We start from the raw sequence: 56,590 nt of genomic DNA on the forward strand, positions 1-56,590 counted from the left end.
TCATCGGCGTGGTGTAGAAGACCTTGCCGCGGTCGCCGTGCATGGCCAGCGCGATCGCGAACTCGGCGACGATGGTCTTGCCGGCACCCGTCGGTGCGGCGACGAGGACACTGCTGCCGTTCTCGATCCGCTCGCACGCCTCGAGTTGGAACGCGTCGAGGTCGAAACGCTGCCTCGCGCGGAACTCCTGGAGCCTCGGTGTCGCGTTCCGGACCGCTGCTGCCCGATACCGCTCGGCAGGGGAAGCGGTGTCGCTCATGCGAGCCCCGCGCTACCGAGTTCGGCGTCGATGCGTCGCTGCCGCTTGGCCGCACTGCGGTCGTGGAGGACGGCGACGCCGTAGGCCGCGAAGTACAACAGGACCATCGGGATCGCCAGGACGAACATCGACACGATGTCGGCGGCGGGCGTGGCGATGGCCGTGAAGAGCACGATGACGAGGATCGCGACCCGCCACGCCTTGATGATCGCCGCTGCGGAGAGCACGCCGACGAAGTTCAACAGGACGAGGAACACGGGCAGGACGAAGGCGACACCGACCGCGAGCACCAGCTTCAGGACGAAGTCGTAATAGGTGGTGGCGTCGAGGAAGTTGGCCGCCGCCGTCGGGGTGAAGCCGAGCATGAGCTCGACGATGTGCGGCAACACGAACCAGCCCGCGTAGCAGCCCGCGAGGAACAGCGGCACGGCGGTCGCGAAGAACCCGATCGCGTACTTCAGCTCCTTGCGCGTCAGGCCGGGCACGAGGAACGCCCAGATCTGGTAGAGCCACACCGGGCTGGACAGGACGACGCCGGCGGTGAGGGCGATCTTCATCCGCAGGTCGAACGCGCTCGTGACGTTGGTGAAGTTCAGGAACGCCTGCCCGCGATCGTCGGCGATGACGAGGATGGGGGCGCTCATCGCCTCGATGATCCACTCGGAGGCAATGAAACCCGCGACCATGCCGACGATGATGCCGATGGCGGAGTAGAACAGCCGCTTCCGCAACTCGACGAGGTGCTCGCCGAGCGACATTCGCCCTTCGCGGTTCTGTTTCTTGGGACGCTTGTCGGTCAGGGCCACGGCGACATCGTCCGTTCCTGAGCAGCCTGTTCGAGGCGCACTCGTCGGGGGCCAGGTGCTGGCGTCATCGGGCTCGGGTGGTCCTCAGGGTTACGGCTTGACCGGCGGGTCGGTCGGCTTCTGCGGGGCCGTCGCGGCCGGAGTCGGGTCGGCGGGCGTCGTACTCGCGGGCGGAACCGTGCCCGTCGCGTCGGGCGAGGCGGGCTCGTCGTCGCGCATGCTCTTGACCTCGCTCTTGAAGATCCGCATCGACTGGCCGACGCTGCGGGCGAGACCCGGGAGCTTCGGTGCTCCGAACAGCAGCAGGACGATGAGGAGGATGATGACGAGGTGCCACCCGGTGAATGCGTTGCCGAACATAGTCTTCGTTCCTGATCTTCGAGGTCGAGGTCCACTCACTCTACCCTGCATCTCCCGCTCTGCTGCCGGGAGTCTCGGGAGTCAGCTCGCGGATGTCGTGCGGTACTGCGCGAGACCGGCGGCCGCCCAATCGGCGACCGCGTCGCGCGCGTCCGCCGGGCCGAGCACGGTGATGAGCCCGGGGTGTGCGGCGACCAGTCGTTTGAGGCCGTGATGGTGCGCGAGGCGTAGGGTCGCGGTCACCTCGGCGTCGCTGTCCTCGCGGGCTGCGGAGCTGCCTGGCGCGCTGTCGACGGCGACCACGTAGTCGTCGATGAGCGGCAGGACCGAGCGTCGGACGAGCACGGTGACGTTGCGGTCGGAGTCGCTCGGCTCGAACAACGCGGTCGGGACGACGACGTCCGCTTCGCGGAACACGACCTCGGCGTCGGTCTCCCGCAGCTCGGTCATCCGATCGAGACGGAAGCGACGCGTCGCCTCGCGCAGGTGGCACCACCCGTAGAGATACCAGTCCTGATCCTGGGACTCGAGACGCAGCGGGTCCACCAGTCTCGCCTCGGTCGCCCCACTCGCGTCGACGTAGTCGAACGCGACGCTGTGGCCGGCGGCCAGAGCCGACCGGATGATACCGACCGCGTGTGCTGAGTAGGACTCGGTGACCGCGAGCTGGCCCGGTGCGGACGACGCCCCGCGGGCGAGCTTCGCCATCACGCCGCCGATGACGTCGCTGTCGACGAACTCGGGAAGGCGCTGGAGCGACTGCAGGCCGGCGATGAGGGCGGAGGCCTCGCGGGCTGAGAAGCGAGGACTGTCGTCGAGGGCGACCCGGTGGGTGAGGACGATCTCGTCATCCTCCTCGAAGCTGCCCCAGTCGATGTCGAAGAGGTCGCCGGCGAGGTACTGCCGGGTGTCGCCCGGCACGCCGGACACCGTCAAGAGCTCGACCGCTTCTCGGATCTGGCGCGGGGACAGACCGAAGTGCCGCGCGGCCTCGTCGACCGTGACCCGCTCGCGGTCGATGAGGTACGGCACGAGCGAGAGGAGGAAGATCAGCTTGTCCTGGGCGCGGGGCGCCGCCGGTCGCTTAGCCACGGGCGGTCTCCTCGGGGTGGGGTGGGTCGTCGGTCGCGCGGTGGCGGGCGACGACCAGCTCGAGTCTGGACGCCACGGCCTCGACGAGCGCCGGAGGGTCGAGGACGACGACCTCCGGGCCGAACCCGGCGAGCTCGTCGGCGAGGATGTGGTGGTCGAGGTACGGGATGGTGAGTTCCGTGCGCTCCGTGTCGCTGACGCCGTAGCGGTTGCCGAGGCGGGCCGCGGCGTCGGTCCCGGGCCGGACACGGACGAGGGCGCGTTGCGACGAGGACACGCGGCGCAGGCCGTCGATCGCGTCGGCGGCGTGGTCGCGGTCGTCGGCGGGGAACGACTCCCCCGTCGGCTTGACCGGACCGACGATCCGCGACAGGAGGAACGTCCGGGGCTCGTCCACCGTCCGGTCGGTCGCGTAGAGATGCCAGCGACCCTCGTGCTGGACGAGCGCCAACGGTGCGACGGTGCGGACGCGTGGCCGCGCCTCGCCGGGCTTCAGGTAGGGGAAGGCGACCACGGACCGACGTTCGAGCGCCGCGTCGAGCGGTTCGAACGAGGCCTCCCGGGTGCGGAGTCTCGGCGCGTATCCGATGATCGGTTCGTCGGGCTCGATGCCGAGCGACCGCAACTTCGTCATCGCGCGCTGCGACTGGCCGGAGAGTGACCCCTCACGCCAAACGGTGGCTGCGAGCGACAGCAGTGACAGCTCCGCCGGGGTGAACCGGACGTCGGTGGGGAGCTCGTAGGCGCCCTTCGGGATCCGATAGCGCATCGACTGGTTGTTGCCGGGTTCACCCGGCTGCTCGATCGTCTCGAGCGGGACGCCGAGTTCGCGGATGTTGTCCTTGTCGCGCTCGAACTGTCGCTCGAGGCTGGCGTTGCCGCCGCCACTCGAATACTGCTGGCGGTACCCCTGGACGGTCGACAGGATCTCGTTCTTCGTCAGGCCGGTCTGCGTGGCGAGGAGCGCGAGCACGAGGCTGAAGAGTCGCTCCTCCACCGGGACCGGCTTCGGGGACTCGCGGGCTGAGGACACCGGTCCAGTCTACCGACGGACGGCCCGTCCCCCACCCGCGACGCGGGCGTGGGACGGGCCGTATCCGAGGCGTGTCGGTTACTGCGCCGCGCGCTGGGTGCCGAGCACGTCGATGACGAACACGAGCGTGGCGCCGGCCGGGACGCTGCCCGAACCCTGCTCGCCGTAGCCGTCCTTCGGCGCCACCACGAGGATGATCTGCGAGCCGACCTGCTGGCCGACGACCGCGTCGTTGAAGGCCTTGATCATCTGACCGCCATCGGCCTGGAAGACGAGGGGCTGGCCCTTCTCCCAGCTGCTGTCGAAGACGCTCTTCTGATCCCACAGCACGCCGGTGTAGTTGACGATGACCTGGTCGCCGGCCTTGACCGTGGCACCGTCGCCGACGCGGGACAGGGTGTGCTTCGTCTCGGTCGGTGCTGGGGCCGCCGGGATGGTGATGCCGGGCTGACCACTCGGAGCGGTCACGACGGAGGGGAACCCTGACGGGATCGGGCGCTCGGCGCCGTCGGCCTTGGGCAGCGCCGCGCCCTGGATGTCGGCGACGAGGATGATCGCGTCGTCCTTCTTGATGCCGTTCGCCTCGCTGCCACCGCTCGGGCCGAACGCGTCCTCGGGTGAGATCGCCGCGACGACACGGGATCCGACCGTCGTGCAGGCGAACGCCTTCGCGAAGCCGGGGAGGCTTCCGGACAGGGCGATGAGGGTGCTCGCGGGCCCGTTGAAGTCCGTCTGCTGCAGGACGTCGCCCGTGCGTCCGTTGAGGAGCATCAGGTTGAGGTTGACGGTGCCGTCGGCCGAGACCTGCTGACCGTCGCCCTGGATCACGACCTGGCGCTCCGTCGTCTTCGTGTACAGCGGCTTCGGAAGCTCCACCTTCGGGGTGGCGCCGAAGTCACCCGACACGCTGATGAGCTTCGTCGCGTCGCCGGCGGACGCCGCGGTGTCGCACGAGGCCGAGCCCGGCGCGGTGCACCCGGTGAGGGAGACGAGCAGGAGGCCTGCTGCGGCGATGAGAGCTGGTGCAGTGCGCACGGATCCTCGTTTCGGTGGTACGGGTGGGACGGCAGGTCGCCGTCGCACAGTTTAGTCGACGTGAACCGGGGTCAACGATCGTCGCCGAGCGGCGGTTCAGCGGCGGACGGTTCGATCGACTCGTCGGGCCCCGCACTCTCGCCGTCGAGGCCCCGCGCACGGGAGAGCTCTGCGCTCGCCCCGGCGCTCCTGGCGCGCTTCCGCAGGATCTTCGCGCTCGCGGAGCGTTCCCCGAGGGCGCCCGGCGTCCACAGCTCGACGTCCTCGGCGCTGAAGTCACTCTTCGAGGCGCGTCGCTTCAGCTCGGGCAGGACCGTACCGGGCGCGAGCTTCCGTGCGGTGATGAGGAAGCCCGTGTGTCCGATCATCCGGTGGTCCGGTCGCACGGCGAGCCCTTCGACGTGCCACCCGCGCATCATCGTCTCGTTCGACTGCGGGTTCGTGAAGCCGCCCGTCCCTCGGATCGCCTCGGCGACCCGGGACAGCTGGGTGACGGTGGCGACGTAGCAGAGGATCACGCCGCCGGGCTTCAGCGCCTCCCACGCGACGTCGAGGCACTCCCACGGTGCGAGCATGTCGAGCACCACGCGGTCGACGGATTCAGCGGGCATCGTGTCGGGCAGGGTCTCCTGGAGGTCGCCGACCGTGACCGACCAGTTCTGCGGGTCGTAGCCGAAGAAGGTCGCGACGTTGCCGCGGGCGACGTCGGCGAACTCGTCCCGACGCTCGAAGGAGGCCAACCTGCCCGACGGTCCGATGGCCCGGAGGAGCCAGAGGGAGAGCGCGCCGGAACCGACACCGGCCTCGACGACCGTCGCGCCGGGGAAGATGTCCGCCTGGCCGATGATCTCGGCCGCGTCCTTCGGGTAGATGATGGCGGCACCGCGAGGCATCGACATCACGAAGTCGACCAACAGCGGCCGGAGCGCGAGGTGCTCGATGCCCTCGGTGTTGGCGACGACGCTGCCGTCCGGCAGGCCGATGATCGTGGTGTGCTCGATCATCCCGCGGTGCGTGTGGAAGACCTTGCCGGCCTCCAGCGTGATGGTGTTCTTCCGCCCCTTCGGTCCGGTCAGCTGGACGCGGTCGCCCTCGCGGAAGGGCCCGCTGTTCGCCGGCTGGTGGTTCGCGCTCATCGCTGTGCTGCCTCTGTCTCGGGGTGGTTGGTGGAGCCGCTCGCGGTCGAGCGCAGCTCGGCGAGGTCGGCGACGGAGCGCCCGGCGAGGGTGTCCCAGGTGGTGTGGTGCGGGCCCTCGGGGATCGGCACGATGTGCGGGACCGACACGGCGATGGTCCCAGCCGCGAGCGCGGACGCGAGACCGGTGGCGGAGTCCTCGATCGCGATGCACTCGCGCGGGTCGACACCGAGTGCCTCGGCGGCCCTGAGGTAGGGGTCCGGGTGGGGCTTGGGCTGTTCGACCTCGTCGCCGGCGACGATGAGGTCGAACGCGTCGAACGGGATGCCGCTCGCGATGTCCTCGGCCATGGACCGGATCGACATGGTGACGAGTGCGGTCGGCACGCCGGCCTCCCGGAGCTCGTGGAGCAGCTCCTGGGCCCCGGGACGGAACGGGACGCCGCGTTCCTGGATGAGGCGCCGCACGTGGTCCGTGAGGTGGGCGACGATCGTGTCCGCGTCCATCGCGACCCCGCGGCCTTGGAGCACTGCGGCCGAGTCCCAGAGGCCGTTCCCGACGAGCAGGAGGCCGTCCTCGTGGGTCCAGGTGCCACCGTGGGCCGCGACCAGCTCGGTCTCGGCCTCCATCCAGTAGGGCTCGGTGTCGACGACGGTGCCGTCCATGTCCCAGAGGACTGCGGCAGGGAGGAGAGTGGTCACGGGGTGCCATGCTACCGGGTGGTGAAGCGCCTATCCTGGATGGATGGTCGCGGAAGGTCCCCGTGCACCGAGGAGTGAGACGTGACGGAAGACACCAAGGAGCCGCTGGGCGGTCGCCTGCTCGTCGTGGCGTTCGAGGGTTGGAACGATGCCGGCGAGGCGGCGAGCGGCGCGGTGCGCGTGCTTCGCGACTCGCTCGCCCTCCGCCCGCTGCTCGAGATCGACCCGGAGCCCTACTACGACTACCAGTTCAACCGGCCGACGGTCGGCGTCGACGAGGACGGCAAACGGTCCCTGACCTGGCCCGGTACCACGATCTCGGGGCCCGACCCCGAAGCGGCGAAGCCCGCGACCCCTCTGGCGGAGGACGCTGCGCTCCGGGTCAGCGAGGGCGGCGGCGACAACGTCTACGTGTTGCTCGGCGCCGAGCCCTCCCGCGGCTGGAAGGCGTTCGTCGACGAGATCCTCGCCGTGATCACCGAGCAGCGCATCACCGGCATGGTGATGCTCGGTGCGATGCTCGCCGACGTCCCGCACACGCGACCCATCTCGGTCTTCGCGTCGAGCGAGAACGCGGAGCTGCGGCAGGCCCTGCAGCTCGAGCGCAGCACGTACGAAGGGCCGGTCGGCATCCTCAGTGTGCTGGCCGACGCCGCCGAGCGGCAGGGCGTCCAGAGTCTGTCGGTCTGGGCCTCGGTCCCCCACTACGTGCACAGCGCACCCTCCCCGAAAGCCGTCCTGGCGCTGATCGACAAGCTCGAGGAGCTCATCGACGTCGTCATCCCCCGCGGAGCCCTCGTCGAGGAGTCCGGCGAGTGGCAGAGCGGGATCGACACGCTCGCCGCCGAAGACGAGGACATGGCCGCCTACATCCAGCAGCTGGAGCAGGCGCGCGACACCGTCGAGTCGCCCGAGGCGAGCGGCGAGGCCATCGCCAAGGAGTTCGAGCGGTACCTCCGTCGGGACGAGGGCAAGGGCGACGAGCCCTGGCGGAAGGACCGCGAGTAACCCGGTCCCTTCGCAGTCGCGCGACTCCGGTGAGCCGTCGTCCTGCTCAGCGAACGCCGAGGAGCGCGTCGACGGCCGACCGCGCGAGGTCGGCGTCGTCGACGCCGGTCGTCGCTGCGGCGTCGACGAGTGCGATGGCACCCGGGGTGTCGAGGTCGTCCGCCAGTCGGACCCGCATCGCCTGCAGCAGCTCGACGGCGGACGCTCCACTCGCGGCGTCCGTCGCGAAGGCCGAACGCCAGGTCCCGAGCCGGCGATCGGCCAGGACGAGGTGCTCGTCGTGCCACTCCCAGTCGCTGCGGTAGTGGTTCGCGAGGATCGCGAGTCGGATGGCCGAGGGGTCTGCTCCGTCGGCGGCCAAGCGTGAGACGAGGACGAGGTTGCCGAGGGACTTCGACATCTTCGTGCCCTCGTAGGCGACCATGCCGGCGTGGCTGAACACCTTGGCGAGCGGGCGACCGGACAGCGCTGCGGCGTGCCCGGCACTCAGGTCGTGGTGCGGGAAGACGAGGTCGGAGCCGCCACCCTGGACCGTGAAGTCGGATCCGAGGTGCTGGAGGGCGATGACCGAGCACTCGATGTGCCAACCGGGGCGTCCTTGGCCGACGGGTGACTCCCAGCTCGGCTCGCCGTCGCGCGCCGCCCGCCAGAGCAGTGGATCGAAGGCGTCGCGTTTCCCGGCGCGGTCGGGGTCTCCCCCGCGCTCGGCGAAGAACGCGGCCATCGTCGCCTCGTCGAGCCCGCTCTCCGCACCGAGGTGCCAGACGTCGTCGGCCGCGGCGCGCACGTCGAAGTAGACGTCGTCTCCGGCGGCACTGTCCGGGGTGGCGACCGTGTAGGCGACACCGCGCTCGATGAGTAGCGCGACGGCGTCGGCGATCGGTCCGATGACCTCGGTGACCGCGACGTAGTCCTCGGGGGGAAGGATGCTGAGGCGTTCCATGTCGCTCCGGAAGAGTTCGACCTGGCTCGCTGCGAGTTCGACCCAGTCGACGCCGGTCGCGGTGGCCCGCTCGAGCAGCGGGTCGTCCACATCGGTGACGTTCTGGGCGTAGTGCACCTCGTAGCCGGCGTCCAGCCAGACGCGCTGCAGGGTGTCGTAGGCGAGGTAGCTCGACGCATGGCCGAGGTGGGTCGCGTCGTAGGGCGTGATGCCGCAGACGTACAACCGCGCCGTGCGTTCGGCGGAGGCCTCGATGAGCCCGGCGCTCGGGGTGTCCCAGAGACACGGGGCCGTGCCGGAGCCGGGCAGCTGCGGGACGACCGGGGCGGACCAGGCCCTCACGCGTTGATCACGCCCGTGCCGAGCAGCACCAGCAGGACGACGCCGAGCACGATGCGGTAGACGACGAAGGGCAGGAAGCTGCGCTTCGAGATGTAGCTCATGAAGAAGGCGATGACCGCGAGGCCGACGACGAACGCGATGACGGTGGCCACGAGCGTCTCGACCGGTCCGTACGGGCTCGGCTCGCCGATGCTCTTGAAGACCTGGTAGAAGCCGCTGCCGAACACCGCGGGGATCGCGAGCAGGAAGGCGTACCGCGCCGCAGCACGGCGCTCGTAGCCCATGAACAGCCCCGCCGTGATCGTGCCACCGGAGCGGGAGACACCGGGGATGAGGGCGAGGGCCTGGGCGCCTCCGAAGATCGCGCCGTCGCGGTAGGTCAGGCTCTTCAGTCGTCGCTTCTTCGCTCCGACGGCGTCGGCGACGCCGAGCAGGATGCCGAACACGATGAGCATGATCGCGACGATCCACAGTGAGCGGAAGGTCGTCTCGATCTCGTCCTGGAACAACAGGCCGAGCACGACGATGGGGACGCTGCCGATGATGATCAGCCACCCCATGCGGGCGTCGGCGTCATCCCTCGGGATCTTGCCGACGAGGGCCTTGCACCAGGAGGAGATGATGCGGACGATGTCGCGCCAGAAGAACACCACGACGGCGGCCTCGGTACCGATCTGGGTGATCGCGGTGAACGCCGCGCCAGGGTCCTTCGCCCCCGGGAGGAACTCGCCGAGGATGCGCAGGTGTGCGCTCGACGAGATCGGCAGGAACTCGGTGAGTCCCTGGACGAGTCCGAGGATGATGGCGTTGATGAGGTCCACAGGGCACCTTTCTGCAGCCGGATGGCTGGTATTCGGCCGGATCCGGCAGTCGTCGGCGGGGCGGCTCCTGGAGCGTCTCGCGGCTCGGAGGGCGCGGAGACGGACCGTGGGAAGTCAGTAGTCGAGGAGAAGGTCCGTGAGGACCTGCCTGCCAAACCCTAGCGCGTCGAGCGGCACGCGCTCGTCGACTCCGTGGAACATCGCGGGGAAGTCCAGGTGTTCCGGCAGGCGCAGCGGAGCGAAGCCGTACCCGGTGATGCCGAGGAGCGAGAGCGCCTTGTTGTCGGTACCGCCGGAGAGCATGTACGGGAGCACCGGGGCGCCGGGGTCATGGCGCCCGAGGGTCTCGACGACCGCGTCGACGAGCGGACCCGAGAACGGTGTCTCGAGGCCGATGTCGCGGTGCATGACGACGATCTCGATGTCCTCACCGACGATCTCCGCGACGCGCGCGAGCACGGCGTCCTCCTCGCCGGGCAGGGTGCGGATGTCGACGAGCGCCTCGGCGCGATCGGGGATCACGTTGTGCTTGTACCCGGCCTGCAGCAGGGTCGGGTTGCTCGTCGTGCGGAGCGAGGCCTGGATGAAGCCGGAGGCCGTACCCGTCGCGAGGGCGAGCTCGTCCGGGCCGAGCCGTTCGGGCGTGGTGCCGAGGATGGTGGCGATCTCACGGAGCAGCTGCTCGGTGGTGTCGGTGAGTCGGACGGGCCACTCGGTGCGTCCGATGGCCGCCACCGCTTCCGCGAGGCGGGTGACGGCGTTGTCCTGCACGTAGCGGGATCCGTGGGCCGCTCGTCCGGTCGCGACCAGTTTGATCCAGACGAGGGCCTTCTCCGAGGTCTGGAGGAGGTAGGAGCGGCGTCCGCCGAACGTGATCGAGTACCCGCCGACCTCGCTGATCGCCTCGGTCGCGCCGGCGAAGAGCTCCGGTCGTTCCGTCACGAGGTGGTGCGAGCCGAACACGCCGCCGTTCTCCTCGTCCGAGAACATCGCGATCACGAGGTCGCGTTCCGGGCGACGGCCGCTGCCGAGGATCTCGCGGAGCGACGCGAGGATCATCGCGTCCATGTTCTTCATGTCGACGGCCCCGCGTCCCCACAGCAGGCCGTCCTTGATCTCGCCGCCGAAGGGGTCCACCGACCAGTTCGCGGGGTCGGCGGGCACCACGTCGAGGTGCCCGTGCACGACGAGCGCCGGCTTCTCGGGGTTCGCGCCGGTGACCCGTGCGACCACGCTGGTCCGGCCCGGAGCGGCGTCGATCAGCTCCGGCTCCAGTCCGAGGTCGCGGAGGTATGCCTCGACGTACTCGGCCGCCTCCGTCTCGCCGTTGGAGCGGCCCTCGCCGTAATTCGTCGTGTCCATGCGGATGAGGTCCCGCGCGATCCGCGTGGTCTCGTCGAGCGTGAGGTCGGATGCGTCTGAGCCGGAGGTCATGGTTCCACGCTACCCGTCGGCCCTGACCGCTGCACCTCTCCCCTGTTCTGCTCGGTCGGCGCACGGCCGGAGGGCGTCGGGAACTTCGTCTGGCCGTACGAGGTGGTGAACGGCTGTCGAAATCCGTGCTAGAGTTTCTTCTCGTGCCCAGCGAAAGCCGGACACGATCACAACACGCGCGGGTGGCGGAAATGGCAGACGCGCTAGCTTGAGGTGCTAGTGCCCTTACGGGCGTGGGGGTTCAAGTCCCCCTTCGCGCACACCGTGTTGAGACGGCGAACGGCCGGAGCGAAAGCTCCGGCCGTTCTTGTTTTCCCGCCGGACTCCACGAGACGCGGACACCCGAGATCGTCTTCGGCCAGAGCGAGAACCGGCGCACCTCCCCCGGTCCCTGAGCCTGCACCGCCGGTCCCTGAGCCTGTCGAAGGGCAGCTCCGGCGGGCCGACCGCGAAGCAGGAGCACGCGTGCGGAGAAGCGCTGTCCTCAGTGCCCGTGACCCAGGCGACGCCGGAGCAGGTCGATGCGTGACTGCAGCTGCGTCACGCTCGCCTGTGCCACGGCGGGCCCGCCGCAGACGCGTCGCAGTTCCGCGTGCACGAGTCCGTGCGGCTCCTTCGTGTGCTTGGCGTAAAGGCCCACCAGGGTGTTGAGCACCTGGCGCTGCTCCTTGAGGGTGCGGTAGAGCGGAGCGGGGATGTCCGCCTGCGGACTCGGCGAGGCGGCGTTCTTGTCGACGAACGCCCCGCGCTTGGCCTGGCGGCTCTGGCGCTGCACGAGCAGTTCGTGCACCTGTTCAGGCTCGAGGAGCCCGGGGAACCCGATGAAGTCGAACTCCTCCTCGGTGCCCGGCTGGGCGAGCTCGCCGAACTCGTCGCCGTCGAACACCACCCGGTCGAAGTGCGCGTCCGAGGAGACGGCCTGCCAGGTGAACTCCTCGAGGAGTGAGTCGGAAGCCTTGTCCTCGCGCTCCGCGGCCGCCATCATCGCGTCCTCCGGGTTGAAGAGGTCGCCCTCCGCGTCCGGGTCGCTCGGGCGGTCGAGTGCGTGGTCACGTTCGAGCTCGAGTTTCTCAGCGAGGGCCATCAGGTTCGGCACGTTCGGGAGGAAGATGCTCGCGATCTCGCCGCGTCGACGTGCCCGGACGAATCGCCCGATCGCCTGCGCGAAGAACAGCGGCGTGGCGGACGACGTCGCGTAGACGCCGACGGCGAGTCGTGGGACGTCCACGCCTTCCGACACCATGCGGACCGCGACCATCCAGCGCTTGGTGTTCCCCGAGAAGTCGGCGATCCGATCGCTGGCCTCCTTCTCATCGGAGAGGACGACCGTGGGCTGCTCCCCCGTCAGCTCGTGCAAGATGGCCGCGTAGGCTCGCGCGGTCGTCTGATCGGTGGCGATCACGAGTCCGCCGGCGTCCGGGACCGCTTGACGGACCTCGGACAGCCGGAGGTCGGCGGACTTCAGGACCGCCGGGATCCAGTCGCCCTGCGGGTCGAGGGCGGTGCGCCAGGCCGCGGACGTGATGTCCTTCGTGTTGCCCTCGCCGAGACGGGCCTCCATCTCGTCGCCGGCCTTGGTCCGCCAGCGCATGTGACCGGCGTAGACCATGAAGAGCACCGGACGGACGACCCCGTCCTGGAGCGCGCGACCGTACCCGTAGTTGTAGTCGGTGACGGAGGTCCGGATGCCCTGGTGGTCCGGCTGGTAGACCACGAACGGGATCGGTGCCGTGTCGGACCGGAACGGGGTCCCGGTCAGCGACAGCCGACGGGTCGCCCGCGAGAAGGCCTCGTGGATGCCGTCGCCCCAGCTCAGGGCGTCGCCGCCGTGGTGGACCTCGTCGAGGATGACGAGGGTGCGACCCGAGTCGGTCGTGCGCTGATGCACGGGCGGGTTCGCCGCGACCTGGGCGTAGGTGACCGCGACACCGTGGTAGTGGCGGCCGAAGACCTGGTCGCGGTTCGCGAAGTTCGGGTCGAGGCGGATGCCGACCCGGCTCGCGGCCTCGGCCCACTGGCGCTTCAGATGATCGGTCGGGGCGACGACCGTGATGCGGTCGATCGTGCCGCGATGGAGGAGTTCGGAGGCGAGCCGTAGCGCGAACGTCGTCTTGCCTGCGCCCGGTGTCGCCGCCGCGAGGAAGTCACGGGGTTCGGTCGTGAAGTACTGCTCGAGCGCCTCGGCCTGCCAGGCTCGAAGCTTGCTCGCCGTGCCCCACGCTGCGCGTTCCGGGAAGGCCGGTGAGAGGTGTTCGGCTGCGGACCCGCCCAGGTGCTGGGTCGAAGAGATTTCCGCGTTCACTGGAGACCACTGTACCCGGCCGCACCGACACCGCCGACCATCGTGTGCGGCCTCGACACCCATCCCGATGTCCGACTCGCGACTGATCCGCCAGCCGAGGGGCGGGCGTACGCTGGAGGTTCCGGATGCACAGCAGGAGGAACCACCCATGACCGAACAGCACCATCCCTGGTCGCGGTACGTCGCCATCGGCGACTCGTTCACCGAGGGGATCGGTGATCCCGAGCCGGGCGCGCCGGGCGGGCACCGTGGGTGGGCCGATCGGGTCGCCGAGGTGCTGGCCGCGCAGAACTCGGACTTCGCCTACGCCAACCTCGCCGTGCGCGGCAAGCTCGCGCAGCAGATCCTCGACGACCAGGTGGAGCCCGCCCTGGAGCTGCACCCGGACCTCATCACGATCTCGGCGGGCGGCAACGACGTGATCCGGCCCGGCACCGACCCCGACGACATCGCCAGACGACTCGAGCAGGCGATCATCCGCCTCCGGAGCGACGGAGCGACGGTCGTGCTGTTCACCGGCGTGGACGTCGGCTTCTCTCCCGTCTTCCGCAGCATCCGCGGCAAGGTCGCGATCTACAACGAGAACCTGCGGGCCATCGCCGCCCGACACGACTGCATCATCGCCGACCAGTGGGCACTCCAGGCCATCCAGGATCCGCGGATGTGGGCGCCGGACCGCCTGCACCTGAACGCGCTCGGCCACCATGAGGTCGCCCGCCTCGTCCTGCACGCGCTGAACGTGGAGAACGACCTCAAGCCGCTGCAGCCGGAGCCGCTCCCCGTCAGGCGTTGGCGTCAGGCCCGGACCGAGGACTTCGCCTGGGCGCGTGAGTACCTCGTGCCGTGGGTGCTCCGTCGGGTGCGGCACCAGTCGTCCGGCGACCACATCACCGCCAAGCGACCGCTCGCCGGCCCGTTCCTCACGGTCGCAGCGCAGGACCAGGAACTCGACGTCTGACCGTCCGGCCGATCACCCGGGCTCCGGCGTCTGCTGCGGTCACGGGTTGGTCAGGCGCCACCAGGGCGTGACCGGGGCGACGTCCGCGTCGAGGGCCAGCGGGACGTCGATCGTCGCCGCACCACCCTCCGCGCCCGCTCCCACGGTGTAGCTGAGCTTCCCGACCGTCGAACCGGCGGCACCGGCGTCGATGGCTCTGACGCGGCTCTCGACCGTGATCGGGGTGTCCTGCCAGACGAGCACGGAGGCGTCGGACGCCACGACGACCTTCGCGGCCTGATCCCATGCGGTCGAGTACGAGCCGACCGATTGCCCGGCGGTGGCGAGCTGGACCTGGTGGAATCCGGCCGGCACGCTCTGCAACAGGGAGACCACGGCCTCGTTGAGCACGGTGTGGTCGTCGGCGCCGAGGATGACGCCGACGACGGTCACCGTCCGCCCCTCCGCCTGGAGGTCGGCGGAGAACAGCAGGCAGGCGCCGGAGGCGTCGTCGGTCCCCGTCTTCATGCCGGTCACCCCGTACTGGCCGAGGAGGGCGTTCGTGTTCTCGACCTCGCCGATGGCGGGCAGCACCGCCGTGGGCTCCTTGACGATCGACGAGAGCACCGGGTCGGCGAGCACGAGCTTGCCGATGGTCACGAGGTCGCTCGGGGTGCTGACGTTCGTCTCGCCCAGGCCGCTCGTGTTCGTGACGGTGGTGCCCGTCAGCCCACGTGCATCGAGCCAGGCGCGCGCCGCGTCGAGGTACGCGTCGACCGAACCGAAGGCCCAGACGGCGAGCGAGATGCTGTAGTTGTTCGCCGACGGGAGGAGCAGTGCTTCGAGCATCTGCCGCTGGGTGAACACCGACCCGGCGACGACGGGTGCCGCTGAACCGTTCTCCGCGATGGTGTCGTAGTAGAACCCGACGTCGGCGTCGGTCAGCGTGATGGACGGGCCCTGATCCCCCGCGGCGAGCGGCTTGGCCTCCAGCACGACGAGGGAGGTGATCGTCTTCGTGATGCTCGCGATGGGGAACGGCGTCTGCTCGCCACTCGAACTCAGGACGCCGTCGAACCCGACGGCACCGATGGCGCCCCGACCGAACCCTGGCCAGGCGACCGGTGTGGTCTGCTGGACGAGCGAGGTGGTGAGGGCGTCGCTGGATTCGAGCGTCGCAGCCGCGGCCGGCACCGGACGGAGCAGCGCGCCAGCGCTGTAGCCGAACAGCCCGATGAGGAGGGCGAGGACGCCGAAGACGGCGAGACGGCGGCGGCGGTAGATCTGTCGTCTCGTGAGTGGCACCCGGTCATGCTACCCGGCGCTCCTGCGCGTACCCTGTCGCGACGTGCCGCCGACCGGGCGTCCTCGAGCAGCGTGGGACCGTGGTCAGCGGACCCGGAGCTCCCAGAGGGCGACGGCGCTGGCCGACGCGACGTTCAGCGAGTCGACGCCGTGGAGCATCGGGATGGTCACGATCGTGTCGGCGGCGGCGAGGGCCGAGGCGCTCAGACCGTCGCCCTCGGCGCCGAGCACGATGGCGAGCCGTTCCGGCGCGGTCCGAGCATAGGTGTCGAGGTCCACGGCGTCGTCGGCCAAGGCCAAGGCGGCCGTCTCGAAGCCGGCATCCCGCAGGACGCCGGAAGCGACGTCCCATTCCGGCAGGCGGGTCCACGGCACCTGCAGGACCGTGCCCATGCTGACGCGGACGCTTCGACGGTACAGCGGGTCGGCGCAGCGCGGGGTGATCAGGACCGCGTCGGCACCGAGGCCGGCGACGGAGCGGAAGATGGCGCCGACGTTGGTGTGGTCGACGATGTCCTCGAGGATGACCACCCGGCGGGCGTCGGCGAGGAGCTCGGCGGGGTCGGCGAGCGGTGGGCGGTGCATCGCCCCGAGCGCTCCCCGGTGCAGGTGGAAGCCCGTCAGCTGCTCGAGGAGTGCGGGCTCGCCGACGAAGACCGGGACGTCGTGGCCCTCGAGGAGTGGCGAGACGTCCTCGAGCCACTTCTCCTGCAGCAGGACCGATCGCGGTCGGTGCCCGGCGCGCAGCGCACGTTCCATGACCTTCGTCGACTCGGCGATGTACAGGCCACCCGCGGGTTCGGACACCCGGCGGAGGGCGACGTCCGTCAGTCGCGCGTAGTCGTCGAGTCGTCCGTCGTCGAGATCGGTGATCCGGATGACCTGCATGGGAGACGTCCTCTCGACGCGATGTTCGACCTCCACCTTGCCAGAGTGGGAACACGATCGAAAACGAGGCCGTTTAGACTCAGGGGAAGCGATGGCCCGGAGCACTCCGATCATCGCGGACGGATGGACGGAGCAGGCATGAGCACGCTGATCGCAGCAGGGGATCCCGCTGACGAGACGGCCGAGGCCGGGCTCGAACGGGCGATCGAGCTGCTCGCGGACCGCCGTGTCGCCTTCCTCACCGGGGCCGGCGTGAGCACGGACTCCGGCATCCCCGACTACCGGGGCCAGGGTGCTCCGGTGCGGACCCCCATGACGGTCGACCAGTTCCTGTCCAACGACGACGCCGCGCGCAAACGCTACTGGGCCGGCAGCCACCTCGGGTGGAAGCGGTTCGACGGCGCTCGCCCGAACGCCGGCCACCGGGCCATCGCGCTCCTCGAGGAGGCAGGCATCGCCGACGGCGTCATCACGCAGAACGTCGACGGCCTCCACGTCAGGGCCGGCTCGCGCCGCGTCGTCGACCTGCACGGGTCGATGGACCGCGTCAGCTGTCTCTCCTGCGGGCAGAGTTACGCCAGGTCGAGCATCGCGGAGCGCATGACGGACCTGAACCCGTGGCTCGACACCGAGACGGACGTGACGATCAACCCGGACGGCGATGCCGAGGTCGGGCGCGTGGACGAGATCGTCGTCCCCGTGTGCACGGTCTGCGGTGGCATGTTGAAGCCGGACGTGGTCTTCTTCGGCGAGTTCATCCCGACGGAGAAGTACGCCGAGGCAGCCGCACTCGTGCGCGGCGCGGACGCACTCGTGATCGCCGGGTCGTCCCTCGTGGTCAACTCGGGGATCCGGCTCCTCGAACTCGCCCGCCGGAAGCGGTTGCCGATCGTCGTCATCAACCGCGGCGTCACGAAGGCGGACGGCCGCGCGGACGTGAAGCTCGACGCTGGTGCCAGTGAGACGCTCACCGGGATCGCCGCCCGCCTGGTCCCGTCCGCATTCACGAGCGTCGTCTCGCAGGAGGCGACCGACGCCTGACGCCTCAGGCGTCGGTGCGGTCGTCCGCGAGGAACGCGGTGAGGCGCTGCGCCGCGTCGTGCGGCTCCTCGTAGTGGATGAGGTGTCCGACGCGCGGGATGACGTGCAGCTGCGCGTCGGCGAACCGCTTCGCGAGCGCGTACTGCGCGGCCACGGGCGTGATGTCGTCACGCTCGGCGGCGATGAGCAACGTGCGGCTCGGGATCCGGTCGGCGTACTCGCTGACGTCGTGGCTGACCGAGGCGGTGAACGACTCGAGGACGACCTCCCGGTCGGCGAAGGCGCTGAAGTACTGGTCGTGTTGGGCGTGGATCCACCGACGGAGCGTCGGGTCCTTCGTCTTCGACATCGCGACGCTCATGATGCGCACGACGCCCTTGTTCCGGAGGAAGGCGAATCCCAGGCGTTTCGGGAGCTTCGCGGACGACCAGTAGTAGAAGACCGCGAGCCTCGTCAGGACACCTCGAGGGCCCTGGAGCGCCGGGGCGGCGATCGGGTTCACGAGGACGAGGTCGTCCGGTCGGAGTCCCCCGGCGACGGCGGCGCTCGACACGATCGAGCCGAACGAGTGCCCGAGGAGGACGACACGGCCGGTCAGGTGCAGCTCCTCGATGAACCGTCCCAGCCAGGCGGCGTACCCCTCGACGGAGTGGGTGGCCTCGGGGAACGGGGCCGAGCTGCCGAAGCCGGGGAGGTCCGGAGCGATGATCCGGAACCCGGAGAGCTGCGCGACGACCGGTTCGAGGCCGTGGTGGTCGCCGCGGAACCCGTGCACCATCACGATCGTCGTCGACGCCTCGTGGTCGCCGTAGTCCCAGAACCGGGTCTCGGCTCCGTCCACGATGAGCGAGCGCTCCCGGACGGGGATGCGGTCGAGCTGGTCGGCGTACGGTGATTCGACGGGCATCCACTCAGTCTAGGCAGTCCGGCTCCGCGTTCACCCGTTGATGCGGACCGTGCCGCCCCGGCGTGGCACAGGCCCCTGTCGGAGGCGCGTCATAGGGTGAAGGCGTGAACACGGTCGACGCGAATCCCCACTGGACGGACCGCCTGGCGGTCTTCGATCTCGAGACGACGGGCATCGAGGTGGAGACGAGTCGCATCGTGACCGCCTTCGTCGGTGTCATCACCGCGGACGGTTCGGTCGAACGCTCGTGGTCGTGGATGGCCGACCCCGGGGTCGAGATCCCCCCTCGCGCCGCCGAGATCCACGGCGTCACGACGGAGCGGGCCCGGGCGGAGGGGCGTCCGGCACCGGCCGTCGTCGGCGAGATCGTCGCCGTCCTCACCGAGCTGTTCGCCGCACGGACCCCGGTGGTCGCCTACAACGCGCCCTATGACTTCTCCCTCCTGCACTTCGAGGCGGAGCGACACGGGGTGACCTCGATCACCGACCCGTCCCCCGTCGTCGACCCGCTGATCCTCGACCGGCGGCTCGACACCTTCCGGCGCGGCAAGCGGACGCTCGAGGTCGTCGCCGCCCTACACGGCGTTCCGCTCGAGGGTGCGCACGACGCGGGGGTGGACGCCGTCGCCGCCGGACGCGTCGCTCAGGCCATCGGTCGGCTTCATGCCGACGCCCTGCCGACGAGCGTCGACGAGTTACACGAGGCCCAGCGGACCTGGTCGCTCGAGCAGGCGGAGAGCTTCCAGTCCTACATGCGCCGCGTGCGCGATCCCGAGTTCATCGCCGACGGTGCTTGGCCCATCCGCACCGGACGCCCTGCCGCCCGGCCCGAGGCACCGATCATCGTCCCAGCGGACCAGCTGCCCATCGGCATCTGAGCCGTACGGCTCGCCACGACGACGAACGCCCCGATCCGAGGATCGGGGCGTTCGTGTATTCCAGCGGAAGGACTACTTGCCGAAGCCCTTGAAGCGCTGGTTGAACTTCTCGACGCGACCGGCGGAGTCCATGATGCGCTGCTTACCCGTGTAGAACGGGTGCGACTCGGACGAGATCTCCACGTCGATCACCGGGTAGGTGACGCCGTCGAGGTCGATCGTCTTGCCCGACGAGACCGTCGAGCGCGTGAGGAACGTCGCGCCGGAGGCGAGGTCGCGGAAGACGACGGCTTCGTACGTGGGGTGGATGTCAGATTTCATCAGCAGTCCTTGTTGAGTGGATGGTGTGGGTAGTACCCGCGCTCGGAACTCCAGGCACGAGGCAGAAAGCTCTTGGCTCCGCGAGCCAAAGGTCGACTTTACCAGACTCGGCGCGCATCTGCTCGCCAGCCGAGGACGACTCGCCGAGGCGTGGCGGTCAGGAGGGGGCGACGGCCGAGCGTCCGGCGCGGACGGAGCGGGCGTGGAACCGGCCGTCCTCCTCGCTCAGCTCGATCGGGAGGTCGAAGGTCTCGCTGAGGTGCTCGGCCGTGAGTGTCTCGGCGATCGGGCCGGCGGCGACGATGCCGCCGTCGCGAACGAGCAGGACGTGGGTGAACCCGACGGGGATCTCTTCGACGTGGTGGGTCACCATGATGATCGCCGGTGAGTCGTCGGCGCTCGCGTAGCCGCCGAGCAGCTCGACGAGCTCCTCGCGCGTGCCGAGGTCGAGGCTCGCGGCCGGCTCGTCGAGCAGGAGGAGTTCGGGGTCGGTCATGATGGCCCGCGCGATCTGCACGCGCTTCTGCTCGCCGTCGCTCAGCGTGCCGAAGCGGCGGTCGGCGAGGTGGTCGAGCTTCCACTCCGCGAGGACCCGCGACGCGCGCTTCACGTCGATGTCCTCGTACTGCTCGACCCAGCGCCCGGTGACCGAGTAGGCCGCCGTGAGCACGACGTCCAGGACGGTCTCCTCCGGCGGCACCCGCTTCGCGAGGGCGGAGGATGCGAAGCCGATGCGCGGGCGCAGTTCGAAGACGTCGACCCGGCCGAGCGTCTCGTCCAGCACGGAGACCGTGCCCTTCGAGGGGTGGATGAGCGTCGCCGCGAGCTGCAGGAGCGTCGTCTTGCCGGCGCCGTTCGGGCCGAGGACGATCCATCGCTGGTCGCCCGTCACCGTCCAGTCGACGCCATCGAGGATGGGGTTGAGATTACGGACGACGGACACATCGGAGAACTGCAACACGCTCGGCATGGTCCTAGCCTATCCGCCAAGACTCGTCGCGCGTCGCCGTCCTCCGAGGTGTCCGCAGGTGGTTCAGACCAGGCTGCGGTACAGCTCCGCCGTCTGGGTGGCGATGCGCGACCAGCTGAAGTCGGACTCCGCGCGTCGGCGACCAGCGGCCCCGTAGGCCCTCGCCTGGGCGGGATCCTGGACGACCTCGGTGAGGGTGGCGGCGAGGTCGGCGACGAAGCGCTCCGGGTCGAGCGGGGTGCCGGTGCCGTCGGAGGCCTGCGCGAGCGGGACGATCCTGCCGGTCACACCGTCCTGCACGACCTCCGGGATGCCGCCGGTCCCCGTCCCGACCACGGCGGCACCGCAGGCCATCGCCTCGAGGTTGACGATGCCGAGCGGCTCATAGATCGACGGGCACACGAAGGTCGTGGCGGCGGTGAGGACGGTGCACAGCTCGTGACGCGGGAGCAGTCGTTCGATCCACACGACCCCGGTGCGCTCGCGCTGCAGCTCCTCGACGAGCCCCTTGACCTCGGCGAGGATCTCCGGGGTGTCGGGAGCGCCGGCACACAGGATGAGCTGCACGTCGGGCGGCAGCAGTCGGGCCGCGCGGAGCAGGTACGGCAGCCCCTTCTGACGGGTGATCCGACCGACGAAGACGACGGAGGGACGGGACGGGTCGATGCCGAGGGACCGCAGCAGCTCGTCGTCCACGCGTGGCTGCCAGTCGGTCAGGTCGATGCCGTTGTAGATGACCTGCACCTTGGCCGGGTCGAGGCTCGGGTACGACCGTAGGATGTCGCGACGCATGCCGTCGCTGACCGCGACGACGGCCGCGGCGCCTTCGTAGGCGGACTGCTCGATCCAGCTGGACACGCGGTACCCGCCGCCGAGCTGCTCGGCCTTCCACGGGCGGAGCGGCTCCAGACTGTGCGCGGTCACGACGTGCGGGATGCCGTGCAGCAGCGACGCGAGGTGACCGGCGCCGTTCGCGTACCAGGTGTGCGAGTGCACGAGGTCGGCCCCGGCGACGTCCTGGGCGATCAGGAGGTCCGTCCCGAGGGTCGTGAGGGCGCCGTTCGCCCCCTGGAGCTCGGCCGGGACACCGTACGCGACGGTGTCGGCCTCGTCGCGTGGAGCGCCGAAGCAGCGCACGGTCACGTCGATGTCGCTACGGAGGGATTTCACCAGCTCCGACGCGTGGACGCCTGCGCCGCCGTAGATCTCCGGCGGGTACTCCTTTGTCACAAGATCAACTCGCATGTCTAGACGCTAGTACAGGTCTCGTCCGGCATCTATTGTGAAGCCATGGCCGCCTCAAAGAAGATCTTCGGAATCGTCCTCGCTGGTGGGGAAGGGAAGCGGTTGATGCCGCTGACCGCAGACCGCGCGAAACCGGCCGTACCGTTCGGCGGGCAGTACCGCCTGATCGATTTCGCGCTGTCGAACCTCATCAACTCCGGACTCACCCAGATCGTCGTCCTCACCCAGTACAAGTCCCACAGCCTCGACCGCCACGTCTCGCAGACCTGGCGGTTGTCCGGCCTGCTCGACTCCTATGTCGCGTCCGTGCCGGCGCAGCAGCGTCTCGGGAAGCGCTGGTTCAGCGGATCCGCCGACGCGATCCTGCAGAGCCTCAACCTGATCCGCGACGAGAAGCCCGACATCGTCGTGGTCGTCGGCGCCGACCACGTCTACCGCATGGACTTCGCGCAGATGATCGAGGCGCACATCGCCTCGGGCAAGAAGGCGACGGTCGCCGCGATCCGTCAGCCCATCTCCCTCGCCGACCAGTTCGGCGTCATCGACGTCGACGCGGACGACCCGACGACCATCGCCCGCTTCCTCGAGAAGCCGCTCGACGCGCCGGGCCTGCCCGACTCCCCCGGCGAGGTGCTCGCCTCGATGGGCAACTACGTCTTCGACGCCGACGCACTCATGCAGGCGGTCATCGACGACGGCGAGGTGACGAGCTCGAACCACGACATGGGTGGCGACATCGTCCCGTACTTCGTCGATCGCGGCGAGGCCGGCGTCTACGACCTCCAGCGGAACGACGTGCCCGGCTCGACGGATCGCGATCGCTACTACTGGCGCGACGTGGGGACGATCGAGTCGTTCTACGAGGCCCACCAGGACCTCATCTCGACGCTCCCGATCTTCAACCTGTACAACCGCGACTGGCCGATCTTCAGTTCTCAGCTGAACTCGCCGCCGGCGAAGTTCGTGCGGGACGCGAAGGGCAACCTCGGCCAGACCATCGACTCGATCGTCTCCCTCGGTTCGCTGCTGTCCGGTGCCCACATCGAGCGCAGTGTCCTCGGGCCATGGGCGCTCGTGGAATCCGGCGCCCACGTCTCCGACTCGGTCGTGTTCGACAAGGTCCACATCGAACCGGACGCCGTCGTCAAGCGGGCTATCCTGGACAAGGATGTGGTGGTCACCTCCGGCGCGAGCGTCGGTGTCGACCACGACCGTGACCGCGCTCGCGGTTTCACCGTCACCGAATCCGGTCTCACCGTGGTTGGCAAGGGAGTACGCGTCGTTCCATGAGTACCGAGCGTTCGGCAGTGGCGGATCCCGAGGCAGCACTCCCCCCACAGGCCGGACGAGGCGTCCGGTTCCTCGCGGTCCTCGACGCCGACTCGACGCTCATCCAGAACGAGGTGATCGAGCTGCTCGCCGAGGAGGTCGGCAGCCTTCCTGAGGTCGCCGCCATCACCGAGCGCGCCATGCGCGGTGACCTCGACTTCGCCGACAGCCTCCGGGCCCGGGTCGCGACGCTCGCGGGCCTGCCCGTCGACCGGATCCCGGTGATCGCCGAACGGATCCGGACGACGGTCGGCCTGGAGACGCTGATCGGCCGGCTGCATGCGCACGGGTCACGGATCGGTGTCGTGTCCGGCGGGTTCCATGAACTGCTCGACCCGCTCGCTGAGGTACTCGGCCTCGACCATGTGCGGGCGAACCGCCTCGAGACCGCCGACGGTCGGTTGACGGGAGGCCTCAGCGGTCCCATCATCGACGCGGCGGCGAAGGCGGCCGCACTGCAGGAGTGGGCCGACGAGGACGGCGTGCCGTTGGGACGGACGATCGCGATCGGCGACGGAGCCAACGACCTCGAGATGATGGCCGTCGCCGGCCTCTCGGTCGCGTTCAACGCGAAGCCGATCGTCCGCCGCCATGCCGACGTCGTCGCCGGCCGGGTCGACCTCGCCGGCGTCCTCCCGCTCCTCGGGATCTGATCCGCGCGTCGGGGTCAGCGCCCGATGTCGGGTTCTCCTCGGTGCGGTGCTGCCCGGGTCAGTGACCCATGCCGAGGCCGCCGTCGACCGGGATCACGGCGCCGGAGATGTAGCCCGCGTCGTCACCGGCGATCCACGTGACGACCTTCGCGACCTCGTTCGCACTCGCGAAACGCGCTGCCGGGATGCTCTTCTTGTACTCGGCCTGGGTCTCTGCGGGCAGTTCGGCGGTCATGTCGGTCTCGATGAACCCCGGGGCGATCACGTTCGCCGTGATCCCACGTGCACCGAGCTCGCGGGTGATGGACCGCGCCATGCCGATGAGGCCGCTCTTCGAGGCCGCGTAGTTGACCTGTCCGGCGGACCCGTAGAGGCCCACGACGCTGGAGATGAGCACGATGCGCCCGAAGCGTGCCTTGAGCATGCCTTTGGACGCACGCTTGACGACGCGGAAGGACCCGCCGAGGTTCGTGTCGACCACCTGGTCGAAGTCGTCTTCGCTCATCCGCATGAGCAGGGTGTCCTTCGTGATGCCCGCGTTCGCGACGAGCACCTCGACCGGCCCGAGCTCCGACTCGATCTCGGTGAACGCCGCGTCGACGGAGGCTGCGTCGGTGACGTCCGCGCGGACCGTCAACGTGCCCGCGGGGCCCTCGCCGGATCGTGCGGTGACGGCGACGCGGTGACCCTGCGCGACGAACTCCTCGGCGATGGCGAAGCCGATCCCCCGGTTGCCTCCGGTGACGAGTACGGTGCGTGGTGCGGTCATGGTCGATTCCTCTCCTGCGGCGATACCGGCCGACTCGTGCGGCGGCCGTCGGGGCGCGCGGCGTTCCGGCCGCGGACCCGTACCAGCATATGGGGGTCCTCCAGTTCTCCCGGTGATTTGGGGGCTTCGCCCACCCGCCGAGCGCGTAGGCTGGTCATGGCATGAAGCAGCAGAGCATCACCTCCCTCCCACCGGCTCCCGAACAAGAGCGCCGGCAGCGGCTCATCAAGTACTCGATCACCATGGGTGTCCGGTTGCTTTGCCTCGCTGCGCTCCCGTTCGTCCAGGGCGGTTGGATGTTCGCGGTCGCAGCCGGTGCCATCTTCCTGCCGTACGTCGCCGTCATCATCGCGAACGCCGGGTCGCTGCCGTCGCAGGGGGCCATCGAGCGCCCCACCGGTGTCGTCGTGTCCCAGCGGCCGATCATCGTCGACGACTCGGTTCCGCCTCGTCCGGCCGACCAGGCATGATCGGGTTCGGTGCCGAGCCCGACGGCGTGATCTGCTCCCGGGCCGGCTGCCGCGCGGCGGCGAGCTGGCGGATCGAGTGGCGCAATCCGAAGATCCACGCGGAGGACCGCGTGAAGGTCTGGACCGCCTGCGACGAACACGTCGACTTCTTGGAAGCCTTCCTCGAAGCCCGCTCCTTCCCGCTCGAGCGGCGTCCGCTGGCGTCGGCGGTCGGCTCATGAGCGCGGGTTGGCGGTTCGCCTTCAGCCGCCGTTGGCTCGGCTACCTCGGCGTCGCGATCGTGTTCGCGATCGTGTGCGTCCTCCTCTCCAACTGGCAGCTCGCCCGCGCGAGCGAGAAGGAGGAGGAGGTCCAGCGCATCGAGACCAATTGGGACGCGACCCCGATCCCGCTCGACGAAGCGCTGCCGTCGCTGGACTCCTTCAGCGTGGCCGACGAATGGCACCCGGTGTCGATGAGTGGCACCTACCTGCCTGACGAACAGCTGCTGGTCCGGAACCGTCCCCGGAACAACCAGGCGGGCTTCAACGTCCTCACGCCGCTCCGACTTGCCAACGGAGACGTGTTCATCGTCGACCGTGGCTGGGTCGCTGCGAACGATTCACTCGAAGCACCCGAGTCGGTCCCGGCCCCTCCGAGCGGTGAGGTCTCGGTCGTCGTCCGCATCCGACCCGGCGAACCGACGCTCCCGGGCCGCGGGGCCGCCGACGGCCAGGTGGCCACGATCAACCTCCCGCAGATCGCCGAACTCCGCGGCGAGACGCTCTACTCCGGTGCGTACGGCATGCTCCTCTCGGAGAGCCCGGCGCCTGCCGAGGCGGCACCGCTCGGTCCGATCAAGCCCGAGCCGAACGAGGGGATGCACCTCTCGTACGCGCTGCAATGGGTGGTCTTCGCGCTGATGGGCTTCATCTTCCTCGCCTATGCCATCCGTCAGGAGTACCGCATCCTGAACTCCGACGACCCGAAGGAGCAGCGGCGTGCGGCTGCGCGCGCCGAACGGCTCGCCGCGAAGGCACGGTCCGACGCCGACATCGAGGATGAGATCCTCGAAGCGAGTCGCTGACCCGACCGGCCCGAGCCGTCGACGGACGGGGCGCACCCGGCCCGTGACGCTCACGGGCCGGGCGCGCTGGCCCGCTGGCGCTAGGCCAGGCTGACGAGGTCCTGGTAGTCCTTGTTCCAGTGGTCCTCGACGCCGTCGGGCAGGATGAGCACCCGCTCGGGGTTGAGCGCCTCGACGGCGCCCTCATCGTGACTCACGAGCACGACGGCACCCTCGTAGTGGGCGAGCGCGTCGAGGATCTCCAGACGGCTGGCCGGGTCGAGGTTGTTGGTCGGTTCGTCGAGGAGGAGCATGTTCGCGCCCGAGACGACGATCATCGCGAGAGCGAGTCTCGTCTTCTCGCCACCGGACAGCACGCCCGCGAGCTTGTTGGAGTCGTCGCCGGTGAACAGGAACGAGCCGAGGACCTTGCGCGCTTCCATCTCGGTGATGTTCGGCGACGAGGAGACCATGTTCTCGAGCACGCTGCGCTTCACGTCGATCGTCTCGTGCTCCTGCGCGTAGTAGCCGATCCGCAGGCCGTGCCCGGGCTCGAGCTGCCCGGTGTCGGGCTGGTCCACTCCGGCGAGGATCCGCAGCAGGGTCGTCTTGCCAGCGCCGTTGAATCCGAGGATGACGACCTTCGAGCCACGGTCGATCGCGAGGTCGACGGCCGTGAAGATCTCGAGCGAGCCGTAGCTCTTCGACAGGTTGCTCGCCATGAGCGGCGTCCGGCCACAGGGCGCCGGGGTCGGGAACCGCAGCTTGGCCACGCGGTCTTGCGCGCGGACCTCTTCGAGCCCGGAGAGCATCCGTTCGGCGCGAGCCACCATCTGGTGGGCTGCGGCCGCCTTGCTGGCCTTCGCACCGAACTTGGCCGCCTGGAGCTGGAGCGCCGTCGCCTTCTTCTCGACGTTGGTGCGCTCCTTCTTCCGGCGCTCCTCGTCGGCCTCGCGCTGACGCTGGTAGTTCTTCCAGTTCATGTTGTAGATGTCGATGACGGTGCGGTTCGCATCGAGGTAGAAGACCCGGTTGACGGTCTCGCCGACGAGCTCGATGTCGTGCGAGATCACGATGAACCCGCCCTTGTACTGCTTGAGGAACTCACGCAGCCAGACGACGGAGTCGGCGTCGAGATGGTTGGTCGGCTCGTCGAGGATGAGCGTCTCGGCGTCGGAGAACAGGATGCGCGCGAGTTCGATGCGGCGGCGCTGTCCACCCGAGAGTGTCTTCAGCTGCTGATCGAGGATGCGGTCGGGCAGGTTCAGGTTCGACGCGATCGAGGCCGCCTCGGCCTCTGCGGCGTACCCGCCGAGCGCGTTGAACCGGTCGGTGAGGTTGCCGTACTTCTTCATGGCGGCTTCCGCCACCTTCGGGTCGTCGCTCGCCATGGCCATGCTCGACTCGTGCATGCCGAGCGCGAGCTGGCCGAGACCACGCGCGTCGAGGATGCGGGTGCGGGCGAGGTCCTCCGGGTTGCCGGAGCGCGGGTCCTGCGGCAGGTACCCGATCTCGCCACCGCGATCGATCTTGCCGTTCGTCGGGAGGGTCTCCCCCGCGAGCGTCTTGGTCAGGGTCGTCTTACCGGCACCGTTACGGCCGACGAGGCCGATCTTGTCGCCGGCGGACACGCGGAAGTTCACGTGCTCCATGAGCACGCGTGCCCCCACGCGGATCTCGAGGTCGTGCACACTCAGCACAGGCATAGTCCATTTCTTCAAGTGCGTTTCGACAACGCGGAGGGTGGGGGTCAGCCTCCCAGTATAAATCGTGAATCCGATGCTCAGCACCGCGGCCGTTCCGGTGCGGCCGGACAGCAGTCAACGCAGGGCGGAGATCCGTCCGACCGCCTCGGTGAGGAGCTCGGGTGAGCAGGCCAGGTTGAGTCGTGCATGGCCGACGCCGCCGGGCCCGAACGGGGCTCCCTCCTGCAGGGCCACGCGCGCCTCGCGCAGGATGCGCCGCGCCGGGGGCTCGGTCCAACCGAGCGTGGTGCAGTCCAGCCAGGCGAGGTACCCGGCGGCAGGCGGACGGTAGCCGACCTCGGGCAACTCGGTGCCCAGCAGCTCACCGAGCAGCCGCCGGTTGCCGTCGAGCAACCCGAGGAGCCCGTCCAGCCAGGGCTCTCCGGCCTCGAAGGCGGCGACCGAAGCCAGTACACCGAACTGGCCCGTCCGCCAGAACACCTCGACCGGCATCCCGGCGACCACGCTCCGCGGCCCGGGGCCGGCGGTGACCATCACCGCGCACTTCAGGCCGGCGAGGTTCCAGGCCTTGCTCGCCGACAGGACGGCGTACCCGTGTTCGGCGGCCTCGTCGGACACGCTGAGATAGGGGACGAACCGCTCGCCCGGCTGGGTGAGCGGAGCGTGGATCTCATCGCTCACGACCGTGACCCCGTACCGCGCGGCCAGCGCGGCGACCGAGCGGAGTTCGTCGACCGTGTGCGGCCGACCGACCGGGTTGTGCGGGTTGCAGAGGAGGAACGCCTTCGCGCCGTTGCGGAAGGCGGCTTCGAGACCGTCCAGGTCGAGCCGCCAGCCCCCGGCGGGATCGTCGGCGCGGCTGGACCCGAGCAAGGGGGCATCCACCACGACTCCCCCGGCCTCGGTGACGAGGTCGAAGAACGGCGGGTAGACCGGCGAGGTGATCACGACGCCCTCGCCGGGCGAGATGACGCGCCGCAGGATCTCGACGATGCCCATGCTGACGTCGGCGGTGGTGAACACGGAGCCGGGATCCACGTCCCATCTCCAGCGTCGCGCTGCGAAGTCGGCGAACGCTTGTGGGAGCCGTGTGCGGCTCGCGACATACCCGGCGTCACCGCGGTCGATCGCCGCGTGCAGGGCATCGCGGACCACGGGTGCCAGGGGGACGTCCATCTCGGCGACGAACATGGGCAGGACGTCGTCGGAGTACTCGGACCACTTCTCGCTCGTCCGGCTGCGCAGGACGTCGAGGGGGTCTGCGGACACGATCTCGGTCATGCCTCGACCCTATCCGGGATCAGCCGGACGACGCTGCCGGGAACAGGACGACGGACGGCTGCAATGCAGCCGTCCGTCGTCGGGGAGGTTCGATCAGATCGAGAAGCCGAGGGCACGCATCATGTCGCGCCCGTCGTCCGTGATGCGCTCCGGGCCCCACGGCGGCATCCACACCCAGTTGATGCGGAAGGCGTCGACGATGCCGTCGAGCGCTTGACCCGTCTGCTCCTCGAGGACGTCCGTGAGCGGACATCCGGCGGAGGTCAGGGTCATGTGGATGATGAGCGCGTCGTTCTCGTCATCCCAACCCAGGTCGTAGATGAGACCGAGGTCGACCACGTTCACCCCGAGCTCGGGGTCCATGACGTCCTTGAGCGCCTCTTCGACCTCGTCGAATCGTTGCGGACTGAGCGTTGTTACCATGTCGTTATCTTAGACCGCTCGCGCGGCTTCAGGCACCTTCCGGGGCGACGACGGCATCGACGAGGAAACGGTCGTAGCCTTCGTTCTCGAGTCGGTCGGCGAGCTCGGGACCGCCCTGCTCGGCGATCTTGCCGGCGACGAAGACGTGCACGAAGTCCGGCTTGATGTAGCGGAGGATCCGCGTGTAGTGCGTGATCAGCAGGACGCCGAGGCCCGTGTTCTCCTTGGCGCGGTTGACGCCCTCGGACACGATCTTGAGGGCGTCGACGTCGAGGCCGGAGTCGGTCTCGTCGAGGACTGCGAACTGCGGCTTCAGCAGCTCGAGCTGGAGGATCTCGTGACGCTTCTTCTCGCCACCGGAGAAGCCCTCGTTGACGTTGCGCTCGGCGAAGGCAGGCTCCATGCGCAGGTTCTTCATCGACTCGCGGACGTCCTTGATCCAGCCGCGGATCGCGGGCGCCTCGCCGTCGACGGCGGTCTTCGCCGTGCGGAGGAAGTTCGTGACCGTGACGCCGGGGATCTCGACCGGGTACTGCATCGCGAGGAAGAGTCCGGCACGGGCGCGCTCGTCGACGCTCATCGCGAGGACGTCCTCGCCGTCCAGCGTGATGGATCCGCTGTCGACGGTGTACTTCGGGTGGCCGGCGATCGTGTACGCGAGCGTGGACTTGCCCGAACCGTTCGGACCCATGATCGCGTGCGTTTCGCCCGTGCGGATGGTGAGGTCGACGCCACGCAGGATCGGCTTGGTGCCCTGCTCTGTTTCGACGCTGACGTGCAGGTCGCGGATTTCGAGGACTGACATGGTGCTAGATCTCTTTCGTTGCGGTCGGGTCGATGTAGATGTCACCGTCGATGAGCTCGACGGTGTAGACGGGGACCGGCTCGTAGGCCGGAAGGGTGAGCGGCTTGCCCGTCGTGAGCGAGAACTGCGAGCCGTGTGCCCAGCATTCGAGGTTGCCGTCCTCGACGAAGCCTTCGGACAGCGAGATGTCGCCGTGGGTGCAGACGTCGCCGATCGCGAACAGTTCGTCCGACGCGTCGCGCACGAGGGCGATCGGCACGCCGTCCACCACGACCCGCTTGGCCTGGTTGACGGCGAGCTCGTCGAACGAGCACACCTTCGTCGCCATCAGTGCTGCGCTCCGCCGGTGCCCTGTCCGTCGGCGCCGAGCAGTTCGGCCTCGATGGCCGCCGAGAGGCGCTCCTGCAGCTCGGTGTCACCGATCTGCTGGATGATCTCCACGAGGAAGCCGCGGACGACGAGTCGTCGTGCCTCGTCCTCAGGGATGCCTCGAGCCTGCAGGTAGAAGAGCTGCTCGTCGTCGAAGCGTCCGGTCGCGCTCGCGTGACCGGCACCGGCGATGTCGCCGGTCTCGATCTCGAGGTTCGGCACGGAGTCGGCACGGGTGCCGTCGGAGAGGACTAGGTTGCGGTTCTGCTCGTAGCTGTCGGTGCCGACGGCACGGTTGCTGATGAGGACGTCGCCGATCCACACGGACCGCGCACCCTCGCCCTGCAGTGCGCCCTTGTAGGTCACGCGCCCGCGGGTGTTCGGTGCGTCGTGGTGCATGTAGACCTGCTGCTCGAGGTGCTGACCCGCGTCGGAGAAGTACACGCCGAGCGAGTCGAGGTCCGAGCCCTGACCGGCGAGGTGCAGGGTCGGGTTCACCCGGACGACCTTGCCGCCGAGCGACACCACGACGTGCTTGAGGTGGGCGTCGCGACCGATGGACGCGAAGTGGCTGGCGAGGTGCACGGCGGCGTCGTCCCACCACTGCACGGTCACGACGGTCACGTCGGCCTGTTCGCCGACGACGATCTCGACGTTCTCGGTGAGGCGGGCGTCGCCCGCGTTCTCGATGATGATGAGGCCACGGCTGAACGGCGCGGCGGTGATGACGGTGTGCGCAGCGCGGGCGCCGTCGCCGAGCCCACTCCGCTCGAGGCGCAGGGTCTTGGGCTCCTCGCCCGTGACCGAGATCGCCAGTGCCTGGTCGAAGCTCGACCAGGCGTTCGCGGAGGCGCGCTCCTCCGGCACGCCGGCGGAGCCGACGCGGGCGTCGTCGCGACTGATCCACTCGACGCTGAAACCGTCGACGTCGTCGTGCGTGATCGGGGTGGGTGAGCCGTCGAGCTCCCCCGCGGTGAGGTCGGTGAACTGCGCGACCGGGCTGAGCTTCCAGACCGCCTCGCGTCCCGTCACCGCTGGGAAGTCGGCGACATCATAGGAGCTGAAGCGCTCCGATCGGGTCTGCACCGGGATGACGCGTCCTGCGCCGTCGCTGTGTGCCGTGATGCCGTGCTGTCCTTCGGTCTGAGTCGGTGCTGCAGTCGTCATTAACCGACGGATCCTTCCATGCCCATCTCGATGAGCTTGTTGAGTTCGAGTGCGTACTCCATGGGCAGTTCGCGGGCGATCGGCTCGATGAAGCCGCGGACGATCATCGCCATGGCCTCGTCTTCCGGCATGCCGCGGCTCATGAGGTAGAAGAGCTGCTCCTCGCTGACCTTGGACACCGTCGCCTCGTGTCCGAGCTGGACGTCGTCCACCCGGATGTCGATCGCCGGGTACGTGTCGCTGCGGGAGATGGTGTCGACCAGGAGCGCGTCGCAGCGCACGGTGTTGGCCGAGTGATGGGCGTTGGCGTCCACCCGGACCTCGCCGCGGTATCCCGCGCGTCCGCCGCCTCGGGCGATCGACTTGGAGACGATGGACGACTGCGTGTACGGAGCCATGTGGATCATCTTCGCGCCGGCGTCCTGGTGCTGGCCGGGACCGGCGAACGCGACGGACAGGGTCTCGCCCTTGGCGTGCTCGCCCATGAGGTAGATGGACGGGTACTTCATCGTGACCTTGGATCCGATGTTGCCGTCGATCCACTCCATGGTCGCGCCTTCGGCGGCCGTAGCGCGCTTCGTGACCAGGTTGTAGACGTTGTTCGACCAGTTCTGGATCGTCGTGTAGCGGACGCGGGCGTTCTTCTTGACGATGATCTCGACGACCGCGGAGTGCAGCGAGTCCGACTTGTAGATCGGCGCGGTGCAACCCTCGATGTAGTGCACGTAGCTGCCCTCGTCGGCGATGATCAGCGTGCGCTCGAACTGGCCCATGTTCTCGGTGTTGATCCGGAAGTAGGCCTGCAGCGGGATCTCGACGTGCACGCCGGGCGGCACGTAGACGAAGGAGCCACCCGACCATACGGCGGTGTTCAGCGCGGCGAACTTGTTGTCGCCGGACGGGATGACCGTGCCGAAGTACTCCTCGAAGAACTCGGGGTGCTCGCGCAACGCGGTGTCGGTGTCCATGAAGATGACACCCTGCGCCTCGAGCTCCTCGTTGATCTGGTGGTAGACCACCTCGGACTCGTACTGCGCGGCGACGCCGGAGACGAGGCGCTGGCGCTCCGCCTCGGGGATGCCGAGCTTCTCGTAGGTGTTCTTGATGTCGTCCGGCAGGTCCTCCCAGGTTTGAGCCTGCTTCTCGGTGGAGCGGACGAAGTACTTGATGTTCTCGAAGTCGATCTCGGAGAGGTCGGCGCCCCACGTCGGCATGGGCTTGCGCTCGAACAGCTGCAGGGCCTTGAGGCGGCGCTGCAGCATCCAGTCCGGTTCGTTCTTCAGTGCGGAGATGTCGGCCACGACCTCCGTGGAGATGCCGCGGCGCGCTGAAGCGCCGGCGACGTCGCCGTCGTGCCATCCGAACTCGTATTGGCCGAGTCCGGCGAGCTCCGGGCGATCGATCAGGATGTCTGACATGTGTCCCTCTTTCCTCCCTGGAGACAACCACCGGCTGGAGGTCGTCATTCCCTCCCATGGCACGCGCCTGATCGGAGCGGATTGGGGAGGGGATGTGCGGGCGGCTTCTTCGCGAACCTACAATGTTCATGAACCATGGCGCTTCTCGCGCGCACCGTGAACCTCATAATCCTACAGCTTCCTGTGGGTTGTGGGTGAGGACGGTGGATACCGCAGCCGTGGCCACCGCGAACCGAAGGATCGACCCGTGTCACACCACTCCAAGACCGCCGGTCGACCGACGCCGGCACCGTCCCTTCCAGACCGGGTGCGGGCCACCCGGTTCTGGCAGTGGTTGCCGACGACGATCGACAAGCGCGTACGGGTCGTCGCCTGGCTCTCCTTCGCCTTCCAACTCGTCCTCATCGGGACCGGGGGTGCCGTGCGTCTAACGGCCTCCGGGCTCGGATGCCCGACGTGGCCGCGCTGCACGGACGACTCCTTCGTCAACACGCCGGAGATGGGCATCCACGGCTTCATCGAGTTCGGCAACCGACTTCTGACCTTCGTCCTCGCGGCCATCGTGATCGCCGCGTTCCTCGCGGTGATCCGCATGCGCCGGCAGCGCCCCGACCTCTTCCGACTGACCCTGCTCCAGGGCCTGTCGATCCCCGCGCAGGCGGTCCTCGGCGGCATCACCGTCCTCACCGGGCTGAACCCGTACGTGGTCGGGCTGCACTTCGTCATCTCGATCGTCCTGGTCGCCCTCGCGACGATGCTCGTCCATCGGGTCTACCGCGGGCCCCGTGGTGCGGTGAAGGTCATGCCCGGCTGGTACCTCGGCGTCGTCCACCTGACGAGCCTCTTCGTCGCCGTCACCGTCGTGTTCGGCATCCTGACGACGGGCTCGGGCCCGCACGCCGGCGACAACTCGAAGGAGGTGCCGGCGCCGCGCAACGGGTTCGACCCCGAGTTCCTCCAGCACCTCCACAGCTGGCCCGCCTACGCGACGCTCGCCGGCACCATCCTGCTGCTCATCGGCGCGATCGCCCTCGGTGCCCGCCGCGGGTCGCGCGGGGTGCGCACCGCGGTCTCCACGCTGCTCGCGGTCGAAGTGGTGCAGATCATCGTGGGGCTCACCCAGGCCCGCCTCGGACTCCCCGAGGTGCTGGTCGGGCTGCACATGGTGCTCGCCGGACTGCTCGTCGCCGCGATGACCTGGGTCGTGCTGCAGCAGCGGATCCCGGTCCGGACCGCGTCACGCGTCGAGGAGTCGGCATCCCTCAGCGTCTCCCGCTGATGGCTCAGCGCGCCTGCTGACGACTCAGAGCATCCCGACCGCGGTCACGCGGACGACCGCGGTCCCGGTCTCGTCGGAGGCGTCGAGATCGATGACCGCGCTGATCCCCCAGTCATGGTCGCCGGCCGGATCGGCGAACACCTGACGTACCCGCCAGACACCGCCCGTGTCGCCGACGGGGCGCTCGTCCTCGTCGTCGACGACCAGCAGCGCCGGGCTCCGTGCTGCAGCACCGGTCGGGAGTTCACCGTGCTCCTCGAAGTACGGATCCATGGCGTCGGCCCAGGTGTCGGCGTCGAATCCGGCCGACGCGTCGAGCTCGCCGAGCGCGTCGTAGTGCTCCAGCGACGCGAGCTGGACCCGGCGGAAGAGTTCGTTCCGGACGAGGACGGTGAACGCCCGGCGGTTGGCGAGAACGCTCCGTGGCGTGGGCGGGAGTGACCGACTCGCCTCCGCATGGCGTTCGGGGTCCGGGTGGGACAGTTCCTCCCACTCGTCGAGCAGACTCGAGTCGACCTGTCGGACGAGTTCGCCGAGCCACTCGATGAGGTCCTGGAGCTCCTCGTCCTTGAACTCGTCCGGCACGCTCTGCCGGATCGCCCGGAAGGCGTCGGAGAGGTATCGCAGGACGAGTCCCTCGGACCTCGAGAGACTGTAGAACGAGACGAACTCGCTGAAGTTCAGTGCGCGCTCGATGAAGTCGCGGACGACCGCCTTCGGGCGGAGCTCGAGGTCGAGTGCCCACGGCTGCGCGGCGGTGTAGCTCGTGAACGCCGCCTCGAGGAGTTCCGCCAGCGGTCTCGGATGGGTGACCGCCTCGAGGAGCTCCATGCGCTGGTCGTACTCGATCCCCTCGGCCTTCATCGCCTGCACGGCCTCGCCCCTGGCGAGGTGCAGCTGGGCCATGACGATCTGGCGCGGATCGTCGAGCGTCGACTCGACCACCGAGATGACGTCGAGGGCGAAGCCGGGCTCCGCGGGGTCCAACAGCTCGAACGCGGCGAGGGCGAACGGCGACAGCGGAGCGTTGAGCGCGAAGTTCGGCTGCAGTTCGACCGTGAGGCCGATGACGACCTCACCCGTCTCAGGGTCGATCGTCTGGGTGATGACGCCTGCCGTGCGGAGGGTGCGGTAGATCTCGAGCGCGCGCCTGGCCAGGGCGAATCGTCTCGCCCGAGGCTCGTGGTTGTCGAAGACGAGGGAGCGGATGGTGCCGAAGCTGTCACCGCCGCGTGCGATGACGCTGAGCATCATCGCGTGGGTGAGCTGCATGTGGCTGGTCAATGTCTCAGGCTCGGCCGCGACGAGACGCTGGAAGCTCGGCTCCCCCCACGACACGAACCCCTCCGGCGCCTTCTTCCGGATGATCTTCCGGCGCTTCTTCGGGTCGTCGCCGGCCTTCTCGATGAGCTTGAGGTTCTCGGTCTCGTGCTCGGGAGCCTGGACGACGACGGTGCCCGCGGTGTCGTAGCCGGCCCGACCCGCACGACCGGCGATCTGGTGGAACTCCCGGGCGTTCACCTGGCGCATCTTCGTGCCGTCGTACTTCGTGAGCGCCGTGAACAGGACCGTGCGGATCGGGACGTTGATCCCGACGCCGAGGGTGTCCGTCCCGCAGATGACGCGGAGAAGACCACGTTGGGCCAGCTGCTCCACGAGGCGTCGGTACTTCGGCAGCATGCCGGCGTGGTGCACACCGATCCCGCTGCGGACGAGCCGGGACAGTGTCGTGCCGAACGCGGTGCTGAACCGGAAATCGCCGATGGCGTCGGCGATCTCGTCGCGTTGCTCGCGGGTGACGACCTTGAGGCTGGTCAACGCCTGGGCCCGCTCGAGCGCCGCCGCCTGCGCGAAGTGGACGATGTAGATCGGAGCCTGTCCCGTGTGCAGGAGGTCTTCCACGGTCTCGTGGATCGGTGTGGTCGCGTAGGAGAAGTGGAGCGGCACCGGTCGTTCGACGCCGGTCACGATGGCGGTCTCACGGCCGGTCCGGCGCTCGAGGTCGCGCGCGAGGTCGCCGACGTCGCCGAGGGTCGCGGACATGAGGATGAACTGCGTGTCCGGGAGGGTGAGCAGCGGCACCTGCCACGCCCACCCGCGGTCGGGGTCGGCGTAGAAGTGGAACTCGTCCATCACGACCTGGTCGATGCCGGCGTCCTCGCCGTGCCGGAGCGCCAGGTTGGCGACGATCTCCGCGGTGCAGCAGACGATCGGCGCGTCGGCGTTCACCGAGGAGTCCCCGGTGACCATCCCGACGTTCTCCGCGCCGAACATCTCGACGAGTGCGAAGAACTTCTCGCTGACGAGCGCCTTGATCGGGGCCGTGTAGTAGCTGCGGCGACCGGAGCTCAGCGCCGCGAAGTGTGCGCCAGCGGCGACGAGGCTCTTGCCGGTGCCCGTCGGAGTGGAGAGGATGACGTTGGCACCGTCGACGATGCCGATGAGCGCCTCCTCCTGCGCCGGGTACAGGCTCAGTCCGCCGGCCTCGGCCCAGGAGACGAACCGGTCGAAGACGATGTCGGGGCTCTCCCCCGCCGCAGCGATCAGCCGGCCGCGTTCCGCTGCGTCTGCCACCGGGTCAGAACGGGAGCAGCGGGTCGATGCCGACGGCGAGGAACAGGAGGGTCAGGTAGGTGATCGACCCGTGGAAGACGCGCATCGGCGAGACGTGCTCGTGGCGGATCGCGAGGTTGTAGAGGCGGTGGGTCTCGTAGACGAACCAGCCGCCGGACAGGAGGGCGACGGCGCTGTACAGCAGCCCCATGTCGGCCACCGGGATGAGCAGGAGCGAGCAGACGACCGTCGCCCACGCGTACAGGATGACCTGGAGGCCGACCTGCGCACGACCGCGGACGACGGCGAGCATGGGCACGCCGACGGCCTGGTAGTCACTGCGGTACTTCATGGACAGCGGCCAGTAGTGCGGCGGCGTCCAGAGGAACACGACCGCGAAGAGGATGATCGGTGCCCACGAGAGCGAACCGGTGACGGCGGCCCAGCCGATGACGACGGGGAAGCAGCCCGCGATGCCACCCCAGATGATGTTCTGCTGGGTGCGTCGCTTCAGCCACAGCGTGTACACGAAGACGTAGAAGAGGATCGCGCCGACGGACAGTGCGGCCGCCAGCCAGTTGGTGGTGGCGAGGAGCCAGACCGTCGAGACGACGCCGAGCGTCCACGCGAACACGAGTGCCTCACGGGGCGTGAGCTCGCCGGTCACGAGGGGGCGCTTCTTCGTGCGGTCCATGACCGCGTCGATATCGCGGTCGATGTAGCAGTTGAACGCCGCCGCGGAGCCGGCGCTCAACGCCCCGCCGATGACGGTCGCGATGACGAGCCACCAGTCGGGCAGACCGCCCTTCGCGAGGATCATGACGGGGATCGTCGTCACGAGCAGCAGTTCCATGACCCGCGGCTTGGTGAGGGCGATGTACGCCTTCGCCTTGCGTCGGAAACCGAGCTTGGGGCTCGACACACGTTCTGCTACAGCGACGTCCATTGCTCCTCTAACGTTCGGTTCACCACGCACTGCTCGCCCGGTGCGCGGTCCGCAGACGATTCTACGACACGCGCGGGCGGCTCCCTACTCATGGTGCGCAGGCGCACGGTCCCTCACCGGGTGACGCCCGTCCTGCAAGCTCTGCGACGATCCGTGACGTCGCGTGTTCGCGCTCGTCGAACATCGACCCTCGGCTGCAGGGGTTCGCTATGCTGGGAAGTGCTCGCCAGCCACTGTGCACGCGTGCGCCCCCCTTCACCCAGTTCGAAGAGCGGTGTCGTGTGCTCGGACGCCGAAGACGACGTGGGCCGCGAACGCACAGAAGAAGGCTCGACCGCTCGTCGGCCTCCTGTTCCGATGAGAAGGGTCAGTATTCAGTGGCAGATCTGCAGTGGGAAAGCATTGACAGCAAAGCAGTCGACACGGCGCGCATCCTCGCCGCCGACGCGGTGGAGAAGGTCGGCAACGGCCACCCGGGAACGGCGATGAGTCTCGCCCCCGCCGCCTACCTGCTGTTCCAGAAGGTCATGCGACGCGATCCGAAGGACCAGGACTGGCTCGGACGCGACCGCTTCGTCCTGTCGGTCGGGCACAGCTCGCTGACCCAGTACGTCCAGCTCTACCTGGGCGGCTACGGTCTGGAACTCTCCGACCTCAAGGCGCTCCGCACCTGGGGCTCGCTCACGCCGGGTCACCCGGAGTACGGCCACACCGACGGCGTCGAGATCACCACCGGTCCCCTCGGCCAGGGGCTCGCCTCCGCCGTGGGCTTCGCGTACGCGTCCCGCTTCGAGCGTGGCCTGTTCGACCCCGAGGCCGAGGCCGGCACGAGCCCGTTCGACCACTTCGTCTACGTCATCGCCGGTGACGGCGACCTGCAGGAAGGCGTCACGAGCGAGGCCTCCTCGCTCGCCGGTCACCAGCAGCTCGGCAACCTCATCGCGATCTACGACTCCAACCAGATCTCGATCGAGGACGACACCAACATCGCCTTCACCGAGGACGTCAAGGCCCGCTACGAGGCCTACCACTGGCACGTCCAGGTCGTCGACTGGAAGAAGACGGGCGAGTACGTCGAGGACGTCCACGCGCTCAACGACGCGATCGAGGCCGCGAAGGCCGAGACCGACAAGCCGTCGCTCATCATCCTCAAGACCATCATCGGTTGGCCGGCTCCCAAGAAGCAGAACTCCGGCAAGATCCACGGTTCGGCGCTGGGCGCCGAGGAGCTCGCGGCCGTCAAGGAGGTGCTCGGCTTCGACCCCGAGCAGAACTTCTTCGTCGCCGACGAGGTCATCGAGCACACCCGCAAGGCGATCGACCGCGGTGCCGAGGCACGCGCCGAGTGGCAGCAGACGTTCGACGCCTGGGCCGCGGCCAACCCGGAGCGCGCTGCGCTGCTTGAGCGTCTCGAGGCCGGCGAACTCCCCGAGGGTGTCGAGTCGGCGCTGCCCGTGTTCGAGGCCGGCAAGGACGTCTCGACCCGCGCCGCATCCGGCAAGGTGCTCAACGCCCTCGGCCCGGTCATCCCGGAGCTCTGGGGCGGTTCGGCCGACCTCGCCGAGTCGAACAACACGACGATCGAGGGTGGTGCGTCGTTCATCCCGAGCGAGCACTCCACCCACGAGTGGACCGGTAACCCCTACGGTCGCGTCCTGCACTTCGGCATCCGCGAGCACGCCATGGCCGCGATCCTCAACGGCATCGTCCTGCACGGCCCGACCCGCGCGTTCGGTGGCACCTTCCTCATCTTCAGCGACTACATGCGTCCGGCCGTCCGTCTCGCCGCGCTCATGAACGTGCCGTCCATCTTCGTGTGGACCCACGACTCCGTCGCCCTCGGTGAGGACGGCCCCACGCACCAGCCGATCGAGCAGCTCGCCTCGCTCCGTGCCATCCCGAACCTCGCCGTCGTGCGACCGGGTGACGCGAACGAGGTGGCCTACGCCTGGCTCGAGATCCTCAAGCGTCGCGGCGGCCCGACCGGCATCGCGCTGACCCGTCAGAACATCCCGGTGTTCGAGCGCGGCACGGGCGACGCCACCGGCGAGACCTTCGCTGCAGCGTCGAACGTCGCCAAGGGTGCGTACATCCTCGCCGAGGCGCCCGGCGGCACGCCGGACGTCATCCTCATCGCGACGGGCTCCGAGCTCCAGCTCGCCATCGAGGCCCGCGAGGTCCTGCGCGGCGAGGGCGTCAACGCCCGCGTCGTCTCGGTGCCCGCACTCGAGTGGTTCGAGGAGCAGTCCGCCGAGTACCGCGAGTCCGTCCTCCCGAAGGCCGTCACCGCACGCGTCTCCGTCGAGGCGGGTCTCGGCCTGACCTGGAAGAGCATCGTCGGCGACGCCGGCCGGACCGTGTCGATCGAGCACTTCGGTGCGTCCGCCGACTACAAGACGCTGTTCCGTGAGTTCGGCATCACCACGGAGGCAGTCGTCTCCGCAGCACACGAGACGCTCGGCAAGTAGCCCGGGCGAAGGAGACAGACGAACATGACTGAAACCCCAACCGCCCAGCTGTCCGCCGCCGGCGTCAGCATCTGGCTCGACGACCTCTCCCGCGGACGCATCCAGTCCGGTGGGCTGGAGCAGCTCATCGCCGACCGCAACGTCGTCGGTGTCACGACGAACCCGACGATCTTCGCGTCCGCGCTCAGCAACGGCGACGTCTACGCCGAGCAGGTCGCCCAGCTCGCCGCCGAAGGCAAGGACGTCACCGAGGCGGTCTTCGAGATCACCACCGACGACGTGGCCGCGGCATCGAAGATCTTCCGTGGGGTCTACGACTCCTCCAACGGGTACGACGGCCGCGTGTCGATCGAGGTCGAGCCGGGCTTCGCGCACGACGCCGCCTCGACGATCGACCAGGCCAAGCAGCTCTGGGCCAAGGTCGACCAGCCCAACGCGATGATCAAGATCCCCGCGACGGTCGAAGGCCTTGAGGCCATCACCGCGGTCATCGGCGCCGGCATCAGCGTCAACGTCACGTTGATCTTCAGCCTCACCCGCTACCGCGAGGTCATCAACGCGTTCCTCACCGGTCTCGAGCAGGCCAAGGCCGCGGGCCACGACCTCTCGACGATCCACTCGGTCGCCTCGTTCTTCGTGTCGCGGGTCGACACCGAGATCGACAAGCGTCTCGACGCGATCGGCAGCCCCGAGGCGACCGCGCTGAAGAGCAAGGCCGGCGTCGCGAACGCCCAGCTCGCCTACCAGGTCTTCGAGCAGGAGTTCGCGAGCGAGCGTGCCACCGCGCTCCTCGAGGCCGGCGCCAACAAGCAGCGTCCGCTCTGGGCCTCGACGGGCGTCAAGTCCGCCGACCTCCCCGACACGCTCTACGTGACCGAGCTCGTCGCCGACGGCGTGGTCAACACCATGCCGGAGAAGACCCTCGAGGCGACCTTCGACCACGGCGTCATCACCGGCGACACCGTCACCGGCTCCTACGCGGCTGCGAACGAGGTCCTCGACGCCATCGCCGCACTCGGCGTGTCCTACGACGAGGTGACGGCGCTGCTCGAGCGTGAGGGCGTCGAGAAGTTCATCGTGTCCTGGGACGAGCTGCTCGAGACCGTGAAGACGGCTCTGGAGGCCTCCAAGTGAGCTTCAAGATCCGCGTGAGCGGCGCGGCAGAAGCCGCTGTCGCATCGGTGGTCCCGACGCTCGTCGGCGACCTCGTCGCGTCGCGCATCACGGACCAGGACCCCACGCTGTGGGGTCCTGCGGCCGAGGCCGAGGCGTCCAAGCGCCTCGGCTGGGTCCAGGCGGTGTCCATCTCCCGCCCGCTGGTCGAGCCGATCCTCGCGCTCCGTGAGCAGTTCAACGACGAGGGCATCGACCACATCGTGCTCGCGGGCATGGGCGGTTCCTCGCTCGCACCCGAGGTCATCACGAACACGCTGGGCGGCAATCTCACCGTTCTCGACTCGACCGCTCCCGGTCAGGTCCTCGCGGCCCTGGCGGACCGCCTCGAGACCTCGGTGCTCGTCGTCTCCTCGAAGTCCGGCTCCACCGTCGAGACCGACAGCCAGCGCCGCGCATACGAGGCCGCGTTCACGGCTGCGGGGATCGACCCCGCCGGTCGCATCGTCATCGTCACCGACCCGGGCTCCCCGCTCGAGGCGGCGGCGAACGAGGCCGGCTACCGGGTCTTCAACGCCGACCCCAACGTCGGCGGTCGCTACAGCGCGCTCACCGCCTTCGGTCTCGTGCCGTCCGGTCTCGCCGGTGTCGACATCGGCGCATTGCTCGACGAGGCCGACGCGGTGCTCGGCGAACTCGCGATCGACGACGCGTCGAACCCGGGACTCATCCTGGGTGCGGCGATCGGCGGCACCGTTCCGCTGCGCGACAAGGTCGGTCTCATCACCGACGGGACGCACATCGTCGGATTCCCGGACTGGGCCGAACAGCTCATCGCCGAATCGACCGGTAAGTCCGGTCGCGGCCTGCTGCCCGTCGTGCTCAACCCGCTCGCTCCCGAGCTCGAGTCGAAGCCGGCCGACCTCCAGATCGTCCGCATCGTCGACGACGCCCACGAGTTCCACCTGCTGCGCCACGACCGCCACGAGGGCGAGATCCTCGTCAGCGGCAGCCTCGGCGCGATGATGCTGGTGTGGGAGTACGCGACCGTCGTCGCCGGGCGCCTCATCGGCATCGACCCGTTCGACCAGCCGGACGTCGAGTCCGCGAAGGTCGCCACCCGTGGTCTGCTCGACAACCGTCCGGAGCCTGAGGCACCCGCCTTCGTCGCCGACGGTGTCGAGGTCCGCGGCTCGGCCGGTCTGCTCGACGGCGTGACCACCCTGTCCGGTGCCGTCGAGGCACTGCTCGCGCAGCTCCCCTCCGACGGCTACGTCGCGATCCAGGGCTACGTCGACCGCCTTGCCTCCCCGCAGCTCGAGAGCATCCGCGACCTCGTCGCGGCGAAGGCGGCACGACCCACGACCTTCGGGTGGGGTCCGCGCTTCCTGCACTCGACGGGTCAGTACCACAAGGGCGGCCCCGCGAACGGCGTGTTCCTGCAGATCACCGAGACGGCCCCCGTCGACCTGGAGATCCCCGAGCGCCCGTTCACCTTCGGTCAGCTCATCGAGGCCCAGGCAGGCGGCGACGCCCGCGTCCTCGCCGAGCACGGTCGTCCGGTCCTCACGCTGACCCTCACGTCGCCGGACCAGAACATCGTCACCCTCTTCGACGCCGTCAACGACTAGCGCGTCACTGCACAAGGAGCTTCATGTCCCCGGTGGAAATCACCCCGGAGTCCAACCCGCTGCGGGTGGACACCGACCGACGCCTCAATCGGATCGCCGGTCCGAGCGGCCTCATCATCTTCGGCGTGACAGGTGACCTGTCCCGCAAGAAGCTGATGCCGGCCGTGTACGACCTGGCGAACCGGGGCCTCCTGCCCCCTGGCTTCTCACTCGTCGGGTTCGCCCGACGGGACTGGGAGGACCAGGACTTCATGGAGGTCGTCCACGAATCCGTCAAGCAGTACGCCCGGACCGAGTTCCGCGAGGACGTCTGGAACCAGCTCGCCCAGGGCATCCGGTTCGTCCCCGGTGAATTCGGTGACGACGCGGCGTTCGAGAAGCTGAAAGAGACCATCGAGGAGCTCGATGCGGATCGCGGGACGATGGGCAACCACGCGTTCTACCTCTCGATCCCACCGAAGGCGTTCCCGCAGGTCACCGAGCAGCTCCGTCGCTCGGGACTCGCGGAACCCGCTGACGGTCAGTGGCGCCGGGTGGTCATCGAGAAGCCGTTCGGCAGCGACCTCAAGACGGCTCGTGAGCTGAACGACATCGTGCAGTCGGTCTTCCCGTCGGACTCGATCTTCCGGATCGACCACTACCTCGGCAAGGAGACCGTCCAGAACATCCTGGCGCTCCGGTTCGCGAACCAGCTGTACGAGCCCATCTGGAACGCCAATTACGTCGACCACGTGCAGATCACCATGGCCGAGGACATCGGCGTCGGCGGTCGCGCCGGGTACTACGACGGCATCGGAGCAGCGCGCGACGTCATCCAGAACCACTTGCTGCAGCTCCTCGCCCTCACGGCGATGGAGGAGCCGATCTCCTTCAACGCCGCAGACCTGCGCGCGGAGAAGGAGAAGGTCCTCGCGGCGGTCCGCCTCCCCGACGACCTCGGGGCCGCGACGGCCCGTGGGCAGTACGCCGGTGGTTGGCAGGGCGGCGAGCACGTGCTGGGCTTCCTCGACGAGGACGGGATGAACCCGGAGTCGACGACCGAGACCTACGCGGCCATGCGGCTCGACATCAACACGCGTCGGTGGGCCGGCGTGCCGTTCTACCTGCGTGCCGGGAAGCGCCTCGGACGCCGCGTCACCGAGATCGCGGTCGTCTTCAAGCGTGCTCCGCAGTACCTGTTCGCGGAGAGCCAGACGTCGGCGCTCGGCCAGAATGCCTTGGTCATCCGGGTCCAGCCCGACGAGGGTGTCACCATCCGCTTCGGTTCGAAGGTCCCGGGTGCCGGCACCCAGGTCCGCGACGTCACGATGGACTTCGGCTACGGCCACGCCTTCACCGAGGCGAGCCCCGAGGCGTACGAACGTCTCATCCTCGACGTCCTGCTGGGCGACCCGCCCCTCTTCCCCCGTCACGAGGAGGTCGAGCTCTCCTGGAAGATCCTCGACCCGATCGAGGAGTACTGGGCCGCTCAGGACACGCCGCTCGAGCAGTACGCTCCCGGCACCTGGGGCCCGTCCTCGGCCGACGACCTCATGAACCGCGACGGACGCACCTGGAGACGACCATGATCGTAGACCTGCCAGACACGACCACGAGCAAGCTCTCGAAGGCGCTCGTGACCATCCGCGAGGACGGCGGCGCCGTCGCCCTGGGGCGCGTGCTCACCCTGGTGATCTCGACGCGGCTCGGAGCCGAGGAGGAGGCCATCGAGGCCGCCAACGAGGCCTCCCGCGAGCACCCCATGCGGGTCATCGTCCTCTCCACGGAGCACGACGACCAGCACTCCTCCATCGGAGACCGGCTCGATGCCCAGATCCGCGTCGGCGGCGACGCCGGAGCGAGCGAGGTGGTCATCCTGCGCGCCTACGGTGCGGTCGCCGAGAACGAGGAGAGCCTCGTGACCGGTCTGCTCCTGCCCGACGCGCCCGTGGTCGCCTGGTGGCCGGGAGAAGCGCCGGAACGCGTCTCGACGTCACCGATCGGCCGCATCGCCCAGCGTCGCATCACCGACGCGTCCGCGGCGGCGGACACCCACGCCGCCCTCCGCGGTCGCGCGGCGAATTACGCCCCCGGAGACACGGACTTCGCGTGGACCAGGCTCACGCTCTGGCGTGCACAGCTCGCGGCGGTGCTCGACCAGCCGCCGTACGAGCCCGTCACGGCGATCGAGGTGTCCGGAGCATCGGACTCCCCGTCGACCGAGCTGCTCGCCGCCTGGCTCCAGCTGCAGTTGCAGGTCGACGTGACCCACGAACTCAGCATGGCGCACGGGTCGAGCGGCATCCACGGTGTCCGCCTCACGCGGGCGTCCGGCAACGTCGTCCTCGAGCGACCCGTTCCCGACATCGCGACGCTGATCCAGCCCGGACAGCCGACGCACGACCTCTCGCTCCCCCGTCGCAGTCTGCGCGACTGCCTCGCCGAGGAGCTGCGCACGCTCGACCCGGACGTCCTGTACGGACAGGTCATCACCGTGGGCCTCCCCGGCCTCGGCGAGCCGGTCACGCTCCGCGCTCGGACCAGCTGATGCCGACCGAGCGACGCGTCCTCGTCTACCAGGACCGCGACCAGCTGACGACCTCGGTCGCCAAGCGGTTCCTCTCCCGAACCCGTGAACTGCTCGAGTCACAGGAGATGGTCCACGTCGTCCTGACCGGCGGTACGGTCGGCACGGGGACGCTCGCCGCCGTGGCCGCGTCGAAGGACCGCGACCGGGTGGACTGGTCCCGGGTGCACCTCTGGTGGGGGGACGAGCGCTGGGTCGCTCGGGACGACGCCGATCGGAACGAGTTGCAGGCACGCGAGGCCTTGCTGGAGACCCTGCTGGCGCTTCCGGAGCGTGGCCTCGTCGCCGAACACGTGCACGGATACCCGGCGCCGGAGGACGGCATCGACCTCGACGCCGCTGCGGTGCGCTACGCGGACGAGCTCCGTCGGTTCGCGCGGCCCGGCGAGGACCACCCGCGGTTCGACATCACGTTCCTTGGTGTCGGTCCCGACGGTCACGTCGCATCGCTCTTCCCCGAGCGGGCCGAGGTCTCGGTCACCGACACCTCGGTGGTCCCGGTGCGGAACTCCCCCAAGCCGCCGTCGGAACGACTCAGCCTGACGCGGCCGGCCATCAACTCCTCCGTGCGGGTCTGGCTCGTCCTCGCCGGCACCGACAAGGCGTCGGCGCTCGGCCTCGCCCTCGCGGGTGCCAGCTACAACGAGGTCCCCGCCGCCGGGGCCAAGGGACGCAAACGGACGGTGTTCTTCGTCGACCAGGATGCGGCCGCAGAGGTCCCGGATTCATTGATCCTCCCGGAGTACTAGCGGAAGGCCGGTCGGCGAGCCGGTGCCGCTATGCAGAAAGGCCGTTCCCCGAGGGGAACGGCCTTTCCGCGTATGTGGTGCTGTGTCCGGCTACTTCGCTGCCGTACCGCGGCGTGCACGGAGCTGCTGGAGTGCCTCTTCGAGCAGCTGCTCCGCCTCTTCCTCCGTGCGTCGTTCCTTCACGTAGGCGAGGTGGGTCTTGTACGGCTCGAGCTTCGCGACCTCCGGCGGGTTCGCCTTGTCGCGACCGGCCGGCAGACCGGACGTCGGGCAGTCGATCGTCTCCGGGATCTCCTCGTCGGGGACGTTCGCCGCGAAGTGGCGGACCGTCTCGTTGCCGAGGGCGTCCCAGTAGGAGATGGCGATGCGGTCCGCGTGGTAGCCGTGGTCCTGCTCGCCCATGGGACCGGCGCCGACGCGTGATCCCCTGATAGCGCTTCCGCCTGATGCCATGGTGTTTCCTCTTTCTCGTACTGTCGAGAGTGGTTCGGGTGTGGTGCGTCGAGTTGCGTCCCCGGGATCGGGGCTTCGCGGCCGGTCTAGGCGGCGGCGAACTTCGTCAGGAGCCCGATCACGACGATGCAGGCACCCCAGGTCAGGCCGAGGATGACGGTGAAGCGGTTGAGGTTGCGCTCGGCGACCCCTGACGAACCGAGGTTGCTGGAGGAGCCGCCGCCGAACATGTCGGACAGACCGCCGCCGCGGCCCTTGTGCAGCAGGATCAGGAAGGTGAGCAGGAGGCTGGTGATGCCGAGCAGCACCTGCAGGATGACCTGGAGAATCTCCACGTGAGACCTTTCGCATTCGCGTTCAGAGGGGCTGAACCGCCGTCCAGTATACCTCGACGGTTCAGCGGACACGGCTCGGCCCGCGGCTGGTGCCGCGGGCCGAGCCGTGTCGGTGCTGCTGGTGCAGCAGGTCGGTCAGAGTCCGACGTGCTGCGAGAAGCGGGCGATCCCGGCGAACTCGTCGGCGAGCAGGCTCGCACCACCGACGAGGGCGCCGTCGACGTCTGGTTCGCGCATGAAGCCGGCGATGTTCGAGGCCTTCACCGAACCGCCGTAGAGGATCCGCGTGCGCTGCGCCGCCTCGTCGCCGAGGACCTCGGCGAGCGTGCTGCGGAGAGCGGCTGCGACCTGCTGCGCCTGGTCGGGCGTCGCCGCCTGACCGGAGCCGATGGCCCACACCGGCTCGTAGGCCACGACGATGTCCGCGTCCGGTGCGAGTCCGTCGATGGCCGCCTTGAGCTGCGCCACGGGGACGGCCGACGGGCCGTGTTCCTCGAGGTCTTCGGCGGTCTCACCGATGCAGATGACGGGGACGAGGTCGTGTCGCACGGCTGCGGCCGTCTTCGCCTGGACGACCTCGTCGGTCTCGTTGTGCAGGGTGCGGCGCTCGGAGTGTCCGACGAGTACGTAGCGGCAGTCGAGCTTCGCGAGGAACGCCCCGGAGATCTCACCGGTGTAGGCGCCGGAGTCGTGCTGCGACAGGTCCTGCGCGCCGTAGGCCAGCTTGAGCTTGTCGGCGGCGACGATCGTCTGGACCGAGCGGAGGTCCGTGAACGGCGGGAAGATGGCCACCTCGGCGTCGGCGTAGTCGTGCTTGCCGTCCTTGAGCGTCCAATCGAGCTTCTGGACGAGGGCGATCGCCTGGAGGTGGTCCAGGTTGAGCTTCCAGTTGCCGGCGATCAGGGGCACACGCGTGCGCCCGGGGGTTACTGCTGCCATCCGAGGACCTCCAGTCCAGGCAGACGCTTGCCCTCGAGGAACTCGAGGCTGGCGCCGCCACCAGTTGAGATGTGACCGAACTGGTCATCATCGAAGCCGAGCGCACGAACCGCTGCGGCCGAGTCACCGCCACCGACGACGCTCAGGCCGTCCGTGCGGGTGAGTGCTTCAGCGACCGCCCGCGTACCGGCGGCGAAGGGCGCGAGTTCGAACACACCCATCGGGCCGTTCCAGAACACCGTCTTGGACGCGGCGACGATCTCGGCGAACGCTGCAGCCGTGTCCGGTCCGATGTCGAGTCCGAGTCCGGAGGCACCGAACGGGGTGTCCTCGATGGCGTCGGCCGGGCGCACGACGTGCTCGGAGTCGGCACCGAACGCCGAGGCGACGACGACGTCGGTCGGCAGGACGATGGTCACGCCGAGCTCGTCGGCCTTCGCGAGGTACCCGCGGACGGTTTCGATCTGGTCAGCTTCGAGCAGGCTCGAGCCGACGGCGTGCCCCTGGGCGGCGAGGAAGGTGAACAGCATGCCACCGCCGATGAGTAGCGAGTCGACGCGCGGCAGCAGGTGGCCGATGACGCCCAGCTTGTCGGAGACCTTCGAGCCGCCGAGGACGACCGTGTAGGGGCGCTCCGGGGTCTCGGTGAGACGATCGAGTACCTCGAGCTCGGCGGCGATGAGCAGCCCGGCAGCGCTCGGGAGCAGCTTGGCGAGCTCGTACACGCTCGCCTGCTTCCGGTGGACGACACCGAAGCCGTCGGAGACGACGACGTCGCCGAAGGCGGCGAGCTTGGCGGCGAACGCCTCGCGTTCGCCGGCGTCCTTGCTGGTCTCGGCGGAGTTGAAGCGCAGGTTCTCGAGCAGCACGACGTCGCCGTCGGTCTGTGCGGCGACGGCGTCGGTCGCGGCACTGCCGACGGTGTCGGCGGCGAAGGTCACGGGCTTGCCGAGGAGTTCGGACAGCCGCTGCGCGACGGGCGCAAGGCTGTACTTCGCGTCGGGTGTGCCGTCTGGGCGGCCGAGGTGCGAGACGATGACGACACGCGCACCCTGGTTGATGAGCGCGTTGAGGGTGGGGAGTGCCGCGCGGATGCGGCCGTCGTCGGTGATGACGCCGTCCTTCAGCGGAACGTTGAGGTCGAGGCGGACGACGGCTCTGCGACCGCTGAGGTCGCCCAGCGAGTCGAGGGTGCGGAGGGTCATGAGGAGGGTCTTTCTCTGCGCTGAGCCACGACCACCGACGAAGCCGAACGGGCGCCCTGAAGATGATTCAGGACGCCCGTTCGGACCATGCGGTGTCTGGCTGCTCGGGTGAGGAGTGCGGCAGACAGCCGGTTGGTTAGAGGCGGTCCGCGACGTACTCGGTGAGGTCGACGAGGCGGTTCGAGTAGCCCCACTCGTTGTCGTACCACGAGGCGACCTTGACCTGCGAGCCGATGACCTTGGTGAGGCCGGCGTCGAAGATCGAGGAGTGCGGGTCGGTCACGATGTCGCTCGAGACGATCGGGTCCTCGGTGTACTTCAGGATGCCCTTGAGGGGACCCTCGGCGGCAGCCTTGTACGCGGCGTTGATCTCCTCGACCGTGGCCGGGTTGGTCAGCTCGACCGTGAGGTCGGTGATCGAACCGGTCGGGACCGGGACGCGCAGGGCGTAGCCGTCGAGCTTGCCGACGAGCTCCGGGATGACCAGGCCGAGTGCCTTGGCTGCACCGGTGGAGGTCGGGATGATGTTGACGGCGGCGGCGCGTGCACGACGGAGGTCGCTGTGCGGGCCGTCCTGCAGGTTCTGGTCGGCGGTGTAGGCGTGGACCGTGGTCATGAGGCCACGCTCGATGCCGAAGTTGTCGAGCAGGACCTTGGCGAGCGGCGCGAGGCAGTTCGTCGTGCAGGACGCGTTCGAGATGATGTCGTGCGTCGCTGCGTCGTAGGTGCCCTCGTTGACGCCGAGGACGATCGTGGCGACGTCGCTGCCCGTGGCGGGAGCCGAGACGAGGACCTTCTTGGCGCCAGCGGTGATGTGCTTGCGGGCGTCGTCGGACTTCGTGAAGCGACCGGTCGACTCGATGACGATGTCGACGCCGAGCTCGCCCCAGGGGAGGTCGGCGGGGTCGCGCTCCGCGAGCACGATGATGGGCTTGCCGTTGACGATGATCTTGTCGCCGTCGAGCTCGACCGTCGCGTCCAGACGACCCGTGATGGAGTCGTACTTCAGGAGGTGGGCGAGCGCCTTGTTGTCGGTGAGGTCGTTGACAGCGACGATCTCGAGGTCGCTGCCCTTGGCGAGGGCGGCGCGGAAGAAGTTGCGGCCGATGCGGCCGAAGCCGTTGATGCCGATCTTGACGGACACAGATGACTCCTGATACTGAGGCGCCAGACGGCGCGATTGTACGGTCTGCTCGGAGTGAGCGCCCTCCCCGAGTGAGGAGGAAGGTGGTCCGTCCCGGCCCGTGGGACCGGGACGGACCGGTCAACTACGACAGTACCAGCAGGCCGTTGGTCTGCTTGCGCGCGACCTCGAAGCGTGCCTGGACGTCGGCCCAGTTGACGATGTTCCAGAACGCCTTGACGTAGTCGGCGCGGACGTTCTTGTAGTCGAGGTAGTAGGCGTGCTCCCAGACGTCGAGCAGCAGCAGCGGGACGGTGCCGGCCGGGAAGTTGCCCTGCTGGTCGAAGAACTGCTGGATGTTGATGCGCTGACCGAGGGTGTCCCAGGTGAGCGCGGCCCATCCGGAACCCTGCACGCCGAGCGCGGCGGCGGTGAAGTGCGCCTGGAACTTGTCGAAGCTGCCGAAGTACTCGTCGACGGCCGACTCGAGTTCGCCGGTCGGCTTGTCGCCGCCGTCCGGGGAGAGGTTGTTCCACCAGATGGTGTGGTTGACGTGACCGCCGAGGTTGAACGCGAGGTCCTTCTCGAGCTTGTTGACGTTCGTGAAGTCGTTGGCGTCGCGGGCCTCAGCGAGCTTCTCGAGGGCCGTGTTCGCGCCGGCCACGTAGGTGGCGTGGTGCTTGTCGTGGTGGAGCTCGGTGATGGTCGCACTGATGTGCGGCTCGAGCGCACTGTAGTCGTACGGCAATTCGGGCAGTGAGTAAACAGCCATTCTTCGTGATCTCCTCGTGTTGTCCCGTGCGCTGTCTGCACACGGCTCTGAGCGTCATCACCCAGTCTAGTGAGCGGCAACCGTCGGGAGTCGGGGCTTGTTCCCAGCATGACGAACCGCGACGATGGCGGGTCGGCGAGGATTCACGAGCTGTTTCAGTCCTCGTAATCCGCCGGGAGGTTGGCGTCGGTGCCCGGGATGCCGAGATCGCTCGCGTGCTTGTCCGCCATGGCGAGCAGGCGCCGGATGCGGCCGGCGATGGCGTCCTTCGTCATCGGAGGGTCGGCGAAGTGGCCGAGTTCGTCGAGGCTGGCCTCACGGTGGTCGAGGCGCAGGGCACCGGCGTACTGCAGGTGGTCGGGGACCTCGTCGCCCAGGATCTCGAGGGCGCGCTCGACGCGCGCGCAGGCCGCCACGGCCGCCTGGGCGGAGCGGCGCAGGTTGGCGTCGTCGAAGTTGACGAGGCGGTTCGCGGTCGCCCGGACCTCCTTGCGCTGCCGCATCTCCTCCCAGGAGGTGACGGTGCCGGTGGCCCCCATGAGCGACAGCATGCCGCTGATCGCGTCGCCCTCGCGGATGACGACACGGTGGATGCCGCGGACCTCCCGCGCCTTCGCGGAGACACCGATGCGGCCCGCGGCACCGACGAGCGCCATCGCGGACTCGTTGCCGGGGCACACGACGTCGAGTGACGCGGATCGGCCGGGGTCGGTCAGGGACCCGGTCGCGAGGAACGCGCCCCGCCAGACGGCGGCGAGTTCGTCGCGCGACCCGGTGGTCAGCCGGTTCGGCAGCCCGCGGACCGCACGCCGTCGGGCGTCGAGGAGTCCGGTCTGCCGGGCGAGGGTCTCGCCGCCCTCGATGACGCGCACCACGAACAGGCTCGGTTTGCCCGAGCTGCCGGGGTTCTGCACGAGGATCTCGCTGCGGATCCCGTAGAGCTCGCCGATGTCACGACGCACCCGCTGCGCGAGGGTCGGACTGTCGAGTTCGGCTTCGATCGCCACGCGCCCGGAGATCGTGTGAAGTCCGCCGGAGAAGCGGAGCAGGGACGCGAGTTCGGCCGCTCGGACCGAGTTGCGGGTCTCGCGGACGAGCGCCAGTTCGTTCTTGACGTCGGCGGTGAGGGCCACGGTGGTTCCTATCTGTCGTGATCGCGCCGTCGGAGTGCGGCGTCGATCCTGCATGTTCGCGATCCGGAGGCGTGGTGCCTCGGACCGTTCGGGCTCCGCCGCGGCTGCGTCGGGCCCGTGGGCGTCATTCGCGCCCGAGGTCTCGGTGCCGGACGTGCACGGCGACGCCGGACTGGTTCCGCAGCCGGTCGGCGAGTTCGAGGGCGACCGCGACCGAGCGGTGCTTGCCCCCCGTGCAGCCGACGGCGATGGTGACGTGACGCTTGTTCTCGCGCTGGTACCCGGCGAGGACGGGTTCGAGGGCGTGGGCGTAGCTCTCGAGGAACTCGGCGGCTCCGGTCTGCGAGAGCACGTACTCACTGACCTCGGGGTCCTGACCGCTCAGCGCACGCAGCTCCGGAACCCAGAACGGGTTCGGGAGGAACCGCATGTCGGCGACGAGGTCCGCATCAGGCGGCAGGCCGTACTTGAACCCGAAGCTCAGCACGGTGACCTGGACACCCGGTGTCTCCGCGCCGGCGAAGAGTTCACGCGTGGTCGTGGCGAGCTGGTGGATGTTGAGGTCGCTCGTGTCGATGATGACGTCGCTCGACTCACGGATCTCGCTCAGTCGGTGACGCTCCGCCACGATGCCGTCGAGGATCGTTCCCTCGCCCTGCAGCGGGTGCGGCCTGCGGACGGCTTCGAACCGGCGGACGAGTGCCGCGTCGGTCGCCTCCAGGAAGATCATGCGGAGGTGCGTCCCGCCCCGGAGCGCCGGAACGATCTCCTGCAGCTCGCTGAAGAAGTCGCGGCCGCGGACGTCGACCACCGCGGCGATCCGCGGCAGACGCGATCCGGCGCGCTCGGCGAGGTCGACGAGGGGACGGAGCATCTGCGGGGGCAGGTTGTCGACGACGTACCAGCCGAGATCCTCGAGCGCGTTCGCGACGGTGGATCGTCCGGCGCCGGACATCCCCGTGACGATGAGGACTTCCTGCTGGTGCTGCGGCTGGCCCGGGGTCATCGACACGCTTTCCTCGAAGGTCTGAAGTCCCAGCCTACCCATTCCGCGAGGCCTGCGAGGGCTGTGCGGAGCCGGAGGTCAACGCCTCGTGCACCGTGGCCGCCAGTTTGTCGCCGATGCCCTTGACCTCTGTGATCTCGGCCGGCGTCGCGGTCTTCAAGCGGGCGACGGATCCGAAGTGCTTGAGCAGCTCGCGGACCTTCGCCGGACCGAGCCCGGGGATCTCACCGAGGACGGTCGAGATGTCGCGCTTCCGCTTCTGTCGCTGGAAACTGATGGCGAACCGGTGCGCCTCGTCGCGGACCCGCTGGAGGAGGAACAGCGCTTCGCTCCCCCGCGGCAGGATCACCGGATACGGATCCTCGGGCAACCAGATCTCCTCCAGTCGCTTCGCCAGTCCGCACAGGGTGATCCCGGTCAGGCCGGACTCCTCCAGCGCACGCGCGGCGGCGGCGACCTGCGGTTGCCCGCCGTCGACGATGAGGAGCTGTGGCGGATAGGTGAACTTCCGGCGCTTGCGCTCCCCCGTGGTCTCGTCGACCGTCTCGACGGGCTCGGACGACGTCAGGTGCGCGAGTCGCCGGGAGACGACCTGGTAGATCGAGTCGGTGTCGTCGGTGGACTCGGCGACGCCGAAGCGGCGGTACTCGTCCTTGCGGGACAGCCCGTCCTCGAAGACCACCATCGACGCCACGATGTTGGTACCGCTCAGGTGCGACACGTCGAAGCACTCGATCCGCAGGGGCGCCTCGGGCATCCCGAGCGCATCGCGGATGTCCTCGAGTGCCTGTGTTCGGGCGACGAAGTCGGAGCTGCGCCGGGTCTTGTAGAGCATGAGGGCCTGCTTGGCGTTGACGACCGCGGTCTCCATGAGCGTCGCCTTCTCACCGCGTTGGGCGACGCGGAGGGCGACCTTCGAGCCGCGGCGTTCGGCCAGCCAGTCCTCGAGGCTCTCGGCGTCGTCCGGCAGTTCCGGGACGAGCACCTCTCGCGGGACCTCGGTCCCGCTCGCGGCGGCGTACACCCGTTGGACGACGCTGTCGACGAGCTCGGCGGTCGACATGTCGAGCTCCTTGTCGACGGTCCACGACCGCACACCGCGGATGCGGCCGCCACGGACGATGAACTGCTGCACCGACGCGGCGAGCTCGTCGTGGTCGATGCCGAACAGGTCGGCGTCCACGGCGTCGCGCAGGACGACCGCGCTCTTCGCGAGCACCTGGTCGAGCGCTTGGAGCTGATCCCGGTAGACGGCCGCGGACTCGTAGTCCTGGCGGGCCGCGGCGGCCTTCATGTCGGCGGTGATGCGCGCCGTGAAGCGGCGGTCGTTGCCGACCATGAACGAGACGAAGTCGTCGACGATCGCACGGTGTTCCTCGATGGTGACCTTGCCGGAGCACGGGCCGCCGCACCGCCCGATCTGTCCGGGGAAGCAGGGCTTCCCCGAGGCCATGGCCCGCTTGTACGCCGAGTCGGAGCAGGTGCGGATCGGGAAGACCTTGATCATGAGGTCGACCGTGTCGTGGACGGCCCAGATCTTCGGGTACGGACCGAAGTACTTGGCCCCCGGGATCCGGGTGTTCCGGGTGACCATGACGCGCGGCGCCTCGTCACCGAGGGTGACCGCGAGGTACGGGTACGACTTGTCGTCGCGGAACTTGACGTTGAACGGCGGGTCGTACTCCTTGATCCACGTGTACTCGAGCTGCAGCGCCTCGACGTCGCTGCCGACCGTCGTCCAGGTGACCCCGGTCGCGGTCGTCACCATGCGGCGCGTTCGCTCGTGCAGCGTGTGCAGGGGCGCGAAGTAGTTGCTGAGCCTCGCCCGGAGGTTCATCGCCTTGCCGACGTAGAGCACCCGGCCCGAGTCGTCGCTGAAGCGGTACACGCCGGGCATGGTGGGGATCTCCCCCGCCTTCGGCCGGTACGCCAGACCACTTCCGCCGCGGACGGCCGCCACGTCAGCCCGCCTTGCGGCTGCCGCCGGCCTCTGCCTCGAACAGTTCGTTCAGGAAGAAGCCCGTGTGGCTGCCGGGGACCGTCGCGAGGTGCTCCGGTGTCCCGGTGGCGAGGACCGTCCCACCACCGGCTCCACCCTCGGGGCCCATGTCGATGAGCCAGTCTGCGGACTTGATGACGTCGAGGTTGTGCTCGATCACGATGACCGTGTTGCCCTTGTCGACGAGCCCGCCGAGGACGAGCAGCAGTTTCCGGACGTCTTCGAAGTGCAGACCCGTGGTCGGCTCGTCGAGGACGTAGACGCTGCGTCCGTTGCTCCGCCGCTGCAGCTCCGTCGCGAGCTTCACGCGCTGGGCCTCGCCGCCGGACAGCGTCGTGGCGCTCTGGCCGAGACGGACGTAGCCCAGGCCGACCTCGACGAGCGTCTTCAGGAACCGATGGATCGAGGAGATCGGCTCGAAGAAGTCGGCGGCCTCGGCGATCGGCATGTCGAGGACCTCGGCGATGTTCTTGCCCTTGTAGTGGATGGTCAGGGTGTCGCGGTTGTACCGCGCTCCCCCGCACACCTCGCAGGCGACGTAGACGTCGGGCAGGAAGTTCATCTCGATCTTGATCGTGCCGTCGCCCGAGCAGGCCTCACAGCGGCCGCCCTTGACGTTGAAGCTGAACCGGCCGGCGAGGTAGCCGCGGACCTTGGCCTCCTGCGTCTCCGCGAAGAGGTTGCGGATCTTGTCGAAGACGCCCGTGTACGTGGCGGGGTTCGAGCGCGGGGTGCGGCCGATGGGCGCCTGGTCGACGTGGACGACCTTGTCGAGGTGCTCCAGACCCGTGACCCTGGTGTGCTTGCCGGGCAGCTTGCGCGCGCCGTTCAGTTTGTTCGCCAGGACCCGGTACAGGACGTCGTTGACGAGCGAGGACTTCCCGGAGCCGCTCACGCCGGTGACGGCGGTGAGGACCCCGAGCGGGAAGTCCGCGCTGACCTTCTTCAGGTTGTTGGCCTGCGCTCCGATCACCTGGATCTGACGCTTCGTGTCGATCGGACGACGCTTCGCCGGGATCTCGATGGCCTTGCGGCCGGAGAGGTAGTCACCGGTGAGGGACTCGGTGTTGGCCTCGAGCGCCTCGTACGACCCGGAGTGCACGACACGGCCGCCGTTGACG

Annotated in this window: 54 protein-coding genes and 1 tRNA gene (2 of these 55 only partly in view); 17 read left to right on the forward strand and 38 right to left on the reverse strand. The window is 68.9% G+C overall.

The annotated features are described in order from the left end of the window. From ACQG07_RS08550 to ACQG07_RS08585, 8 genes are all read right to left on the reverse strand, one after another. Positions 1-259 carry the 5' end (the start) of a DEAD/DEAH box helicase gene (locus ACQG07_RS08550; RefSeq protein ID WP_194600556.1) on the reverse strand. It extends 2,162 nt beyond the left edge of the window, so only the first 259 of its 2,421 coding nucleotides appear in the window; it begins with the start codon at positions 257-259; the stop codon falls past the left edge of the window. Next, positions 256-1,017, reverse strand: a complete 762-nt coding sequence (gene tatC / locus ACQG07_RS08555) for a twin-arginine translocase subunit TatC (RefSeq protein WP_071260381.1) — start codon at positions 1,015-1,017, stop codon at positions 256-258. The genes ACQG07_RS08550 and tatC overlap by 4 nt, the downstream gene beginning before the upstream one ends. Positions 1,018-1,155: 138 nt before the next feature. Continuing rightward, positions 1,156-1,425, reverse strand: coding sequence for a Sec-independent protein translocase subunit TatA (tatA, locus tag ACQG07_RS08560; protein ID WP_079705987.1), 270 nt, complete (start codon positions 1,423-1,425; stop codon positions 1,156-1,158). A gap of 81 nt (positions 1,426-1,506) precedes the next feature. Further along, positions 1,507-2,517 (reverse strand): WYL domain-containing protein, encoded by a 1,011-nt coding sequence (locus ACQG07_RS08565; RefSeq protein ID WP_192004881.1) that lies wholly within the window; start codon positions 2,515-2,517, stop codon positions 1,507-1,509. After that, positions 2,510-3,550 (reverse strand): helix-turn-helix transcriptional regulator, encoded by a 1,041-nt coding sequence (locus ACQG07_RS08570; RefSeq protein ID WP_426738024.1) that lies wholly within the window; start codon positions 3,548-3,550, stop codon positions 2,510-2,512. Before ACQG07_RS08570 ends, ACQG07_RS08565 begins: the two co-directional genes overlap by 8 nt. A 78-nt stretch (positions 3,551-3,628) precedes the next feature. Next, positions 3,629-4,585 carry an FKBP-type peptidyl-prolyl cis-trans isomerase gene (locus ACQG07_RS08575; protein ID WP_124769380.1) on the reverse strand — a complete coding sequence of 319 codons (957 nt, stop codon included), beginning with the start codon at positions 4,583-4,585 and terminating at the stop codon, positions 3,629-3,631. Positions 4,586-4,656: 71 nt separating this feature from the next. Next, on the reverse strand, positions 4,657-5,721 hold the full coding sequence (locus tag ACQG07_RS08580) for a tRNA (adenine-N1)-methyltransferase (protein ID WP_274499964.1): 1,065 nt from the start codon (positions 5,719-5,721) through the stop codon (positions 4,657-4,659). Continuing rightward, the gene (locus ACQG07_RS08585) at positions 5,718-6,422 is read right to left on the reverse strand and encodes an HAD family hydrolase (RefSeq protein ID WP_426738025.1); all 705 of its coding nucleotides are present in this window, start codon (positions 6,420-6,422) and stop codon (positions 5,718-5,720) included. The genes ACQG07_RS08580 and ACQG07_RS08585 overlap by 4 nt, the downstream gene beginning before the upstream one ends. A gap of 81 nt (positions 6,423-6,503) precedes the next feature. On the opposite strand from ACQG07_RS08585, the gene ACQG07_RS08590 reads away from it, so the two are divergent. Next, on the forward strand, positions 6,504-7,430 hold the full coding sequence (locus tag ACQG07_RS08590) for a PAC2 family protein (protein ID WP_064296958.1): 927 nt from the start codon (positions 6,504-6,506) through the stop codon (positions 7,428-7,430). A gap of 46 nt (positions 7,431-7,476) precedes the next feature. Here the strand turns inward: ACQG07_RS08590 and mshC are convergent, their stop codons facing one another. From mshC to ACQG07_RS08605, 3 genes are all read right to left on the reverse strand, one after another. After that, positions 7,477-8,715, reverse strand: a complete 1,239-nt coding sequence (gene mshC, locus ACQG07_RS08595) for a cysteine--1-D-myo-inosityl 2-amino-2-deoxy-alpha-D-glucopyranoside ligase (RefSeq protein ID WP_124769378.1) — start codon at positions 8,713-8,715, stop codon at positions 7,477-7,479. Further along, the gene (locus ACQG07_RS08600) at positions 8,712-9,536 is read right to left on the reverse strand and encodes an undecaprenyl-diphosphate phosphatase (protein ID WP_079705981.1); all 825 of its coding nucleotides are present in this window, start codon (positions 9,534-9,536) and stop codon (positions 8,712-8,714) included. Before ACQG07_RS08600 ends, mshC begins: the two co-directional genes overlap by 4 nt. Positions 9,537-9,650: 114 nt before the next feature. Next, positions 9,651-10,970: a M20/M25/M40 family metallo-hydrolase gene (locus ACQG07_RS08605; RefSeq protein ID WP_124769377.1), complete on the reverse strand. Its 1,320-nt coding sequence runs from the start codon at positions 10,968-10,970 to the stop codon at positions 9,651-9,653. A 176-nt stretch (positions 10,971-11,146) separates the two neighbouring features. Between ACQG07_RS08605 and ACQG07_RS08610 the strand changes: the two genes are divergently transcribed. Continuing rightward, positions 11,147-11,230: transfer RNA gene (locus tag ACQG07_RS08610), tRNA-Leu, on the forward strand. Positions 11,231-11,454: 224 nt separating this feature from the next. On the opposite strand, the gene ACQG07_RS08615 is transcribed toward ACQG07_RS08610, so the two are convergent. Continuing rightward, complete coding sequence (locus ACQG07_RS08615) at positions 11,455-13,272, reverse strand: DEAD/DEAH box helicase (RefSeq protein WP_229938898.1); 1,818 nt, start codon at positions 13,270-13,272, stop codon at positions 11,455-11,457. A 148-nt stretch (positions 13,273-13,420) separates the two neighbouring features. Between ACQG07_RS08615 and ACQG07_RS08620 the strand changes: the two genes are divergently transcribed. Then, positions 13,421-14,230 carry an SGNH/GDSL hydrolase family protein gene (locus ACQG07_RS08620; protein ID WP_079705978.1) on the forward strand — a complete coding sequence of 270 codons (810 nt, stop codon included), beginning with the start codon at positions 13,421-13,423 and terminating at the stop codon, positions 14,228-14,230. 39 nt (positions 14,231-14,269) lie between these two features. Here ACQG07_RS08620 and ACQG07_RS08625 read toward each other — a convergent pair whose 3' ends face one another. Together ACQG07_RS08625 and ACQG07_RS08630 are read right to left on the reverse strand one after the other, a co-directional pair. Beyond that, positions 14,270-15,514: a D-alanyl-D-alanine carboxypeptidase family protein gene (locus ACQG07_RS08625; RefSeq protein WP_426738026.1), complete on the reverse strand. Its 1,245-nt coding sequence runs from the start codon at positions 15,512-15,514 to the stop codon at positions 14,270-14,272. An 84-nt stretch (positions 15,515-15,598) separates the two neighbouring features. Beyond that, positions 15,599-16,402: a TrmH family RNA methyltransferase gene (locus ACQG07_RS08630; protein WP_426738027.1), complete on the reverse strand. Its 804-nt coding sequence runs from the start codon at positions 16,400-16,402 to the stop codon at positions 15,599-15,601. A gap of 138 nt (positions 16,403-16,540) precedes the next feature. On the opposite strand from ACQG07_RS08630, the gene ACQG07_RS08635 reads away from it, so the two are divergent. Beyond that, positions 16,541-17,443 carry a Sir2 family NAD-dependent protein deacetylase gene (locus ACQG07_RS08635; RefSeq protein ID WP_079705976.1) on the forward strand — a complete coding sequence of 301 codons (903 nt, stop codon included), beginning with the start codon at positions 16,541-16,543 and terminating at the stop codon, positions 17,441-17,443. 4 nt (positions 17,444-17,447) lie between these two features. On the opposite strand, the gene ACQG07_RS08640 is transcribed toward ACQG07_RS08635, so the two are convergent. Beyond that, the gene (locus tag ACQG07_RS08640; protein WP_426738029.1) at positions 17,448-18,350 is read right to left on the reverse strand and encodes an alpha/beta fold hydrolase; all 903 of its coding nucleotides are present in this window, start codon (positions 18,348-18,350) and stop codon (positions 17,448-17,450) included. A 104-nt stretch (positions 18,351-18,454) separates the two neighbouring features. On the opposite strand from ACQG07_RS08640, the gene ACQG07_RS08645 reads away from it, so the two are divergent. Next, a complete protein-coding gene (locus ACQG07_RS08645) occupies positions 18,455-19,228 on the forward strand; it encodes a 3'-5' exonuclease (protein WP_426738030.1) in 774 nt (257 codons plus the stop codon). A gap of 72 nt (positions 19,229-19,300) precedes the next feature. On the opposite strand, the gene ACQG07_RS08650 is transcribed toward ACQG07_RS08645, so the two are convergent. The 3 genes from ACQG07_RS08650 to glgA all read right to left on the reverse strand — a co-directional run bounded on the left by ACQG07_RS08650 (position 19,301) and on the right by glgA (position 21,764). Beyond that, a complete protein-coding gene (locus ACQG07_RS08650; protein ID WP_056005588.1) occupies positions 19,301-19,549 on the reverse strand; it encodes a type B 50S ribosomal protein L31 in 249 nt (82 codons plus the stop codon). Between the two features lie 157 nt (positions 19,550-19,706). Beyond that, positions 19,707-20,519 carry an ABC transporter ATP-binding protein gene (locus tag ACQG07_RS08655; RefSeq protein ID WP_085510924.1) on the reverse strand — a complete coding sequence of 271 codons (813 nt, stop codon included), beginning with the start codon at positions 20,517-20,519 and terminating at the stop codon, positions 19,707-19,709. A gap of 63 nt (positions 20,520-20,582) precedes the next feature. Next, a complete protein-coding gene (gene glgA / locus ACQG07_RS08660) occupies positions 20,583-21,764 on the reverse strand; it encodes a glycogen synthase (protein ID WP_426738031.1) in 1,182 nt (393 codons plus the stop codon). 45 nt (positions 21,765-21,809) lie between these two features. Here glgA and ACQG07_RS08665 point away from each other — a divergent pair, with 45 nt between their 5' ends. Next, positions 21,810-23,054, forward strand: coding sequence for a glucose-1-phosphate adenylyltransferase (locus tag ACQG07_RS08665; protein ID WP_064296946.1), 1,245 nt, complete (start codon positions 21,810-21,812; stop codon positions 23,052-23,054). Next, a complete protein-coding gene (gene serB, locus ACQG07_RS08670; RefSeq protein WP_426738032.1) occupies positions 23,051-23,746 on the forward strand; it encodes a phosphoserine phosphatase SerB in 696 nt (231 codons plus the stop codon). Before ACQG07_RS08665 ends, serB begins: the two co-directional genes overlap by 4 nt. A gap of 58 nt (positions 23,747-23,804) precedes the next feature. On the opposite strand, the gene fabG is transcribed toward serB, so the two are convergent. Further along, positions 23,805-24,515 carry a 3-oxoacyl-ACP reductase FabG gene (gene fabG / locus ACQG07_RS08675; protein ID WP_079705970.1) on the reverse strand — a complete coding sequence of 237 codons (711 nt, stop codon included), beginning with the start codon at positions 24,513-24,515 and terminating at the stop codon, positions 23,805-23,807. Positions 24,516-24,676: 161 nt separating this feature from the next. Between fabG and ACQG07_RS08680 the strand changes: the two genes are divergently transcribed. Genes ACQG07_RS08680 through ACQG07_RS08690 form a run of 3 tightly spaced genes read left to right on the forward strand, consistent with a single transcriptional unit; the run spans position 24,677 to position 26,051 of the window. Next, the gene (locus tag ACQG07_RS08680; protein WP_086473255.1) at positions 24,677-24,985 is read left to right on the forward strand and encodes a DUF3099 domain-containing protein; all 309 of its coding nucleotides are present in this window, start codon (positions 24,677-24,679) and stop codon (positions 24,983-24,985) included. Further along, positions 24,982-25,206, forward strand: a complete 225-nt coding sequence (locus tag ACQG07_RS08685) for a hypothetical protein (protein ID WP_079705968.1) — start codon at positions 24,982-24,984, stop codon at positions 25,204-25,206. The genes ACQG07_RS08680 and ACQG07_RS08685 overlap by 4 nt, the downstream gene beginning before the upstream one ends. Continuing rightward, positions 25,203-26,051, forward strand: coding sequence for an SURF1 family cytochrome oxidase biogenesis protein (locus tag ACQG07_RS08690; protein WP_085510918.1), 849 nt, complete (start codon positions 25,203-25,205; stop codon positions 26,049-26,051). Before ACQG07_RS08685 ends, ACQG07_RS08690 begins: the two co-directional genes overlap by 4 nt. Before the next feature lie 80 nt (positions 26,052-26,131). Here the strand turns inward: ACQG07_RS08690 and abc-f are convergent, their stop codons facing one another. The 7 genes from abc-f to sufB form a co-directional block, all read right to left on the reverse strand. Further along, positions 26,132-27,730, reverse strand: a complete 1,599-nt coding sequence (abc-f, locus tag ACQG07_RS08695) for a ribosomal protection-like ABC-F family protein (RefSeq protein ID WP_056005615.1) — start codon at positions 27,728-27,730, stop codon at positions 26,132-26,134. A 120-nt stretch (positions 27,731-27,850) separates the two neighbouring features. After that, positions 27,851-29,017, reverse strand: a complete 1,167-nt coding sequence (locus ACQG07_RS08700) for a MalY/PatB family protein (protein ID WP_079705965.1) — start codon at positions 29,015-29,017, stop codon at positions 27,851-27,853. 93 nt (positions 29,018-29,110) lie between these two features. Continuing rightward, positions 29,111-29,440: a metal-sulfur cluster assembly factor gene (locus tag ACQG07_RS08705; RefSeq protein WP_056005622.1), complete on the reverse strand. Its 330-nt coding sequence runs from the start codon at positions 29,438-29,440 to the stop codon at positions 29,111-29,113. 28 nt (positions 29,441-29,468) lie between these two features. After that, positions 29,469-30,245: a Fe-S cluster assembly ATPase SufC gene (gene sufC, locus ACQG07_RS08710; RefSeq protein ID WP_064296938.1), complete on the reverse strand. Its 777-nt coding sequence runs from the start codon at positions 30,243-30,245 to the stop codon at positions 29,469-29,471. Positions 30,246-30,249: 4 nt separating this feature from the next. Beyond that, positions 30,250-30,573 carry a non-heme iron oxygenase ferredoxin subunit gene (locus ACQG07_RS08715; RefSeq protein ID WP_064296937.1) on the reverse strand — a complete coding sequence of 108 codons (324 nt, stop codon included), beginning with the start codon at positions 30,571-30,573 and terminating at the stop codon, positions 30,250-30,252. Continuing rightward, complete coding sequence (gene sufD / locus ACQG07_RS08720; protein WP_411558398.1) at positions 30,573-31,781, reverse strand: Fe-S cluster assembly protein SufD; 1,209 nt, start codon at positions 31,779-31,781, stop codon at positions 30,573-30,575. The genes ACQG07_RS08715 and sufD overlap by 1 nt, the downstream gene beginning before the upstream one ends. Further along, the gene (sufB, locus tag ACQG07_RS08725; RefSeq protein ID WP_079705963.1) at positions 31,781-33,199 is read right to left on the reverse strand and encodes a Fe-S cluster assembly protein SufB; all 1,419 of its coding nucleotides are present in this window, start codon (positions 33,197-33,199) and stop codon (positions 31,781-31,783) included. The genes sufD and sufB overlap by 1 nt, the downstream gene beginning before the upstream one ends. A gap of 307 nt (positions 33,200-33,506) precedes the next feature. On the opposite strand from sufB, the gene ACQG07_RS08730 reads away from it, so the two are divergent. Further along, positions 33,507-34,478: a COX15/CtaA family protein gene (locus ACQG07_RS08730; protein ID WP_426738102.1), complete on the forward strand. Its 972-nt coding sequence runs from the start codon at positions 33,507-33,509 to the stop codon at positions 34,476-34,478. A gap of 24 nt (positions 34,479-34,502) precedes the next feature. Here ACQG07_RS08730 and ACQG07_RS08735 read toward each other — a convergent pair whose 3' ends face one another. Both ACQG07_RS08735 and ACQG07_RS08740 read right to left on the reverse strand, forming a co-directional pair. Continuing rightward, positions 34,503-37,052, reverse strand: a complete 2,550-nt coding sequence (locus ACQG07_RS08735; protein WP_426738033.1) for a DEAD/DEAH box helicase — start codon at positions 37,050-37,052, stop codon at positions 34,503-34,505. A 4-nt stretch (positions 37,053-37,056) separates the two neighbouring features. Further along, positions 37,057-37,977: a heme o synthase gene (locus ACQG07_RS08740; protein ID WP_426738034.1), complete on the reverse strand. Its 921-nt coding sequence runs from the start codon at positions 37,975-37,977 to the stop codon at positions 37,057-37,059. Positions 37,978-38,354: 377 nt separating this feature from the next. Between ACQG07_RS08740 and tkt the strand changes: the two genes are divergently transcribed. From tkt to pgl, 6 genes are read left to right on the forward strand one after another with little or no spacing between them, the layout of a single operon-like run. Beyond that, the gene (tkt, locus tag ACQG07_RS08745) at positions 38,355-40,445 is read left to right on the forward strand and encodes a transketolase (RefSeq protein ID WP_426738035.1); all 2,091 of its coding nucleotides are present in this window, start codon (positions 38,355-38,357) and stop codon (positions 40,443-40,445) included. A gap of 24 nt (positions 40,446-40,469) precedes the next feature. Continuing rightward, positions 40,470-41,579, forward strand: coding sequence for a transaldolase (tal, locus tag ACQG07_RS08750; RefSeq protein WP_426738036.1), 1,110 nt, complete (start codon positions 40,470-40,472; stop codon positions 41,577-41,579). Then, positions 41,576-43,189, forward strand: coding sequence for a glucose-6-phosphate isomerase (locus tag ACQG07_RS08755; protein WP_426738037.1), 1,614 nt, complete (start codon positions 41,576-41,578; stop codon positions 43,187-43,189). Before tal ends, ACQG07_RS08755 begins: the two co-directional genes overlap by 4 nt. A 23-nt stretch (positions 43,190-43,212) precedes the next feature. Then, positions 43,213-44,757, forward strand: a complete 1,545-nt coding sequence (gene zwf / locus ACQG07_RS08760) for a glucose-6-phosphate dehydrogenase (RefSeq protein WP_064296929.1) — start codon at positions 43,213-43,215, stop codon at positions 44,755-44,757. Further along, complete coding sequence (locus ACQG07_RS08765) at positions 44,754-45,716, forward strand: glucose-6-phosphate dehydrogenase assembly protein OpcA (protein WP_079705959.1); 963 nt, start codon at positions 44,754-44,756, stop codon at positions 45,714-45,716. The genes zwf and ACQG07_RS08765 overlap by 4 nt, the downstream gene beginning before the upstream one ends. Then, on the forward strand, positions 45,716-46,504 hold the full coding sequence (gene pgl / locus ACQG07_RS08770) for a 6-phosphogluconolactonase (RefSeq protein ID WP_229938891.1): 789 nt from the start codon (positions 45,716-45,718) through the stop codon (positions 46,502-46,504). Before ACQG07_RS08765 ends, pgl begins: the two co-directional genes overlap by 1 nt. Before the next feature lie 90 nt (positions 46,505-46,594). On the opposite strand, the gene ACQG07_RS08775 is transcribed toward pgl, so the two are convergent. From ACQG07_RS08775 to uvrA, 10 genes are all read right to left on the reverse strand, one after another. Then, positions 46,595-46,957, reverse strand: coding sequence for an RNA polymerase-binding protein RbpA (locus tag ACQG07_RS08775; RefSeq protein WP_064296926.1), 363 nt, complete (start codon positions 46,955-46,957; stop codon positions 46,595-46,597). A gap of 86 nt (positions 46,958-47,043) precedes the next feature. Further along, a complete protein-coding gene (gene secG / locus ACQG07_RS08780) occupies positions 47,044-47,292 on the reverse strand; it encodes a preprotein translocase subunit SecG (protein WP_056005661.1) in 249 nt (82 codons plus the stop codon). 135 nt (positions 47,293-47,427) lie between these two features. Further along, positions 47,428-48,231: a triose-phosphate isomerase gene (gene tpiA, locus ACQG07_RS08785; RefSeq protein ID WP_079705957.1), complete on the reverse strand. Its 804-nt coding sequence runs from the start codon at positions 48,229-48,231 to the stop codon at positions 47,428-47,430. Continuing rightward, entirely contained in the window at positions 48,219-49,436 is a 1,218-nt protein-coding gene (locus ACQG07_RS08790) for a phosphoglycerate kinase (RefSeq protein WP_426738038.1), read from the reverse strand. The genes tpiA and ACQG07_RS08790 overlap by 13 nt, the downstream gene beginning before the upstream one ends. Before the next feature lie 136 nt (positions 49,437-49,572). Beyond that, a complete protein-coding gene (gene gap / locus ACQG07_RS08795) occupies positions 49,573-50,580 on the reverse strand; it encodes a type I glyceraldehyde-3-phosphate dehydrogenase (protein ID WP_064296923.1) in 1,008 nt (335 codons plus the stop codon). Positions 50,581-50,704: 124 nt separating this feature from the next. Further along, positions 50,705-51,331, reverse strand: coding sequence for a superoxide dismutase (locus ACQG07_RS08800; protein ID WP_064296922.1), 627 nt, complete (start codon positions 51,329-51,331; stop codon positions 50,705-50,707). 155 nt (positions 51,332-51,486) lie between these two features. Continuing rightward, positions 51,487-52,464, reverse strand: coding sequence for a DNA-binding protein WhiA (gene whiA, locus ACQG07_RS08805; protein ID WP_064296921.1), 978 nt, complete (start codon positions 52,462-52,464; stop codon positions 51,487-51,489). Between the two features lie 124 nt (positions 52,465-52,588). Continuing rightward, positions 52,589-53,470, reverse strand: a complete 882-nt coding sequence (gene rapZ / locus ACQG07_RS08810; RefSeq protein WP_064296920.1) for an RNase adapter RapZ — start codon at positions 53,468-53,470, stop codon at positions 52,589-52,591. A gap of 34 nt (positions 53,471-53,504) precedes the next feature. Beyond that, positions 53,505-55,430 carry an excinuclease ABC subunit UvrC gene (gene uvrC, locus ACQG07_RS08815; RefSeq protein ID WP_426738039.1) on the reverse strand — a complete coding sequence of 642 codons (1,926 nt, stop codon included), beginning with the start codon at positions 55,428-55,430 and terminating at the stop codon, positions 53,505-53,507. A gap of 1 nt (position 55,431) precedes the next feature. Beyond that, positions 55,432-56,590, reverse strand: the final stretch of a protein-coding gene (gene uvrA, locus ACQG07_RS08820; protein WP_159878819.1) for an excinuclease ABC subunit UvrA. The gene runs 1,733 nt beyond the window's last position; only the last 1,159 of its 2,892 coding nucleotides appear in the window; its start codon lies beyond the right edge, outside the window; its stop codon occupies positions 55,432-55,434.

The sequence above is a fragment of the Plantibacter sp. 2H11-2 genome, assembly GCF_050031945.1.
In the GTDB taxonomy this organism is placed as follows: domain Bacteria; phylum Actinomycetota; class Actinomycetes; order Actinomycetales; family Microbacteriaceae; genus Plantibacter; species Plantibacter auratus.

Excerpts from the sequence above, each read along its gene's own strand:
- tatC (WP_071260381.1), bottom strand. The coding sequence starts at position 1,017 with ATGTCGCTCGGCGAGCACCTCGTCGAGTTGCGGAAGCGGCTGTTCTAC.
- tatA (WP_079705987.1), bottom strand. The coding sequence starts at position 1,425 with ATGTTCGGCAACGCATTCACCGGGTGGCACCTCGTCATCATCCTCCTC.
- ACQG07_RS08580 (WP_274499964.1), bottom strand. The coding sequence starts at position 5,721 with ATGAGCGCGAACCACCAGCCGGCGAACAGCGGGCCCTTCCGCGAGGGC.
- ACQG07_RS08605 (WP_124769377.1), bottom strand. The coding sequence starts at position 10,970 with ATGACCTCCGGCTCAGACGCATCCGACCTCACGCTCGACGAGACCACG.
- ACQG07_RS08620 (WP_079705978.1), top strand. The coding sequence starts at position 13,421 with ATGACCGAACAGCACCATCCCTGGTCGCGGTACGTCGCCATCGGCGAC.
- ACQG07_RS08630 (WP_426738027.1), bottom strand. The coding sequence starts at position 16,402 with ATGCAGGTCATCCGGATCACCGATCTCGACGACGGACGACTCGACGAC.
- ACQG07_RS08635 (WP_079705976.1), top strand. The coding sequence starts at position 16,541 with ATGAGCACGCTGATCGCAGCAGGGGATCCCGCTGACGAGACGGCCGAG.
- ACQG07_RS08640 (WP_426738029.1), bottom strand. The coding sequence starts at position 18,350 with ATGCCCGTCGAATCACCGTACGCCGACCAGCTCGACCGCATCCCCGTC.
- ACQG07_RS08650 (WP_056005588.1), bottom strand. The coding sequence starts at position 19,549 with ATGAAATCTGACATCCACCCCACGTACGAAGCCGTCGTCTTCCGCGAC.
- ACQG07_RS08655 (WP_085510924.1), bottom strand. The coding sequence starts at position 20,519 with ATGCCGAGCGTGTTGCAGTTCTCCGATGTGTCCGTCGTCCGTAATCTC.
- glgA (WP_426738031.1), bottom strand. The coding sequence starts at position 21,764 with ATGCGAGTTGATCTTGTGACAAAGGAGTACCCGCCGGAGATCTACGGC.
- ACQG07_RS08665 (WP_064296946.1), top strand. The coding sequence starts at position 21,810 with ATGGCCGCCTCAAAGAAGATCTTCGGAATCGTCCTCGCTGGTGGGGAA.
- serB (WP_426738032.1), top strand. The coding sequence starts at position 23,051 with ATGAGTACCGAGCGTTCGGCAGTGGCGGATCCCGAGGCAGCACTCCCC.
- fabG (WP_079705970.1), bottom strand. The coding sequence starts at position 24,515 with ATGACCGCACCACGCACCGTACTCGTCACCGGAGGCAACCGGGGGATC.
- ACQG07_RS08680 (WP_086473255.1), top strand. The coding sequence starts at position 24,677 with ATGAAGCAGCAGAGCATCACCTCCCTCCCACCGGCTCCCGAACAAGAG.
- ACQG07_RS08685 (WP_079705968.1), top strand. The coding sequence starts at position 24,982 with ATGATCGGGTTCGGTGCCGAGCCCGACGGCGTGATCTGCTCCCGGGCC.
- ACQG07_RS08690 (WP_085510918.1), top strand. The coding sequence starts at position 25,203 with ATGAGCGCGGGTTGGCGGTTCGCCTTCAGCCGCCGTTGGCTCGGCTAC.
- ACQG07_RS08700 (WP_079705965.1), bottom strand. The coding sequence starts at position 29,017 with ATGACCGAGATCGTGTCCGCAGACCCCCTCGACGTCCTGCGCAGCCGG.
- ACQG07_RS08705 (WP_056005622.1), bottom strand. The coding sequence starts at position 29,440 with ATGGTAACAACGCTCAGTCCGCAACGATTCGACGAGGTCGAAGAGGCG.
- sufC (WP_064296938.1), bottom strand. The coding sequence starts at position 30,245 with ATGTCAGTCCTCGAAATCCGCGACCTGCACGTCAGCGTCGAAACAGAG.
- ACQG07_RS08715 (WP_064296937.1), bottom strand. The coding sequence starts at position 30,573 with ATGGCGACGAAGGTGTGCTCGTTCGACGAGCTCGCCGTCAACCAGGCC.
- sufD (WP_411558398.1), bottom strand. The coding sequence starts at position 31,781 with ATGACGACTGCAGCACCGACTCAGACCGAAGGACAGCACGGCATCACG.
- sufB (WP_079705963.1), bottom strand. The coding sequence starts at position 33,199 with ATGTCAGACATCCTGATCGATCGCCCGGAGCTCGCCGGACTCGGCCAA.
- ACQG07_RS08740 (WP_426738034.1), bottom strand. The coding sequence starts at position 37,977 with ATGGACGTCGCTGTAGCAGAACGTGTGTCGAGCCCCAAGCTCGGTTTC.
- tal (WP_426738036.1), top strand. The coding sequence starts at position 40,470 with ATGACTGAAACCCCAACCGCCCAGCTGTCCGCCGCCGGCGTCAGCATC.
- zwf (WP_064296929.1), top strand. The coding sequence starts at position 43,213 with ATGTCCCCGGTGGAAATCACCCCGGAGTCCAACCCGCTGCGGGTGGAC.
- ACQG07_RS08765 (WP_079705959.1), top strand. The coding sequence starts at position 44,754 with ATGATCGTAGACCTGCCAGACACGACCACGAGCAAGCTCTCGAAGGCG.
- pgl (WP_229938891.1), top strand. The coding sequence starts at position 45,716 with ATGCCGACCGAGCGACGCGTCCTCGTCTACCAGGACCGCGACCAGCTG.
- ACQG07_RS08775 (WP_064296926.1), bottom strand. The coding sequence starts at position 46,957 with ATGGCATCAGGCGGAAGCGCTATCAGGGGATCACGCGTCGGCGCCGGT.
- tpiA (WP_079705957.1), bottom strand. The coding sequence starts at position 48,231 with ATGGCAGCAGTAACCCCCGGGCGCACGCGTGTGCCCCTGATCGCCGGC.
- ACQG07_RS08790 (WP_426738038.1), bottom strand. The coding sequence starts at position 49,436 with ATGACCCTCCGCACCCTCGACTCGCTGGGCGACCTCAGCGGTCGCAGA.
- ACQG07_RS08800 (WP_064296922.1), bottom strand. The coding sequence starts at position 51,331 with ATGGCTGTTTACTCACTGCCCGAATTGCCGTACGACTACAGTGCGCTC.
- rapZ (WP_064296920.1), bottom strand. The coding sequence starts at position 53,470 with ATGACCCCGGGCCAGCCGCAGCACCAGCAGGAAGTCCTCATCGTCACG.